The following is a 57,671-nucleotide window of genomic DNA, read 5'->3' on the forward strand; positions in this document are numbered from 1 at the left end:
GCTCTGGAGACCGAGCAATGACCGAGAACGCCATCATCGAACTCCGCAAGGTCGGCAAGTGGTACAACAGCTACCACGCGCTGCGCGACGTCAGCATCAGCATCGGCAAGGGCGAGAAGGTCGTCGTCTGCGGACCCTCCGGCTCGGGCAAGTCGACGATGATCCGCTGCATCAACCGGCTCGAGGCGCACCAGACCGGCCACATCATCGTCGACGGGATCGAGCTGACCGACGACGTGAAGGCGGTGGAGAAGATCCGCCGCAAGGTCGGCATGGTGTTCCAGAACTTCAACCTGTTCCCGCACCTGACCGTTCTGCAGAACCTGACGCTGGCCCCCATCTGGGTCCGCGGCATGGCGAAGTCCGAGATCGAGGAAATCGCCATGATGTACCTGAAGCGGGTGCGCATCCCCGATCAGGCGCACAAGTTCCCCGGCCAGCTGTCCGGCGGCCAGCAGCAGCGCGTCGCCATCGCCCGCGCGCTGTGCATGCGCCCAGAGATCATGCTGTTCGACGAGCCGACCTCGGCCCTCGACCCCGAAATGGTCAAGGAGGTGCTGGACGTGATGACGGAGCTGGCGGGCGAGGGCATGACCATGGTCTGCGTCACCCACGAAATGGGCTTCGCCCGGCAGGTCGCCGACTCTATTGTCTTCATGGCCGAAGGCTCGATCATCGAGAGCGGGTCGCCGGCCGAATTCTTCGAGAACCCGAAAAGCGAGCGCACCCGCCAGTTCCTGGGCCAGATCCTGGAACATTGAGGCGAACATTGAGGCGGCATCCCCGATAGGGGGGCGCGGAGAGGCGGATAAGAGGGCCATGCCGGCGACCATTGCCATCACCGACGACGACGCGGTGACGCGCGAGACGCTGAAGTCCTACCTGACGGATGAGGGCTTCGACGTCCTGCTGGCCCGAAGCGCGGAGGAGCTGAAGGATCTGCTGGCGGCGACGGCGGTGGACCTCGTGCTGCTCGACATCCGGCTGCCGCGCCAGGACGGGCTGACCCTGACCCGCGAACTGCGCGCGGTGTCGGAGATCGGCATCATCCTGGTCAGCAGCCGGGCGGAGAAGCTGGACCGCATCATCGGGCTGGAGATGGGGGCCGACGACTACATCGCAAAGCCCTTCGAGCCGCGCGAGATCCTGGCGCGGGTGCGCAACCTGCTGCGCCGGCTGAAGGCGCCGGGCGACCAGCGCGACGACCGCCGGCGCTGCTTTGCCGGCTGGACGCTGTGGCTGGACCGCATGCGCCTGACCGACCCGCAGGGCAACCCGGTGCGGCTGACCGGCGCGGAGTTCGAGTTGCTGTCGACCTTCGTCTGCAATCCAGGCCGGGTGATGAACCGCGACTATCTGCTGACGGCGACGACGCGGCGCAAGACCGACGCCACCGACCGCACCATCGACAGCCTCGTCCGTCGCCTGCGCCGCCTGATCGAACCCGACCCCGCCGACCCGACACTGATCGTCACCGTCCACGGCACCGGCTACCTCTTCGCCGGCGACGTGACGCAGGACGGGTGAGGAAATCTTCAGACCGGCCAGGATCCCCTCTCCCCCCCGGGGAGAGGGTTAGGGTGAGGGGGTCGCACCGCGAGGATTCCCAAGAACTGCACAGTTCCCATTCGCCACCGAATCCACTCTATGCCACCCCCTCACCCCGACCCTCTCCCCGGGGGGAGAGGGGGAGCGGGGCGGGAGAGGGAACGCGTATCACCGAACCCCGAGCAAACTCCCCCGTCGCTTCAGTCTTGCGGCGGCCACGCGCTCGGCAACCTGGGCCACCGGAAATCGCGAAAAATTTTTAGCGCGTTGCCGTGGCCCATTCTTTATGCACCAAAGCGGGCAACCGGCCTCTTCCGAAGTCAACCCGCCACACCCGGTTGCTTTTCGTCTTGCAGCATTCCCCCATAGGAAAGTCATAGACCGCCCGTCTGCTCACGAAAGCCGTCCGAAGTCTTCCCTCCGGCATTCCCGCTTGTCTCAAATGCAAACCAAAAGACACGAGCTGTTCACAATTAGACGCTAAACCGTTCAAAGGGCCCTGCGACGATGTGCGCGTAGCAATCCGTGGAACCGTTTTTGTGGCGGTGGGGGGTTTGGGCATGACGGCGATCTCGACGAAAGCAGGCGTGACGAAAACGGGCGGCACCCTGGACGACGGCGGCGCGCGCCACCGCTTCTGGACCTTGCGCCGCGCCATGGTGTCGGTGGTGGGCGTGCTGGTGGCGGCGCTGATCGCCAGCCAGGCCTGGGTGTCGCAACGCTACACCGGCTTCGCGCTCGAAACCTTCAACAGCAGCGCGGCGGCGACCCTGCGGGTGCTGGCCAACGACCGCATCCGCAAGAACTACACGGAGTGGCTCCAGAACCACGCCAACGAATGGAGCCGCGATTCCTTCCTGGTCGACAGCATCAACCAGAAGGACCCGGCCAAGACGATGCTGGCGCTGAAGAACATCAACGCGCGGCCCGTGGTGGTCGACCGCGAGGTGCGGCTGATCTCGGTCGCCGTCTATGACGCCGACATGGCCCGGATCGCCGCCACCGGCGGGGAGCAGGACAGCGTCGCCACCGTCGCCCCGCTGTTCGAGGCGCTGAAGTCGCGCGACATCGCCGACAAGCGCCGCCCGGCCAGCCTGCTGTGGCGCGACGGCCAGGGCCGGCCGCTGTTCAGCATGATCGTGCCCATCGGCGGTTTCCGCGTCCTGGGCTTCCTCGAGGTGGTGACCGATCCGCTGCCGGCCCTGTCCAGCCTGGGCGCCGTTCTCGACGCCGACATCCGCTTCACCGACGCCAAGGGCGGCGTGCTGTTCGAGGCCAAGGGCGGCGAGCCGTCGGCCCACGCGCAACTCTCCACCACCACCGTGTCGCTCGGCGGCGACGGCGGGCTGCCCTGGGCGGCGGCGGAGATCTCGCGCGACGTGTCGGAGTTCGTCGGCGCGACGGAGGCTCTGCGCAACGACGCGCTCAAGATGGTCGGCGCCTTCGCGCTGGCCGTCGCCATCGCCGCCGCCCTGCTGCTGCGCGTCGCCGTCTTCGCCAACCTGCGCAAGTTCGCCCGCGCCATGGAGCAGATCGCCGCCGGCGACCTGTCCATCGAGATCCCCCGCACCGGCCGCGACGAGCTGGCGGTGATGGCGACCGCGCTCCGCCACCTGCGCGGCAGCGTGGAGCAGGTTCTGCTGATGAAGCGGATGGTCGACAGCAGCCCGGTGCCCACGGCGCTCCTGCGCACGGACGGCCAAGTAGGGTTCGTCAATCCCGCCGCCCGGACCTTCTGCGAGGCGCACGGCATCGACCCCGCCGGCCCCGACCTGCTGGCCCAGGGGCCGGACTTCACCGCCGCCTGCACCGATCCCACCCGCCCGCCGATCCCGCGCCGCCCCCTGACGGTCGGCGAGACGACGGTGGAGGCCCATGTCGACACCGTCTTCGACGACCAGGGCAACGTGCTGGGCAAGACCCTGTCCTGGACCGATGTGACCGAGCAGATGCGCTCCGCCGCGCTGGCCCGCCAGCTGATGGAGGACGTGCATCAGGTGGCGTCCGGCGTCGCCACCCAGTCGGGCCAGCTGCGCGAACTGGCCGACGCGCTGCGCCGGGAATCGGCCGGCACCATCGACAGCACGGTCAGCGCCGGCAGCTTCGTCGCCGAGAGCAACCGCAACGCCACCACCTGCAACGACAGCGCAGAGGTGCTGATGGACACCATCGGCACCGTCTCCAGCCTCGCCACCGAGGCGGCGGGCGTGGTCGGCGCCACGCTGGACGAGCTGACCGCCGCCCGCGAGGTGGTCGGCCAGCTGGGCGAGAACACCGAGCAGATCCGCCGAATCGTCGACGTCATCACCGGCATCGCCCACCAGACCAAGCTCCTGGCGCTGAACGCCACCATCGAGGCGGCGGCGGCCGGCGTCGCGGGCCGCGGCTTCGCCGTGGTGGCGGCGGAGGTGAAGAAGCTGGCGGAGGAGACCGCCAACGCCACCGTGCAGATCGCCAGCTCGGTCGGCGCCATCAACGGCAGCATCCAGAACACCGTCGGCACTTTCGCCCGCATCTCCGGCTCGGTCGAGCGCATCAACGAGGTGCAGGACCTGATCGGCGAGGCGGTGGCCCGCCAGACCGAATCCTCCACCGACATCCGCGACCGCGTCGGCGTGATCGCCGGCAATACGGGAGAGGTGGCGGCGCTGATCGACGGCGTCGGCGCCCAGGCGGCGCGCACCGGCGACATCGCCGCCTCGCTGACCGAAACGGCGAACACGCTGGCCGAGGAAGCCGCTTCGCTGCATAGTCTGCTCGGCACGCTGCGCGCCGGGCAGGCGGCCTGACCCCGCCCACCACGGACAGGCGGGGAACGGGACGGGTCAGGGGATGGGTGTCGGGATGCGGCTGGTGTTGCTTCTGCTGCTGGCGCTGGTGTCGGCCTTACCGGTGCTGGCTCCATCGGCGCGGGCCGACGACGGCGACACGCTGGAACGCATCCACGGCCGCGGCTTCCTGATCTGCGGCCTGCGCAGCGGCGTCAGCGGCATCTCCTTCTCCGACCCGCAGGGGCATCTCGACGGTTTCCTGGTCGATGTCTGCCGGGTCTTCGCCGCGGCGACCCTGGGCAACGCCCAGGCGATCCGCGTCGTCCGCCTGCCGGAAAAGCCGCAGGAGTTCCAGGCGGTCGAGAAGCACGACGTCGACGTGGCGCTGACCACCACGACCTGGACCTTCAGCCGCGACCTGTCGCACGACATCGAATTCCTGATGCCGCTTCTGCATGACGGCCAGGGCTTCGCCGTTCACAGCGACGGCACGCCGCCACCGCCGCTCGACCGGCTGGGGCCGCGCACGGTCTGCGTCAAGACCGCCACCACCACGGTCCGCAATCTGGAGGACTATATCCGCAAGTCCGACCTGCCCTGGACGATCCGCACCTTCCAGACGCTGGACGAGGCGTTGCAGGCCTTCCTCGCCCATGAATGCGACCTGCTGACCACCGACCGCACGGTTCTGGTGACCTCGCTGGCCGGCTACCGCCAGGCCGGGATGGGCATCACCATCTACCCCGACGTGATCTCGCGCGAGCCGCTGACCCCCTACATCGCGCGCGGCGACCGCAACTGGTACGACATCACCCGCTGGGTCCTCCACGCCATCGTCCTGGCCGACGCCAAGGGCGTCACCGCCGCCGATGTGCAGGCCGGCCGCATCCCCGACGATCCCGAACTGCACCGCATGCTGGGCCACGCCGGCACCGTCGCACGCACGCTGGGCCTGCCCGACGACTGGGCGCTGCAGGTGCTGGCGCAGGTCGGAAACTACGGCGAGATCTTCGACCGCAACCTCGGCACTCCCTACGGCATGGACCCCGGCATGAACAAGCCCTGGACCGAGGGCGGGCTGCTGTACGCCCCGCCGTTCCGGTGAAATCCCTTTAAGCCGCCAAGATCCCCTCTCCCCCCCGGGGAGAGGGTTAGGGTGAGGGGGACGCGCAGCCAGGATTCTCAAGCATCGCGCACTCCCCGCTCCCAACCAAAACCACGCAGTGCATCCCCCTCACCCCGACCCTCTCCCCGGGGGGGAGAGGGGGGATCCCCCAGCGCCCCTACGCCGCCAGCGCCACGCCCAGATGCCGCTCCAGCAGCGCCGGATCGGCCTTCGCCTGCGCCGCCGGTCCGGCATGCACCACCCGGCCGCGGTCGAGGAAGACCACGCGGTCGGCGAACTCCAGCGCCCGGTCGACCTGCTGCTCCACCAGCAGGATGGTCATGTCCAGCTTCGACAGGGCCTTCATCAGCGTGTCGCAGATCACCGGCGCCAGCCCCTCCAGCGGTTCGTCCAGCAGCAGCACCGTCGGCTTGCCGAGCAGGGCGCGGGCGACCGACAGCATCTGCTGCTCGCCGCCCGACAGCTCGCCGCCGCCGTTGCGCCGCCGCTCGCCCAGCCGGGGAAACAGCGCATACGCCTCCTCCAGCGCCGAGCGCGGACGCCCCTTCAGCCCGGTGACGAGGTTCTCCTCCACCGTCAGCGATTTGAAGATGTCGCGCGTCTGCGGCACATAGCCGAGCCCCGCCGCCGCCCGCGCCGAACTGCTCATCCCGCCGAGTTCCACCCCGTCCAGCCGGATGCTGCCGCCATGGCGGGTGGTCTGGCCGACCAGCGTCGCCAGCGTCGTCGTCTTCCCCACCCCGTTGCGGCCGAGCAGCGCCAGCCGCCCGCCCGCCGGCACGGCCAGCGACACGCCGTCGAGGATCAGCGTCTTGCCGTAGCCGGCGCGCAGATCCGTCACCTCCAGCGCTCCGACAGCATCAGTGGGCATTGGCGCGGCTCCCCAGATAGACCTCGCGCACGCGCGGGTCGGCGACGATCTCCTTGGCGGTGCCGCTGCACAGCAGCCGCCCCTGCGCCAGCACGACGATGGTTCTCGCGAAGCGGAAGACGAGATCCATGTCGTGCTCGATCATCAGCACCGCCAGATCCTTGGGCAGCCGGTCGATGGCGTCGAGGATGCGCTGGCTTTCCGAATGCGGTACGCCGGCCGCCGGCTCGTCCAGGATCAGCACCTTCGGCTTCATGGCCAGCGCCAGCGCGATCTCCAGCAGCCGCTGCTGCCCATAGGCCAGCGAGCCCACCGCCGTATGAGCGACCTGCGTCAGCCCCATGGTGTCGAGCAGCCCCGCCACCTCGTCGGCCAGCCCGGCCGCCTTGGCGACATTGGCGAACAGCCGGAAGGTGCGGCGGTCGCGCTGCAGCACCGCCAGCTCCAGATGCTCGCGCACCGTCATCGACTTGAACAGCCGCGCCACCTGGAAGCTGCGGATCAGCCCCAGCCGCACCCGCTCCGCCGCCGACAGCCGGGTGATGTCGCGGCCGTCCAGCCGGATGGTGCCGGCGCTGGGCTGGATCACCCCGGTGACGAGGTTGACGAAGGTGGTTTTCCCCGCCCCGTTCGGCCCGATCAGGGCGCAGCGGTCGCCGGCATTCAGCGTCATCGAGATGTCCGACGACACCTGCAGGCCGCCGAAATTCTTGCTCAGCCCCTCGACCTCAAGAAGCTTGGTCATGTCCTATCCCCCTTCCCCCGCAGCAGCCCGCCCAGCCGTTCCAAACCTGACGCGATGCCGCCGGGCAGGAACAGGACGATGCCGATCAGGAACAGGCCGATGAAGCCCATCCAGTGGAAGGGGTCGCTGGCGGCCAGGATGTGGTGGATGCCCATGAAGGCCGCCGTGCCGATCACCGCGCCATAGAGCCGCCCGGTGCCGCCCAGCACCAGCATCACCAGCGCCTCCGCCGACCAGGGGAAGCCGGCGCTGTCCAGCCCGACGATGCCGCTGGTCACCGCGGTCAGCGCCCCCGCCACCCCGGCGAACACCCCGGCCACGGCATAGAGCACCACCAGATAGGATTTCGGCGACCCGCCGATGGCGGAGATCCGCAGCGGATCCTCTTTCACGCCGCGGGAGGCCAACCCGAAGGGCGAGCGCACGATCCGCCGCGCCACCAGCAGCCCGACCACCAGCACCGCCAGCGCGAACAGGTAGGAGGTGCGGCCATACATGTCGAAGCGGAACATCCCCAGCACCGGCGCCGGGTCGATGCCTGACAGCCCGTCACTGCCGCCGGTCCAGTCGCGCGCCTTGTTGGCGACCTCCTGCACGATCTGCCCGACCGCGATGGTCAGCATCAGCAGGGTCAGCCCGCGCGCGTGCAGGATCAAGGCGCCGGTGGCCAGCGCGATCAGCCCGCCGGCCAGCCCGCCGGCCGCCAGCATGACGAAGGGGTCGTTGTTCCAGTTGACCGCTACGATTCCGGCGGCATAGGCGCCGGAGCCGAACATCGCCGCCTGCCCCAGCGTGGCGATCCCGCCATAGCCGAGCACGAGGTCGAGCGACAGCACGAACAGGGCCGAGGCGGCGATGCGGGTCAGCAGCGCCAGATCGTCCGGCAGCAGCCAGAAGGCGGCCAGCCCGACCGCCGCGACCAGCGGAATGCCGATCCAGCCGAGATCGCGGCGGGCCGCCAGGGGGGTGCGTCGGGTCATCTGGCCGGCCTTGCTGTCGCCGTTCTCGTCTCGCTCGGCGACGCTCGTCATGCCGTCCTCCCTTTGAAGAAGCCGTGCGGCCAGCGGAACAGGATCAGGATCAGCGCGGCGTAGAAGAAGAACTCGCCGAAACTCGGGATCAGGTATTTGCCGGCGGTGTCGACGATGCCCAGCGCCAGCGCCGCCGCGGCAGACCCAAAGATGCTGCCGGCCCCGCCGACCGCCACCACCGCCAGGAACAGCACGATGTAGCGGATGGCGTAATAGGGCTCCAGCGGCAGCAGCTCCGCCCCCAGCACGCCGCCCAGCGCCGCCAACCCGGTGCCGAGCGCGAAGGTCGCCAGATAGAGCCGCTCCGTCCGGATGCCCAGCGCCGCCGCCATGGCGGGATCATCGACCGCCGCGCGCAGCCGGATGCCGAAATCGGTGCGCTCCAGCAGCCACCACAACCCCAGCAGGGTCGCCGCCCCGGCGGCGATCACGAAGGCGCGGTGGGTCGGGATCGCCTTCGGCCCCAGCTCCACCGTGCCGGTCAGCAGCTCCGGCAGCGGAATGCGCTTCAGCGTCGGGCCGAACAGGTAATTGATGCCCGCGACGATCACGAAGGTCAGGCCGATGGTCAGCAGAACCTGCGCCAGCTCGTTGGCCGAGCCGTAGATGCGGCGGTACAGCAGCCGCTCCAGCGGCAGCGTTGCCAGCACCGTCAGCGCCACCGCCACCACCAGCGCCGCCGCATAGGGCAGCCCGGCCTCCTGCGCCGCATAAGAGGCGATATAGCCGCCGACCATGGCGAAGGCGCCATGCGCCAGATTGACGACCCGCATCAGCCCCAGCGTCACCGACAGCCCCACGGAGATGATGAAGAGGATCATGCCGTAGGCGACCCCGTCGACGGCGATCCCGAACATGGTTTCCATGATGTGCGTCCGTCTGCCCTTCTCCCTCTCCCCCCCGGGGAGAGGGTCGGGGTGAGGGGGATGCGTGGCGTGAAGTTGGTAGAGGAGCCGGACTGTCCGACGCTTGTTAATCCACCCTCTGCATCCCCCTCACCCTAACCCTCTCCCCGGGGGGGAGAGGGGATTCTTCCAGGGTTAGGAGAGGGACGATCCCCCCTCACTTCGCCAACTTGTACCCATAGTCCGGCTGCTTCGGGAACGCCTGCTTCTCGACATTCTCCAATTTACCGTCGACCTTCTCCACGGTGCGCAGATAGATCGTCTGGGTGACGTGGCGGCTGTCCGGGTCGATGGTCAGCGGCCCGCGCGGGCTTTCCCAGCTCATGCCCTTCACCGACTCCACCGCCTTGGCGCCGTCGATCTTGCCGCCGCCGTTCTTGATCATCTGATAGATGACGTGCGTGCCGTCATAGGCGCCGACCGAGGTGAAGGTGACGGTGTCGTAGGACCCGAACATCTCCTTGTGCTTGGCGACGAAGGCCTTGTTCATCGCCGAATCATGGGCGCGGCTGTAGTTGAAGCTGGTGGTGATGCCCATCGCCGCGTCGCCCAGCGCCGGCAGGTCCGGTTCCTGGGTCAGGTCGCCGGGGCCGAAGAACTTAATGCCCGCCGCCCGCAGCCCGGTGTCATTGAAGGCCTTGGCGAAGGCCAGCGTCGCCGGACCGGCCGGCAGGAAGGCATAGACGGCCTCGGCGCCCGAATCCTTGATCCGCTGCATGAAGGGCGCGAAGTCGTTGGACTTCAGCGGCATGCGGATGGTGTCCACCACCGTGCCGCCATTCTTCTCGAAGGTGGTCTTGAAGGCGGCCTCGCCGTCGATGCCGGGGCCATAGTCGCTGACCGCCGACACCGCCTTCTTGATGCCCTGCTTGGCCATGTATTCGGCCAGCGGCACCGTATTCTGCCACAGGGTGAAGGAGGTGCGGACATAACGCGGCGACTTCTCCGTGATGGCGGAGGTGGCGGCGTTGAAGATCACGCAGGGGATGTTCGCCTCGTCGATCAGCGGGGCGACGGCCAGCGCGTCCGGCGTGAAGAAATAGCCGGCGAGGAAGGACACCTTGTCCTTGACGATCAGCTCCTGCGACAGCGCCTTGCTTTGTGACGGGTTCGGCTGGTCGAGGTCCTTGTAGATGAACTCCACCGTGTCGTTGCCGACGGTCTTGCCATGTTCGGCCTGATAGACCTCGATCGCTTCCTTGAAGCTCTTGCCGACCACGCCGAACGGCCCGGAGAAGGGCGCCACGACGCCGACCTTGATGGTGGCGGCGCCGGCCGGACCGGCCGCCAGCGCCAGACCGAACGCCGCACCCAGCAGCGCGTTGCGCAGAGTCCTCGTCATTGTCCCTCCCACATGTGACCATATGCCGGCGCCGGAACTCCCAATCGCTGGGTCCCGGTCATTGACTGTTGTGCCAACCGTACTGAGGGATGGACGAACCGTCAAGTGCGATATTTGATGTTATGTTCTATAATCGCACAATATCGGTCTTCTATCTAATGCACTGATATAAAAATATTTTTGGTCAACATGCAGTGCACAGCGCCGCACAAAGTTCATGTTGCGGCGCAATAGGGGCGATAAACGCCCTTCATTTGCCGTTTTCGACCTTGACACCAAGCCGCCGCCATCGCCACTCTGTGCGTAAAGATGATTACTCGTGCGATTTTCGCACACTCGGGAGGTCATATGGCGAAGATCACGCCCCTGCGCGACGCGGTGGCGAGCCTCGTGCGAGACGGCGACACCGTCGCCCTGGAAGGATTCACGCACCTGATTCCCCATGCCGCCGGGCACGAGATCATCCGGCAGGGTCGGCGCGACCTGACGCTGGTGCGCATGACGCCGGACCTGATCTACGACCAGCTGATCGGCGTGGGCTGTGCCGTGAAGCTGATCTTCTCCTGGGGAGGCAACCCCGGCGTCGGTTCCCTCCACCGCTTCCGCGATGCCGTCGAACAGGGCTGGCCGCACCAACTCGCCATCGAGGAGCACAGCCACGCCGGCATGGCCAACGCCTATGTCGCCGGCGCCTCCAACCTGCCCTTCGCCCTGCTGCGCGGCTACACCGGCTCCTACCTGCCGAAGGTCAACCCGAACATCCGCTTCGTCGAGTGCCCCTTCACCGGCGAGAAGCTGGCCGCCATCCCCTCCGTCCGCCCCGACGTGACGGTCATCCACGCCCAGAAGGCCGACCGCCGCGGCAATGTCCTGCTCTGGGGCATCCTCGGCGTCCAGAAGGAGGCGGTGCTCGCCGCCAAGCGCTCCATCGTCACGGTGGAGGAGATCGTCGACGACCTGGAGGCACCACCGAACGCCTGCGTGCTGCCGAGCTGGGCGCTCTCCGCCGTCTGCCCCGTCCCCGGCGGCGCCTATCCATCCTACGCGCAGGGCTATTCGGAGCGCGACAACCGCTTCTACAAGGCGTGGGACCCCATCGCCCGCTCGCGCGACAGTTTCCAGGCCTGGATGCAGCGCCATGTGCTGGACACCGACGATTTCGCCGGCTTCCGCCGCGTGCTGGCCGAAAGCATGAAGGAGGCCGCGTGATGAGTGCCGAAACCACCACTGCCGAAACTCTCGAGTTCACCGCGACCGAGATCATGACGGTGGCGGCCAGCCGCCTGCTGAAGGACGGCACCGTCTGCTTCGTCGGCATCGGCCTGCCCTCCACTGCCGCCAACCTCGCCCGGCTGACCCATGCGCCCGAGGTGGTGCTGATCTATGAATCCGGCCCGATCGGCGCCAAGCCGACGGTGCTGCCGCTGTCGATCGGCGACGGCGACCTCGCCCTGACCGCCGACACCGTGGTCGGCACGCCGGAGATCTTCCGCTACTGGCTGCAGGGCGGGCGGATCGACGTCGGCTTCCTCGGCGCGGCGCAGGTCGACCGCTTCGCCAACATCAACACCACCGTCATCGGTCCCTACGACGCGCCCAAGGTGCGGCTGCCCGGTGCCGGCGGCGCGCCGGAGATCGCCTCCCAGGCCAAGGAGGTCTTCATCGTCCTGAAGCACAGCCCCAAGGCCTTCGTCGCCAAGCTGCCCTTCGTCACCTCCGCCGGTTATCTCGACGGCGGTGATGCGCGGGCGAAAGCCGGCATTCGCGGCGCCGGGCCGACGGCCGTCATCACCGACCTCGGCATCCTCACCCCCGACCCGGTGAGCAAGGAGCTGACCCTGACCGGCATCCATCCCGGCGTGACGGTGGAGCAGGTGAAGGCGGCCACCGGCTGGGACCTGAAAATCTCGCCCGACCTGAAGACCACCGAAATCCCGGACGCCGAAACCCTGACGGCGCTCCGCGACCTCCAGGCCCGCACCGCAGCCGCCCATGGGCAGGTTGGCGGAGAAGGATAAGACCATGCGTGACGCTTACATCTGCGACGCCATCCGCACCCCCATCGGCCGCTATGCAGGATCGCTGTCTTCGGTGCGCACCGACGATCTCGGCGCCGTGCCGATCCGCGCGCTGATGCAGCGCAACCCCTCGGTCGACTGGGCCGCGGTGGACGACGTCATCTATGGCTGCGCCAACCAGGCCGGCGAGGACAACCGCAACGTCGCCCGCATGTCGGCGCTGCTGGCCGGACTGCCCGACGCGGTGCCGGGCACGACGATGAACCGGCTCTGCGGCTCCGGCCTCGACGCGCTCGCCACCGCCGCCCGCGCCATCAAGGCGGGCGAGGCCGAGCTGATGATCGCCGGCGGGGTGGAGAGCATGAGCCGCGCCCCCTTCGTCATGGGCAAGGCCGACGCTCCCTTCTCGCGGCAGGCCGAGATCTTCGACACCACCATCGGCTGGCGCTTCGTCAACCCGGCGATGAAGGCGGCCTATGGCACCGACTCGATGCCGGAGACGGCGGAAAACGTCGCCGACGACTGGAAGATCGCCCGCGCCGACCAGGACGCCTTCGCGCTGCGCAGCCAGGAGCGCGCCGCCCGCGCCATCGCCGACGGCAGCATGGCCCGCGAGATCGTCCCCGTCACCATCCGCACCCGCAAGGGCGAGACGGTGGTGACGACCGACGAGCATCCCCGCGCCACGACCATCGAGGCGCTGTCGGCGCTGAAGCCAATCGTCCGCCCCGGCGGCACGGTGACCGCCGGCAACGCCTCGGGCGTCAATGACGGCGCCGCCGCCCTGCTGATCGCGTCGGAGTCGGCGGTGAAACGTTTCGGCCTGACCCCGCGCGCCCGCATCCTCGGCGGCGCCACCGCCGGCGTCCCGCCGCGCGTCATGGGCATCGGCCCGGTCCCCGCCACCCGCAAGCTGCTGGAACGTCTCGGCCGCAGCATCGCCGACATCGACCTGATCGAGTTGAACGAGGCCTTCGCCGCCCAGGCGCTCGCCGTCCTGCGCGAGCTTGGCCTGCCGGATGACGCCGCGCATGTGAACCCGAACGGCGGCGGCATCGCGCTCGGCCATCCGCTCGGCATGAGCGGCGCCCGTCTGGCGACCACCGCGCTCCACCAGCTCGAACAGTCCGGCGGCCGGACGGCGCTCTGCACCATGTGCATCGGCGTCGGCCAGGGCATCGCGGTGATGATCGAGCGGGTAAGTTAAACCCCCACCTATCCTCCCCCACTGGGTGGGGGAGGGACTGCCGCCGCCCTCCCGCATCAGCACCAATCCCCTCCCCCGCCCAGCGGGGGAGGGTTAGGGTGGGGGCACCGTCAGCCGAAACCTGACCAGAACAACCACCACAGGCGGACCCCCCATGCCCTTCCTCGAAGCCGCCGGCATCACCCAGCACTACGACCTGACCGGCCCGGCCGACGCGCCGGTGCTGCTGTTCGCCAACTCCATCGGTACCAGCTTCCACATCTGGGACGCCGTGGTGCCCCTGCTGTCGCATCGCTACCGCGTGCTGCGCTACGACATGCGCGGCCACGGCCTGACCCAGGTGACGCCGGTCACCGAGGATGCCGGCTACAGCATGGACCTGCTGGCCGACGACGCCGCCGGCCTGCTCGACGCTCTCGGCATCGAACGCGCCCATGTCTGCGGCCTGTCGATCGGCGGCATGATGGCGCAGCGCCTCGCCGTCAAGGCGCCCGGCCGAATCCACGGCCTGATCCTGTGCGACACCGCCGGCGTCATCGGCCCGCAATCGGTCTGGACCGACCGCATCGCCGCCATCCGCGCCCGCGGCATGACCGCGATTTCCGACGGGGTGATGGCCCGCTGGTTCACCCAAGCGTTCCGCGACAGCCGTCCCGACCAGATCCGCGGCTACACCGCCATGGTCGCCCGCACCACCGAGGACGGCTATGTCGGCTGTTCGATGGCGATCCGCGATGCCGACCTGCGTGCCGCCAACGCTGCCATCACCGCCCCCACCCTGGTGATCTGCGGCGAGCATGATGTCGCCACCCCGCCCGATTCCGCCCGCGAACTGGCTGCCGGCATTCCCGGCGCCCGCTTCGAGCTGCTGCCCGGCGCCGCCCACATCCCCGGCGTCGAAAAGCCGGCGGAACTGGCCGCCCTGATCGACGGCTTCCTGAGGGACCTGTGATGAAGGACCCAGAGATGAAAGATAAGGATCTCTACGACCGCGGCATGGCGGTTCGCCGTTCGGTCCTGGGCGACGCCCATGTCGACCGCTCGCTGGAGCGCGCCACCGAGTTCGACGCCGATTTCCAGGAGTTCATCACCAAGACCGCCTGGGGCCAGATCTGGACCCGGCCGGGCCTGGACATCCGGACGCGCAGCATGCTGACCATCGCCATGCTGGCGGCGTTGGGCAAGGACGGCGAGTTGAAGCTGCACATCCGCGCCACCCGCAACACCGGCGTCACCCGCGACGAGGTGAAGGAAATCCTGATGCAGGCCGCCGTCTATGCCGGCGTCCCCACCGGAAACCACGCCATGGCGCTGGCCCGCGCCGTCTATGCCGAGATGGACGAGGAAGACGCCCAACGAGGGTGAAAAGTAAGGGGTGAGCCGACCATGACCGCCATCCACCATGCCGACCCGCTGCTCGACCCGCTCTTCACCAGCGACGCGGCGGCCGATGCCTTCTCCCCGACCGCAAGGCTGCAAGCCATGCTGGAGTTCGAGGCGGCGCTGGCGCGGGCGGAGGCGGCGGTCGGCGTCATCCCCGCCCGTGCCGTTCCGGCCATCGAGGCAGCCTGCCGGGCCGACCTCTACGACCTGGCCGCGCTGGGGGCGGAGGCGGCGCTGGCCGGCAACACCGCGATCCCGGTGGTCAAGCACCTGACCCGCACCGTGAAGGCCACCGACGAGGAGGCCTCCCGCTACGTCCATTGGGGTGCCACCAGCCAGGACGCCATGGACAGCGGCCTGATGCTGCAATTGCGCCGCTTCCTCGACGGCCTCGACGCCGATCTGGCAGCGCTGGCCGACGGCTTGGCCGACCTCGCCGACCGTCACCGCGCCACGCCGATGGTCGCCCGCACCTGGCTGCAGCACGCCCTGCCGACCACCTTCGGCCTGAAGGCCGCCGGCTGGCTCGACGCGCTGGGCCGCGACCGTCAGCGCATCGCCGCCGCCCGCGCCCGCCTCGCCCTGCAATTCGGCGGCGCCGCAGGAACGCTGGCTGCCCTCGGCGACGCCGGCCCTGCGGTGGCGGAGGCTCTGGCGAAGGAGTTGGACCTCCCCCTTCCCGCCCTGCCTTGGCACGCCAGCCGCGACCGCATCACCGAACTCGCCTCGTCCCTCGGCATCCTCGCCGGCACGCTGGGCACGCTGGGCCGCGACATCTCCTTGATGATGCAGATGGAGGTCGCCGAAGCCTTCGAGCCGTCCGCCCCCGGCCGCGGCGGCTCCTCCACCATGCCGCACAAGCGCAACCCGGTGTCCTGCGCCGTCCTGCTCTCCACCGCCATCCGCGCCCCGGCGCTGGTCGGCGGACTGCTGGCCGCGCAGGTGCAGGAGCATGAACGCGGCCTCGGCGGCTGGCATGCCGAGTGGCAGGCGCTGCCCGACCTCTGCCGCCTCGTCGCCGGCGCCGCCCGCCATGCCCGCGAGACCATCGCCGGCCTGACCATCGATGCCGAGCGCATGCGCGCCAACCTCGACCTGACCCGCGGCCTGATCCTGGCCGAAGCCGTCACCATGGCTCTCGGCGACCGCATGGGCCGCATGGCCGCCCATTCCCGCGTCGCCGACGCCAGCCGCCGCGCATCCTCCTCCGCCCGCCCATTGCGCGACGTGCTGGCCGAGGATGCCGAAGTGGTGCAGGCGCTGGGCGCCGACACCCTCGACCGCCTGTTCGACCCGCTGAACTACACCGGCTCCGCCTCCCACTTCATCGACCGCGTGCTCGACCACCACCGACAAACACAAGATCGGCAAAGCTGACCGCTCCCAAGGAGGGACCCCCAAGATGGACACAGCCGTTCACGAGGCGCCGGGAGATTCCGATCCCCGTGATTTCAGCCCCCGCGATTGGGCGCAACACCCGCCCTACCTGTCGCCGCTCTACAAATCGACGGTGCTGCGCTCGCCGTCCAAGCCGCTGATCCCGATGAAGCAGTGCCTGTCGGTGCGCAGCGGCCCGGTGTTCGGCCATGACAGCGTCGATCCGCTCGACAACGACCTGACGAAGAACGGCCGCGTCAATGGCGAGCCGATCGGCGAGCGCATGATCGTCACCGGCCGCGTGCTGGACGAAAGCGGCCGGCCGGTGCCGCACACGCTGCTGGAGATCTGGCAGGCCAATGCCTGCGGCCGCTACGTCCACCGCTGGGACCAGCATGACGCGCCGCTCGACCCCAACTTCTTCGGCGCCGGCCGCTGCATCACCGACGCCGAGGGCCGCTACCGCTTCACCACGATCAAGCCCGGCCCCTATCCCTGGGGCAACCACCACAATGCGTGGCGCCCGGCGCACATCCATTTCTCGCTGTTCGGGCCGTCCTTCCTGACCCGTCTGGTCACCCAGATGTATTTCCCGAGCGATCCGCTGCTGCCGCTCGACCCCATCTACAACGGGGTGCCGGAGGGCGCGCGCGAGCTGCTGGTCTCCCGCTTCTCCATCGACGTGACCGAGCCGGTGTGGGCGCTCGGCTATGAATTCGACATCGTCCTGCGCGGCCGCCAAGCCACGCCGATGGAGGGCTGACCCCCATGAGCCAGATGCTGAAACAGACCCCGTCCCAGACCGTCGGCCCCTATTTCGCCTATGCCTGGACCCCGGAACTCTACGGCCGCCACCCGCTGGCGACCAACCGGCTGGCCACCCGCGACATGCCCGGCGAGCACATCCGCATCGAAGGCGTGGTGTATGACGGCGAGGGCGCACCGATCCGCGACTGCGTGGTGGAGATCTGGCAGGCCGGCGCCGACGGCAAACACGCCCCCGGTGCGGCAGGTTTCGGCCGCTGCGGCACCAACGACGCAGGCTATTACTTCTTCGACACGGTGAAGCCGGGCGTCTGCGAGGCCGGCCACGCCCCGCACATCGCGGTGACGGTGTTCGCCCGCGGCATGCTGAGCCACCTCTTCACCCGCCTGCACTTCTCCGACGAGACCGCTGCGAACGCGGCGGACCCGGTGCTGACGACCGTCCCCGCCGACCGCCGCGACACCCTGATCGCCCAGCGCGCCGAAGTGCCGGGCGGCGTGGTCTACCGCTTCGACATCCGCCTGCAGGGCGAGGGGGAGACGGTGTTTTTCGACTGTTGAGGGGGCGAGGTTAGACCCCCACCTAACCTCCCCCGCTGGGCGGGGGAGGGACTGCCGCCACTCTCCCGCATCAGCACTTGTCCCCTCCCCCGCCCAGCGGGGGATGTTAGGTGGGGGTCTAGCTCCACAAGTAACCGACGCCCAACTCACCCCTCCCGGATCGTCGCCACGAAGCGCTGCACTTCGGTCCGCAGCTGCGCCGACTGGTGAGACAGCGTGTCGGCCGCCGCCCGCGCCTGGGAGGCCATGCTGCCGGTCTCGCTGGCGGCGCGGGTGACGCCCTCGATGTTGGTGGACACCTCGCGGGTGCCGGCGGCGGCCTGTTGGACGTTGCGGCTGATCTCGCGGGTCGCCGCCCCCTGCTCCTCCGCCGCGGCGGCGACGGCGGTGACCGTCTCGCTGATGCCGACGATGGTGCGGCCGATGGCCTGGATGGCGCCGACGGCGCTGCCGCTAACCGACTGGATCTCGGCGATCTGGGCGGCGATCTCCTCCGTCGCCTTGGCGGTCTGGCTGGCGAGGTTCTTCACCTCCTGCGCCACGACGGCGAAGCCCTTGCCGGCCTCCCCCGCCCGCGCCGCCTCGATGGTGGCGTTCAGCGCCAGCAGGTTGGTCTGGCCGGCGATGGACTGGATCAGGTTCACCACGTCGCCGATCTTCTGCGCCGCTTCGGCCAGACCGGCCACCGTGCCGTTGGTCTTCTCGACCTCGCCCACCGCGTCGTTCGCCATGCGCGACGAGGCGGCGATGCGCTGGTTGATCTCCTCGATGGAGTGGGCCAGCTCCTCCGCCGCGGCGGCCACCGTCTGCACGTTGCTGCTGGCGACGTCGGCGGCGCTGGCGACGGCGGAGGCCTGCGCGTTGGTCTGCTCGGCGATGGCCGACAGCCCTTCCGAATCGGTGCGGATCAGCTCCGCCTGCTCGGTCACGCTGGCGACCACGCCGCCGACCGTGCCCTCGAACCGGTCGGCCATGCGGGCCAGATCCTGCCTGCGCCGTTCGGCGGCCTGTGCCTCGTCCCGGCGGCGCTGCTCCTCCATCTCGGCGACGCGGCCGGCATTCTCCTTGAACAGTTGCAGCGCCTTGTTGATCGACCCGATCTCGTCGGCGCGGTCGCGGTCGCGCACCTCCACGTCCTGCCGGCCGGCGGTCAGCGCCTCCACCGTAGCGATGATCCGGCGCAGCGGCGTGCCGACGATGGTCCGGGTCGACAGCCACAGCGCCAGCAGCAGGCCGACGGTCAGCAGCACGGCGCCGACGGCGATGAAGCTGCGCAGTTCCTCCTTCGGCGCCTCGATCTGGTTCATCGGCAGATTGATCAGCACCGACCAGGGCGTGCCGGTGTCGCCGATCTCGACCGGCCGGAACAGCTGCTTGACCTCGGTCTTCAGGCTGGCCGACACCGAGAAATGGGCGAAGGTCTTGCCGTCGCGGATGGCGGGCAACGCCTCCTTCAGCCGTTCGTTGGTCTGCAGGATCGACTTGCCCATATGGTCGGCGTTGCTGTAGCCGGCCCACAGGCCGCCGTTGGAGATCAGGAAGACAGACCCCGTCCCGAAAGGCTTCGCCGTCTTCAGCTCGTTCCAGATCTCGTCGGTGGCGATGTCGACGCCGGCGACGCCGACGAACTTGCCGCCTTCCATGATCGGAACCACCAGCGACACCATCAGGATGGTCTTGCCGGCCACCACATAGCTGTAGGGTTCGACGATCACTTCCTTGCCGGTGCGCTTGGCCTGCTGGTAATAGAGGCCGTCGGGGCCGGGGTCGTCATAGGCGGTCAGCGCCTCCAACTGGACCTTGCCGCTGCCGCGGTTCCAATAGGAAATGAAGCGGCCGCTGGCGTCGCTGCCGGCGTTGTTGACGAAGTCGGAGTCCTTGCCGTCCAGCGCATTCGGCTCCATGCCGACCCACACGCCGATCAGGGCGGGATTGCTCTCCAGCAGGCTCTTCAGCCAGTCGTTCAGCTTGGCGCGGTCGGCGACGCCGCTGCGTTTCAGGCTCAGCAGGGTGGTCCGCATCAGGCGGCTGATGTTCATGGCGTCGTTCAGGCGCCGCTCGACGGTTTCGGCATGGTATTTGCCAAGTTCGTCCCCGACCTTGAAGGACAAGGCGTCGGTATCGGCCCCGCTCTTGGCGGAGATCACGACCGTGCCGATCCCCAGCCCGACCAGCAGAACCACGCCGATCGCCAAAACCAGTTTGGTCACCAAAGGCAACTTCTTGAACATCGATGATCCCCACGACATACCCGGACAAGGGTCCGACACCCCTGACCGACTGTCGCGCAGTTCTGTTAAATTGAAGTAAATTAATTGCTAATATATCTGTCATCCCAACAGATGAAGAGGAAAACTTTCAAAAATGGCAAGCGCTCATACCTTAGTCTGAAAGTTCATGCTTTGGGACCATCACCCGAATCCTTCGGGCACATACAACCTTCACTCCGCGACATAAAGAAAAAGGGGCGGACCGGTCGTCCCGGTCCGCCCCCTTCACAACGTCGGCATGCGTCGCCCGCGATTACTTCCGGGCGGCGGCGATGGCGGACTGCAGGTCCTTCAGCACCTCGGCACCGCCGTCGGCGGCGTACTTGTCGAAGGCCGGCTTGACCATCTCGCGCATGCGGTCCAGCTCGGCCGGGCTCAGCTCGTTGATCTGCATGCCCTTTTCCTTCAGGTAGGCCACGCTCTGGGCCGAGGCCTCGCGGCTGTCCTTGCGTTCGAAATCGCGCGAGGCGACGGCGGCCTCGTTCAGGATCTTCTTCTCGTCCGCCGACAGGCCGTCGTACCAGCGCTTGCTGGCCAGCATGATCCACGGGCTGTAGACGTGGCGGGAAATGGTCAGGTACTTCTGGACTTCATAGAACTTGGACGACTGGATGGTGGTGACCGGGTTCTCCTGGCCGTCGACCGTGCCGGTCTCCAGCGCGGTGAACAGCTCGGAGAAGGCCAGCGGCACCGCGTTGGCGCCGAAGCGGTTGAACATGTCGATATAGACCGGGTTCTGCATCACGCGCAGCTTGATGCCGCCCATGTCCTCGACCTTGGTGATCGGGCGCTTGCTGTTGGTCAGGTTGCGGAAGCCGTTCTCCCAATAGACCAGCCCGACCAGCCCCTTGTCGTTCAGCGACTTCAGCAGCTTCTCGCCGAACGGGCCGTCCAGCACGGCGTCGGCTTCCTTCTCGTTGTTGAACAGGAAGGGCAGGTCATAGACGCCGAAATCCTTGACGATGCCGACCAGCGTGGCGGTGGAGCCGACCATCATCTCCTGCGCGCCGCCGATCAGGGCGTTCTGCATCTGGATGTCGCTGCCCAGGCTGGCGTCGCCGAAGCCCTTCAGCTTGAGCTTGCCGCCGCTGCGCTTGGACAGTTCGTCGGCGAAATACTTCACCGCCCGGCCCTGGTTGCTGCTCTCCGACAGGCCGTAGCCGAAGCGGATGATGCGGGTCTTCACGTCCTGGGCGGAGGCCGTGATCGGGGCGAGCAGGGCGGCGGCGATGCCGGTGGCGAGCAGCAGTTTGCGGAACATGGGTGTCGAACTCCCTTGAGATCTGGTGTTTCGTTCTGATTGGTCTTGGTAGGCGTCAATGGAACAGGTGCAGCGGCATGGTGACGATCTCCGGCACGGCGATCAGCAGGCCGAGCAGGACGATGTAGGTGAGCAGGAAGGGCCAGATGCCCTTGGTGGCGCTTTCCAGCGAGATGCGGGCGACGCCGCACACCACGTTCAGCACCGTGCAGACCGGCGGATGGATCAGGCCCAGCGTGCCGATCAGGACGAACATCACGCCGAAATAGGTCGGGTCGATGCCGGCCTTGATCGCCAGCGGGGTCAGCACCGGCCCCAGAACCAGGATGGTCGGCGTCAGATCCATCACCGTGCCGACGGCCAACAGCAGGAAGGCGATGGCCAGCATCAGCAGCTTGGGATGGCTCATCAGCGGGGCCAGCAGCTCCGTCATCTGCTGCGGCAGGTCGGCCAGCGTCACCATGTAGGACGACACCAGCGCGGCGGCGCACAGGAACATGACCGTGCTGGTGGTGCGCGCCGCCTGGACCAGCAGCGGGACCAGTTGCGGCAGCGTGACCTGACGGTAGACGAACAGCGCGACGAACAGCGAATAGACGGCGGCGACCACCGCGGCCTCTGTGGGCGTGAAGATGCCGCCGCGCAGGCCGCCGATGATGATGACCGGCAGGGCCAGCGCCCAGACGCCGTCGCCCAGCGCCTTCAGCCGCTCCCGCCCGCTCGCCTTCGGCTGCAGCTTCACCGTCATGTCGCGGACGACGAAGATCCAGGCGCAGACCAGACCGATGCCCATCAGCAGGCCGGGGACGATGCCGCCCATGAACAGCGCGCTGATCGAGGTGTTGGTGGTCACGCCGAAGATGATGAAGGGCATGCTGGGCGGGATGATCGGGGCGATGATGCCGCCCGACGCGATCAGACCGGCGGAGCGCGGCACCGGATAGCCGTGGTCGCGCATCATCGGGATCAGCAGGGTCGCCAGCGCGGCGGTGTCGGCGATGGCCGAGCCCGACAGGCTGGCCAGCATCACCGAGGCGCCGATGGTGACGTATCCCAGACCGCCCTTGATGTGGCCGACCAGGCTGACCGCCAGGTTGATGATGCGCTGGGAGATGCCGCCGGCGTTCATCAGCTCGCCGGCCAGGATGAAGAAGGGCACCGCCATCAGCGGATAGTTGTCGGCGCCGCTCAGCATGTTCTGGGCGACCAGCTGGGCGTCGAAGAAGTCGAGGTGGACCATCAGCGCGACGCCGGTCAGCATCAGCGCGAAGGCGATGGGCATGCCGAGCAGCATGAAGCCGAACAGCGAGCCCAGGAAAATGGTGAGCGTCATGGCGGCGTCTCCGTCCGCAGGAAATCTATCGGTCTGGGCTCAGTGCTTGGCGACGGCGGGCCTGCCGCGACCGGCCGGATGGCCGTCGCCATGTCCACCGGCGGGTGCCGGCGGCGCAACGGCAGGCCCGTGCGATTCCGGATGGTCCAGCATGGTGTCGGGGTCGCCGGGGATGCGGGCGCCCGGCTGGTTGGTGACGATCCGCCACAAATTCGCCAGCACGGTCAGCGCCATGGCGATGGCCGGGAAGAAGCCCGCCGCCGCATAGAAGGCCATGGGGAAGCGCAGGACGGTGGAGAAGGTCTCCATGCCGATCAGCAGCTGGATCCAGCTTCCCTGCACGAACAGCCACAGGGCGTAGAGCATCATCAGGTGCGCGATCACCGCGCAGGCCCGGCGTACCTTGAACGGCAGGCGGCTCTGCAGGATCTCCAGCCCCAGATGCCGCTGGTGGCGCAGCGCCACGGTGGCGCCCAGGAACACCAGCCAGACGAACATCAGCCGCGCGATCTCCTCCGCCGCGACGATGCCGCTGTTGAAGACATAGCGCAGGACGACGTTGCCGAAGACGAGACCGACCATGACCGCCAGCATCAGCGCCATGATCCATTCGGTGACCCGCTCCAGCAGATCAGCAACGCGCTTCATGCGTTCCTCCCAAAACTAGCGCCGCCGGTCAGGCGGGCATGCGCATCGGCGACGATGGCCTCGGCCGGCAGCGTCACCTCGTAGGACAGCACCGGCTCGTCGGCCGCCGGCATCTCCAGGTCGGCGAACTGGCTGTCGACCAGCGCCATCGGCATGAAATGGGCGGTCCGCGCCCCCATGCGCGAGGCGATCAGCGCCTTGTCGCCGTGCAGGTGCAGGAACACCACCCGTTTGCAGTCGCCGCGCAGCCGGTCGCGATAGCGCCGCTTCAGCGCCGAACAGGCGACGACCAGCCCCCTGCCCTCGCGGTCGGCATCGGCGATGAAGCCGGCCAGCGTGCCCAGCCAGCCGTCGCGGTCGGTGTCGGTCAGCGGGATGCCGGCCGACATCTTCTCGATGTTGGCAGGCGGGTGGTGGGCGTCGCCCTCGATGAATTCATGGCCCAGGGCCAGGGCCAGCGTCTGGCCGACGCTGGACTTGCCGCAGCCGGCCACGCCCATCACCACGACGATCAGCGGTTCGGCGCCGGCCGCATTCCCGGACGGAGGTTCGGTCAGAGGGGCGGTCATGCCGGAGGACGGCGCGATGGGGGGACCGTTCATGAGGCTCATGTTCCCGAATACCGGTGCGGGACGGCGTCCGCGACCAGGGTCGCGGCGGGCCACGCACTGACAAGGTTATGTTAGCGCTATCATTCGCGGGTCACTGAGAGGTCTACGACCATGGAGGCCGGACTGCACGGATGACGCCGAGACGAGTTGCTGATACTGTTAGCGCTAACCTTGACGCGCGTAAAGAGTTTTGTTTGAGTTGCGGACAAACTGATCGGGGATGGCCGCGGGTTGCAGGCTCAAGCTCTGCATGGCATGCGGCTGTTGCTGAGCATGATACACATCGGTGACCGGCGAGCCCGCGCGACCTTCCGTCGCGCCGGCCGGAATCGGATCGCCGGAATTGAAAGGACGAAGCCCTGTGACGACCCGTGGCGGTGATCGGCCAGCATCCTCGGCGGTCAAGACGCGCAAGCCGCGCTCCTCGCGCACCGGCCGCGCCACCATGGCGGACGTGGCGGAGCGGGTGGGCATCAGCGCCATCACCGTCTCGCGCGCCTTCAAGCGGCCGGAGCTGGTGGCGCCGGAGCTTCGCCAGCGCATCCTCGACACCGCCCAGTCGATGGGCTACGTGCCGAATCAGGCCGCGAGCGCGCTCGCCTCGGCGCGGTCGATGACGGTGGCGGTGCTGATCCCGTCGATGACCAACATGGTCTTCGTCGAGACGCTGGCCGGCATCCACGACATGCTGCTGCCGCGCGGCTACCGCGCCCTGATCGGCGTCACCCACTATTCCCCGGTGGAGGAGGAGCGGCTGATCCGCACCTACCTGCAGTTCCAGCCCGACGGCATCCTGCTGACCGGCACCGACCATACGGAGGTCACCCGCACCTATCTGTCGGCCCTCTCCAGCCCGACCGTCCACATGATGGAGCTGCTGGACGACCCCGACAGCCTCAGCGTCGGCTGTTCGCAGGAGGAGGGCGGCCGGCTGATGACCACCCACCTGCTGGAGCGCGGTTACCGCCGCATCGGCTTCGTCGCCGTGCAGCTCGATCCCCGCACGCTGGCGCGGCTCGACGGCTACCGCCACGCGCTGGAGGAGGCGGGGCTGTATGACGAAAAGCGCGTCTGGCGCCTGCCCGACCCGTCCTCCATCCACCTCGGCGCGGCGATGATCGACCGGCTGATGGCGGAGAACAGCGACTGCGACGCCGTCTTCTTCTGCAACGACGACTTGGCCCAAGGAGCGTTGTTCCAGTGCCAGCGCCGCGGCATCCGCGTGCCCGACCAGCTCGCCGTCGCCGGCTTCAACGACCTGCCGGCGTCGGCCTGGACCACCCCGACGCTGACCACCGTCGCCACGCCACGCTACGCCATCGGCCGCCACGCCGCCGCCATGCTGCTCGACCTGATGGACGGCAAGGAGCCGCCGCAACGCCGCCTCGACCTCGGCCTGACCTTCATCGCGCGGGAGAGCACGTGAGGGGGAGTGGTTGCCCCCCAAACCACACCCCCTCCGCCCCGCCAATGATCCGGATCAACCGCGGCGCGTAAGGCCCAACATGGCAGCCTCGCAGGCTCGGCGTCGCTAAGCGGCGGGGCCGGGCGTAGACTGTGCGTATGCTGACGCTTCGACATCTGGCGATCGACACCGTCCGGGAAAACGTCGCCTTCCTCAACCGCCGCTGCACCCGGTACCATGTCGAGGATTTCCTCGGGCTGGGCCGGGTGGAGGTGCGGAACGACGGCCGCTCCCTGCTGGCGGTGCTGAACATCGTCGACGACCCCGCCATCGTCGCCCCCGACGAAATCGGCCTGTCCGACCCCGCCTTCCGCCAGCTCGGCCTTGCGGAGGGCTCCGCCGTCCATCTCGTCCCCCCGACCCCGCCGGAGAGTTTCGAGCTGGTGCGCGCCAAGGTCGGCGGCGCCGCCCTGACCGACGACCAGCTGGCCGCGATCATCCGCGACGTCACCGACCAGCGTTACTCCAAGATCGAGATCGCCGCCTTCCTGATCGCCTGCGCCAGCTTCATGACGACGGCGGAGGTTCTGGGCCTGACCCGCGCCATGGTCGCCGCCGGCACCCGGCTGCATTGGGACGGCCCCAACGGTATCGCGGGCGCCATCGCCGACAAGCACTGCATCGGCGGCATCCCCGGCAACCGCACCTCGATGATCGTCGTGCCGATCGTCGCCGCCCACGGCCTGCCGATCCCCAAGACGTCATCGCGCGCCATCACCTCGCCCGCCGGTACCGCCGACACCATGGAGGTGCTGGCCAACGTCGACGTGCCGATGGAGCGCATGCAGGCCCTGGTGCGCGAGGCCAAGGGCTGCCTGGTCTGGGGCGGCCATGTCCGGCTGTCGCCGGCCGACGACATCCTGATCTCGGTCGAACGTCCGCTCGCCATCGACACCCGCGAACAGCTGGTCGCCTCCATCCTGTCGAAGAAGGTGGCGGCCGGCTCCACCCATCTGCTGATCGACATCCCCGTCGGCCCCAGCGCCAAGATCCGCAGCGCCGGCGATGCGGTGCGCCTGCGCAAGCTGTTCGAGCATGTCGGCGACCGGCTCGGCCTGACGCTGGAGGTGGCGATCACCGACGGCTCGCAGCCGGTCGGGCGCGGCATCGGCCCGGTGCTGGAGGCGCGCGACGTGATGGCCGTTCTGCGCAACGACCCGGCATGCCCCGCCGACCTGAAGGAACGCGCCCTGCTGCTGGCCGGCCGCATCCTGGAATTCGACCCTGCCGTCCGCGGCGGCAGCGGCAACCGCCGGGCGCGCGACCTGCTGGAATCCGGCGCCGCCTTGGCCTCGATGGAACGGATCATCGCCATGCAGGGTCCGCCGCCCGCCGTGGCGACGCTGGGATCCCTGGTCGCCGAGGTCGCCTCCCCCGTCGACGGGGTGGTATCGTCGCTCGACTGCTACCGCCTCGCCCGCATCGCCCGGCTGGCCGGCGCGCCGACCGACAAGGGCGCCGGCATCGACCTGCTGCGCAAGGTCGGCGACCCGGTGCGCCGGGGCGAGCCGCTGTACCGCATCCACGCCAGCACAAACGCCGACTTCACCTTCGCCCAGGCCTATGCCGCCGACGACAATGGGGTGCGGGCGGTGGGGTGACGACCAGCCAAGGAGCCAACCAATGTCCCTGTCGCTGACCTTCCATGGTGCCGCCGGCACGGTGACCGGCTCCTGCTTCCGCCTGTCCACGCCGAACGGCGACGTGCTGATCGATTGCGGCATGTTCCAGGGCACCAAGACGATCCGGGAGCTGAACTACCGCCCCTTCCCCTTCGATCCGTCCTCGATCGCCGCGGTCCTGCTGACCCACGCCCACATCGACCATTCCGGCCTGCTGCCGAAGCTGACCCGCCTCGGCTTCCGCGGCCGTGTCTACGCCACCGGCGGCACGGTGGACCTGCTGGAATACATGCTGCCCGACAGCGGCTACATCCAGGAGGGCGAGGTGGAGCGGCTGAACCGCCGCAACCGCCAGCGCGGCCGGGCCGCCGTCCAGCCGATCTACACCCAGGACGACGCCATCCGCAGCCTGCGCCGGCTCCGCCGCGTCGAATACGACCGCTGGATCGAGATCCTGCCCGGCCTGCGCGCCCGCTTCTGGCAGGCCGGCCACATCCTTGGTTCCTCCTCCGTCGAGATCGAAGCCATAAGCGGCTTTGACACTGGCGCTGGCGAACCCACCCGCATCCTGTTCTCCGGCGACATCGGCCCCGGCGGCAAGAGCTTCCACGCCGATGCCGAGGGACCGGAGCGGCCGGACTGGATGGTGCTGGAGACCACCTATGGCGACCGCGACCGCACCGACCTGGACGAGGCCGGGCGGCAGGCGGTGCTGCGCGCCGAAGTGTCGACGGCTCTGGCGGCCGGCGGCGTCCTGCTGATCCCGGTCTTCGCGGTGGAGCGCACGCAGGAACTGCTCTACGACCTCGACTGCCTGTTCGACGGCGGCCAGCTGCCGGCGGTGGATGTCTTCCTCGATTCGCCGCTCGCCGACGCGGTGACCGGCGTTTTCCGCCGCCATCTCGACGATCTGGAGACCGACGGCGACCCCTTCACCCGCGCCAATTTCCACCATGTCCGCAGCGTGCCGGAAAGCCAGCGCCTCAACACCCTCTCCGGCGGCGCCATCATCATGGCGGCCAGCGGCATGTGCGACGCCGGCCGCATCCGCCACCACCTGAAGAACCGCCTGTGGCGTCCGCAGGACACCGTTCTTCTGGTCGGCTATCAGGCCCCCGGCACGCTGGGCCGCCTGCTGCAGGAGGGCACCCCCCGCGTCCGCATCCATGGCGAGGAAATCGCGGTGAAGGCGAAGGTCCGCTCGATCGACGTCTATTCCGGCCATGCCGACCGCACCACCCTGCTGGACTGGGTGGAGGCCCGCCACGGCGTCGGCCACGGCCTGTTCCTGGTCCATGGCGAGGAGCCCGCCCGCGCCTCCATCCGCCAAGCCCTGATCGACAAGGGCTGGTCGGCGGAGCGCATCGCCCAGCCGGCGCTGGACGACCGCGTCGACCTCGCCGCCCCGCGCCCGCTGGTGCCGGCCGACCGCCACCCGCGCCTCGCCCCGGCCGACCTCGCCGCCGGCCTCGACTGGCACAACCATTATGCCGAAGCGCTGCTGGCGCTCCGCCGCACGCTGGACGCCGCCCCCGACGACGCAACGCGCGAACGCATCCTGGCCGGCGTGATGGGCGCGCTGGACAAGGACGGCAAAGCCGGCAAGGGAGCGCAGCCATGACCGTCAAGCGCATCCTCATCGCCGTGGTCGTGCTGGCGCTGCTCGGCGCCGGTGCCGCCTATGGCTGGCGGGCGATGCAGGGCAACCGGCTGCCCGCCGGCTTCGCCTCCGGCAATGGCCGGATCGAGGCGAACGAGATCGACATCGCCACCAAATACGCCGCCCGCGTCCTGACCATCCCGGTGCAGGAGGGCGATCTGGTGGAGGCCGGCGCCGTCATCGCCACGCTCGACACCCGCGACCTGGAAGCGCAGCTCCGCTCCGCCGAGGCCCAGCTGCGCCAGGCCCGCCGCGCCCGCGACGAAGCCGCCGCCCTGGTCGCCCAGCGCGCCAGCGAGGCCGATTTCGCCGCCAAGGAGATGGAGCGGGCGCTGGTCCTGTTCGGCAAGGGCCATGTCTCCGAACAGCGTGTCGATCAGGCCCGCAACAGCCGCCGCACCGCCGACGCCGCGCTCGACGCCGCCAAGAGCCACCTCGCCAGCGCCGACGAGGCGATCACCGCCGAGGCCGGCGATGTCGACCGCCTGACCACCCTGGTCGCCGACGGCGTGCTGAAGGCGCCGCGCAAATCCCGCGTCCTCTATCGTCTGGCCGAACCCGGCGAGGTGCTGGCCGCCGGCGGCAAGGCGGCGACGCTGCTCGACCTGTCGAATGTCTACATGACCTTCTTCCTGCCGACCGACACGGCGGGCAACCTGGCGCTCGGCGCCGAGGCCCGCATCCTGCTGGACGCCGTTCCCGACATCGCGATCCCCGCCATGGTCACCTTCGTCGCCCCGCGCGCCCAGTTCACGCCCAAGCAGGTGGAGACCAAGTCCGAACGCGACCGCATGATGTTCCGCGTCAAGGCCCGCGTCCCGGAAGCGCTGGTGACCCGCTACATCGAGCGGGTGAAAACCGGCCTGACCGGCATGGCCTATGTGAGGCTGGACGACACGGCGGTCTGGCCCGACTGGCTGGAATCGAAACTGACTCGGGAGGATTCTTCCTCTCCCCAATCCATATCCCCCTCTCCCCCCCGGGGAGAGGGTCGGGGTGGGGGGGGCGCACAGCGTGACTTCGCTGAGAATTCAGCGCGCTCCGCCGACCAATCCACCCCACGCCCCCCCCTCACCCTAACCCTCTCCCCGGGGGGGAGAGGGGACACCCCATCATGACCCCCGCTCCCGCCGTCTCGCTGTCCGGCGTGCGGCACCGCTATGGCGGGACGGTGGCGCTGGAGGACACCTCCCTCGACATCGCCGCCGGAGCCAGCGTGGCGGTAATCGGCCCGGACGGCGTCGGCAAATCGACCCTGCTCGGCCTGATCTCCACCGCCAAGAAAATCCAGCAGGGCAACGTCCACGTCCTCGGCACCGACGTTTCCGACCGCCGTGGCCGCGCCGCCCTCCAGCCGCGCATCGCCTATATGCCGCAGGGTCTGGGCCGCAACCTCTACGCCGACCTCAGCGTCGCCGAAAACCTCCAGTTCTTCGGCCGCCTCTTCGGCCTGAACGCCACCGAGCGCCAGCGCCGCATCGCCGACCTGCTGGAGTCCACCGGCCTCGCCCCCTTTCCCGACCGCCCGGCCGGCAAGCTGTCCGGCGGCATGAAGCAGAAGCTCGGCCTGTGCTGCGCCCTGCTGCACGACCCCGACCTGCTGATCCTCGACGAGCCGACGACCGGCGTCGATCCGCTCTCCCGCCGGCAGTTCTGGGACCTGATCGCCCGCATCCGCGCCGGCCGCCCCGGCATGACCGTGCTGGTCGCCACCTCCTACATGGACGAGGCGGAGCGGTTCGACCAAGTCGTCATGATGAACGCCGGCCGCCTGCTCGCCCACGACACCCCCGCCGCGATCAAGGCTCAGACCGGGGCCGCCGATCTGGAGGAGGCCTTCGTCGCCCTGCTGCCGGACGAGGCCAAACGCGGCCACGAGCGCCTGACCGTCCCGCCCCGCCCGCCCGAGCCCGTCGGTGCCGAACCGGCCATCGAGGCGATCGGCCTGACCCGACGCTTCGGCGATTTCACCGCGGTGTCGGACATCAGCTTCCGCATCGGCCGTGGCGAGATCTTCGGCTTTCTCGGCTCCAACGGCTGCGGCAAGACCACCACCATGAAGATGCTGACCGGCCTGCTGCCCGCCACGGCGGGAGAGGCGCGGCTGTTCGGCAGACCGGTGGACGCCACCGATCTGGAGAGCCGCCGCCGCGTCGGCTACATGGCGCAGGCCTTCTCGCTCTATGGCGAACTGACGGTGCGCCAGAACCTCGACCTGCACGCCCGCCTGTTCGACCTCACGGACGCCGACGCCCGACTGCCGGCGCTGGTGGAGCGCTTCGGCCTGTCCCCCTACATCGACGCGGTGGCCGACCGCCTGCCGCTCGGCGTGCGGCAGCGGCTGTCGCTGGCCGTCGCCATCCTGCACGGGCCGGAGCTGCTGATCCTCGACGAACCGACCTCCGGCGTCGATCCGGTGGCGCGCGACCAGTTCTGGCGCGACCTGATCGCCTTGTCGCGCGACCAGGGGGTGACGATCTTCGTCTCCACCCATTTCATGAACGAGGCGGCGCGTTGCGACCGGGTGGCCTTCATGAACGCCGGCCGCGTCATCGCCGCCGGCCCGCCCGACGAGCTGCGCCGTCAACAGCAAGCCGACAGCCTGGACGACGCCTTCATCGGCTTCATGGAACAGGCGGAGGGAGCCGAAACCCGCCAAGATCTCCCTCTCCCCCCCGGGGAGAGGGTCGGGGTGAGGGGGACGCACGGCGTGACCTCCCCAAGAATCCTCGCTTCGGCCCCCCCTCACCCTAACCCTCTCCCCGGGGGGGAGAGGGGACTTAACTCCTCCCCCCTCTCCCGCCGCCGCCTGCTCGCCTACGCATGGCGCGAAACCCTCGAACTCCGCCGCGACCCCGTCCGCCTGACTGTCGCCCTGCTCGGCACCGTCCTGCTCATGCTGGTCTTCGGCTTCGGCATCACCATGGATGTCGAGAACCTGACCTTCGCCGTCCTCGACCACGACCGCTCCCCCGAGAGCCGCGCCTATATCGAACAGTTCGACGGCTCGCGCAGCTTCCGCGCCACCCCGCCCGCCATCGACGCCCGCGACCTTGCGCTCCGCCTGCAACGCGGCGAGGCGTCGCTGACCATCGAAATCCCGGAGGGTTTCGGCCGCGATCTCCGCCGTGGCCGCATCCCGGAGGTGGCGGTGCGCATCGACGGCGCCATGCCCTTCCGGGCGGAGACGATCCAGGGCTATGTCGCCGGCCTGCACCAGCGCTTCATCGAGGACACCGCCGTCGCGTCCGGCGTCACCCTGCCCGCCCCCGCCGCCACTCTGGAGATGCGGTACCGGTACAACCAGGCCTTCCGCAGCCTGGATGCCATGGTGCCCAGCACCATCGGCCTGATGCTGGTCTTCATCCCCGCCATCCTGGCCGCCCTCGGCGTGGTGCGCGAAAAGGAACTGGGCTCCATCACCAACCTCTACGTCACCCCGGTGACCCGGTTGGAGTTCCTGCTGGGCAAGCAGCTACCCTATATCGGGCTGGCCGCCTTCAACCTGCTGCTGATGGTCGCCATGGCCGTGACCCTGTTCGGGGTGCCGGTGAAGGGCAGCCTGATCGGACTTCTGCTCGGCGGGCTGGTCTATGTGGTGGCGACCACGGCCTTGGGGCTGCTGATCTCCGTCTTCACCGCGACGCAGACGGCGGCGGTGTTCGGCACCGCCATCGTCACCATGCTGCCGGCCACCCAATTCTCCGGCATGCTGCAGCCGGTCTCCACGCTGGAAGGCGGGGCGTGGCTGTTCGGCACGCTGTTCCCCACCACCCATTTCCTGAAGATCTCCGTCGGCGCCTTCACCAAGGGCCTCGCCCTGCCGGAGCTTCTCCCCTTCATCCTGGCGACCGCCGCCTTCGTGCCTGTCTTCCTGGCGCTGGGCGTCGCCTTCCTGCCGAAACAGGAGCGCTGAGCCATGATGCGCTTCCTCCGCAACAGCCTGACATTGGCGCGCAAGGAGTGGATCAGCCTTCTGCGCGACGTCTTCATGCTGGGCTTCGTCGTCTATTCCTTCACCTTCTCCGTCTACAGCGAGGCGACCGGCATCTCGCATGACCTGCGCAACGCCGCCATCGCCATCGTGGACGAGGACCGCTCCACCCTGTCGCAGCGTCTGGTCTCCAGCTTTCACCAGCCGGAGTTCCAGACCCCGGTGATGATCGGCCATGCCGAGGTCGATCCGGCGATGGATTCCGCCCGCTACACCTTCGTGCTCGACATTCCGCCCGATTTTCAGGCCGACGTGCTGGCCGGCCGCAGCCCGACGATCCAGCTGCTGATCGACGCCACCGCCATGATGCAGGCCGGCATCGGCGCCGGCACCATCCAGGGCATCGTCGATGACGAGGTCGGCCGCTTCGTCCGCCGCGAGGCCGAGGGCACCGCCGCCCCGGTCAGCCTTCAGATCCGCGTCGCCTACAACGAGGCGCTCGATACGAAGTGGTTCACCGGCACCATGGCGGTGGTCAGCAACGTCACCATGCTGGCGGTTCTGCTGGCCGGCGCCGCCCTGATCCGCGAGCGCGAGCACGGCACGCTCGAACATCTGCTGGTGATGCCGGTCCGCCCGGCCGAGATCATGACCGCCAAGGTGCTGGCGAATGGTGCGGTGATCCTGGGCCTGACGCTGGTGGCGCTCTATGTGGTGCTGCGCGGCCTGCTGTCGGTGCCGCTGGCCGGCTCGGTCCCGCTGTTTTTGGCCGGGACGGCGCTCTATCTGTTCTTCGCGACGGCGCTCGGCATCTTTCTCGGCACCGTGGCGCGATCGATGCCGCAGCTGGGCTTGCTGTTCATCCTGATCGTGCTGCCGATGGACATGCTGTCCGGCGGCTTCACCCCGCTGGAAAGCGAACCGGAATGGCTGCAAACGGCGATGCAGCTGTCACCCTCGACCCATTTCGTCGCCTTCGCCCAGGCGATCCTGTTCCGCGGAGCGGGCTTCGACGTGGTGTGGCCCAGGTTCGCGGCGACGGCCGGCATCGGCGCGCTGTTCTTCGCGTGGAGTCTAGCGCGGTTCAGAAGGCATCTGGCGAGTTTCAGGTAAGGGGTCGTTAGACCCCCACCTAACCTCCCCCGCTGGGCGGGGGAGGGACTGCCGCCCCTCTCCCGCATCAGCACTTGTCCCCTCCCCCGCCCAGCGGGGAGGGTTAGGGAGGGGGCATTCGCCAGCCAAAGCCCGAACACCCCCACCCCAAACCTCAGTGCGCCGACCCGCCGCCCTCGAACGACGGCGCGCTCAGCCCCGACGCCACCAGCTGCTCGATCAGTGCGCCCTTCAGCCGCTCCAGCCCTTCCTGGCTGTAGGACTCGGCGCGGGCCACCAGCACGTCCTGGGTGTTGGACGCGCGCAGCAGCCACCAGCCGTCGTCGGTCGTCACGCGGACGCCGTCGATGTCGTTGACCTTGGCGCCCGACGCCTTGACGCGGCCCTTGACCTCCTCGACCACGGCGAACTTGCGTTCCTCGTCGATCTGGAAGCGGGTCTCCGGCGTGTTGACCATGTCCGGCAGGCCGTCGCGCAGGTCCGCCAGCGTGGTGTTCAGCTTGCTGACCAGCCCGACCAGCCGCACGCCGCAATAGAGCGCGTCGTCGAAGCCGTACCACTTGTCGGCGAAGAAGATGTGGCCCGACATCTCGCCGGCCAGCGGCGAGCCCGTCTCCGCCATCTTGGCCTTCAAGAGCGAGTGGCCGGTCTTCCACATCAGCGGATTGCCGCCATGCTTGGCGATCTCGTCGAACAGGGCCTGGCTGGCCTTGACGTCGGCGATGATGGTGGCACCCGGATGGCTCTTCAGCACGTCGGCGGCATAGAGCGCGACCAGCTGGTCGCCCCACACCACACGGCCCTTGTGGTCGATGGCGCCGATGCGGTCGCCGTCGCCGTCGAAGCCGATGCCGATGTCGCAGCCATGCTCCGCCACCGCCTTCTTCAGGTCGACCAGATTGGCCTCGACCGTCGGGTCCGGATGGTGGTTGGGGAAGTTGCCGTCGATCTTGTCGAACAGCAGGACATGCTTGCCCGGCAGCTTGGCGGTCAGGCGGCGCAGGATCTCGCCCGACGCGCCGTTGCCGGCGTCCCAGGCGATCTTCAGGTCGCGGGTGCCGTCATAGTCCTTCAGCAGGCGGGCGACATACTCGTCTTGGACGTCGATCTTCTCCGACGAGCCCTGGCCCTGCTCCCAGTCGGCCTTGGCCGCCATGGTGCCGAGGTCGAGGATCTGCTGGCCATAGACCGGACCCTTGCCTAGCATCATCTTGATGCCGTTGTAGTCCGGCGGGTTGTGCGAGCCGGTGATCATGATGCCGGCCGCCGCCTCGCGGTCGCGGGTGGCGAAATACAGCATCGGCGTGGGGCCGAGCCCGATGCGCAGGACGTGCAGGCCGGTGGAAACCAGCCCGTCGACCAGCGCCTCCTCCAGTTCCGGCGAGGACAGACGGCCGTCGTAGCCGACGCAGACCGTCTTGCCGCCCTTGCGCACCACCACGGTGCCGAAGGAGCGGCCGACCGCGCGGGCGTCGGCGGGAGTCAGCGTCTTGCCGACGATGCCGCGGATGTCGTACTCGCGCAGCACCGTGGGGTGGAAGGTATGGGCTTCGCTCATCGTCTCGTTAGTCCTCTGTTGGACGCCGTCTCAGGACCTTAACCGCGGTCCATTCCACCCGCCGGCGACGGCCGGCCGATGGAGCTGTAGGTGAAGCCGGCCTTCGCCATGTCCTCGGGGTTGTAGATGTTGCGCAGGTCGATCATCACCGGCCGCTTCAGCATCGACTTGACCCGACGCAGGTCGAGCGCGCGGAATTCGTTCCACTCCGTGAGAATAGCGACGCAATCGGCGCCCTCCAAGGTGCCGTATGCGTTCTTCGCCCATTCCACGCCGGGAAGCAGCTTTTCGGCCTCGTGCATCGCCGCCGGGTCGAAGGCGCGCACATGGGCGCCCGCCGCCTGCAGCGCCGGGATGATGTCCAGCGACGGGCTGTCGCGCATGTCGTCGGTGTTCGGCTTGAAGGCGACGCCCAGCACGGCGACGGTCTTGCCGTCCACCGACCCGCCGCAGGCGGCGATGATGCGCTCGGCCATCTGCTTCTTGCGCTTGTCGTTGATGTCGACGACCGTCTCGATGATGCGCAGCGGGCTGCCGACCTGCTGGGCGGTGCGGACCAGCGCCAGCGTGTCCTTCGGGAAGCAGGACCCGCCATAGCCCGGACCGGGGTGCAGGAACTTCTTGCCGATGCGGCCGTCCAGCCCGATGCCGCGCGCCACGTCATGGACGTTGGCGCCGACCTTCTCGCAGAGATCGGCGATCTCGTTGATGAAGGTGATCTTGGCGGCCAGGAAGGTGTTGGCGGCGTATTTGGTCAGCTCCGCCGTCTCCAGCGAGGTCACCACGATCGGCGTCTCGATCAGGTAGAGCGGCCGGTAGAGCCGGCGCATCACGTCGCCCGCACGATCCGACGTGGCGCCGATGACGACGCGGTCCGGCCGCATGAAGTCGCCGATGGCGGAGCCTTCGCGCAGGAATTCCGGGTTGGAGGCAATGTCGAACTCGGCGTCGGGGCGGACGCGGCGGATGATCGCCTCGACCTCGCGGCCGGTCCCGACCGGCACGGTCGACTTGGTCACCACCACCGTGTAGTGGTCGAGATGCTGGGCGATCTCCTCGGCGGCGCCGAAGACATAGGACAGGTCGGCATGGCCGTCGCCGCGGCGCGACGGGGTGCCCACCGCGATGAACACGGCGTCGACGCCCTGCATCGCCTCCTTCAAATCCATGGTGAAGGACAGGCGGCCGGCGGCGACGTTGCGGGCAACAAGGTCGTCCAGGCCGGGCTCGTAGATCGGAATCTCGCCGTTCTTCAGCCGCTCGATCTTGCCGGCGTCCTTGTCGACGCAAGTGACGTGCACGCCGAACTCCGAAAAGCAAGCGCCGGAGACCAGGCCGACATAGCCCGTGCCGATCATCGCAATGCGCATCGCGTCCCCCTCATGTCCTTGAAAATAAGGAAACCTGTATGTCTCTGGGATGCCCTGACAGGGCGTTCCTCATGGCCGGCCATTCGATGCGGCCGACTCTTATCATTGCTCAGCATTCGGGGACGCAGCCCAAACGCACGCGCCCGCCGCCGTCCGGATCAGGGGACGGGGGCGGGCACGGCATCAGGACTGCAGCCCGTCGCTCAGCAATATTTGCGCAGCATCTCGCGCACCTTGCCGGCCATGTCCGGCCGGTTCAGCGCGTGGGCCAGCGTCGCTTCGATGAAGCCGACCTTGTCGCCGCAGTCGTAGCGGGTGCCTTCGAAGCGCAGGCCGTGGAACGGCTGGGTGCCGATCAGGTTGGCCATGGCGTCGGTCAGCTGGATTTCGTTGCCGGCGCCGCGCTGCTGCTTTTCCAGATGATCGAAGATTTCCGGCTGCAGGATGTAGCGGCCGATGATCGACAGGGTCGACGGCGCGTCTTCCGGCTTCGGCTTTTCGACGAGACCACGGACGGTGGCCAGACGGCCGTCGTCCTTCTCGACGTCCAGGATGCCGTAGCTGCTGGTCTTTTCGCGCGGCACGTCGACGACGGCGACGATGTTGCCGCCGACTTCCTCGTACGCCTCGACCATCTGCTTCAGGCAGGGGGTCTTGCCCTGGACGAAGTCGTCGGGCAGCACGATGGCGAACGGGTCGTTGCCGATCAGGGCGCGGGCGCACCACACGGCGTGGCCGAGGCCGAGCGGAACCTGCTGGCGGGTGTAGAAGCAGCGGCCGGGAGCGATCTCGCTGTGGCGGACCTCTTCCAGCGCGTCCAGCTTGCCGCGCTCTTCAAGCGTGCGGTTCAGTTCGGTGTCAGCGTCGAAATGGTCTTCGATGGCGCGCTTGGAACGGCCGGTGACGAAAACGAAATCCTCGATGCCGGCGGCGCGCGCCTCTTCGACGGCATGCTGCAGCAGGGGGCGGTCGACCAGGGGCAGCATCTCTTTCGGGATGGCCTTGGTGGCCGGCAGGAAGCGCGTGCCGAGACCGGCGACCGGGAACACCACCTTGCGCACGGGTTTCCGCATTGGACGTCTCTTGTGGTTGAGGCGAAATCAAATCCATGGTTCCACGGGACCGCCCAACCGCAAGCGAAGCCTGCGGAAGCACGGGCCGTGGTCCCCGGCTTTCTGCCACGCCTTCCGCGACTGCGCAACAAACCTTCCGAGACCGGGCAAAAGGCTAGTCCCGGCGGCCGAAATCAAAAGAAAACCGGCCGAATGTCCTCGTACAAGCCGATCTTTATCCGCAAGGTCCGAAGCCGGCCCGGACCTTTCTCATAGGCAGTAACGCTTGGAAAAGCGCCGTAAACCACGGGCGCGACACCGTGCCGCTGGCTGTCCGCCGCCATGCTTTGGCTGGCGAACTTTCCGTATGACGCTCGATTGCGGATCTTGCGCGAATACTTGCGCAAGTGGTCCGCCGGAGGTCATGGTGCCGGCCATGACCTCCGACTCGCGTACCTCCATCTCGCCACCCTCGCTGACCGCGCCCTCGCTGACCGCACTCTCGCTGACTGCGGACCAGTTGCATGCCCGCGTCCTGCATCGGGACACGGAATGCTTCGTCATCGACAAGCCGGCCGGTCTGGCCGTCCATAAGGCGGGCCGCATCACCGACCATCTGGAGCTGTACCTGCCCCATCTCGCCGAGGCGGACGGTGACGGCCTGATCGGCGATGGCCGGATCGGCGAGCCGCCGAAGCTCGCCCACCGGCTGGATCGCGACACCGCCGGCTGCCTGATCCTGGGCCGCACCCCCTGGGCGCTGAAGCGTTTCGGCCAGATGTTCGCCGCCGGCCATGTCGAGAAGACCTATTGGGCGGTGGCCGAGGGGATCCCGGACGCGGACTCCGGCGTCATCGACCTGCCCCTGCTGAAGAAGATCGAGCCTAAATCCTCGTTGGGAGCCTCCCGCTCCTCCTGGACCATCCTGCCCGATCCGGCCGGCCAGCCGGCGGTCACCGAATACCGGGTCCTCGGCACCAGCGCAGACGGCCGCTCCTGGCTCGAGCTTCGCCCGCGCACCGGTCGCACCCACCAGATCCGCGTCCATTGCGCCGCCATCGGCTGCCCGCTGGTGGGCGAGCCCTTCTACGGACCCGAGCGCCGGCCGCCCGGCAACCTTCACCTGCTGGCCCGCTCCGTCGCCTTCCGCATGGCCTTCGAACACGCCCCCGTCAGCGCCGTCGCCCCGGCACCGAAGCATATGCGGGACGCCCTGTCGGCCTGCGGCTGGCAAGGGGAGTAAGGACGGTTTCCGCGCAAAGGGGGGACTGACCTCCCGCCTGCCGCATCCCATTGTTAAGGGGGAAGGCCCAACAACCGACGGAGCGCACAGGATGGGACAGGCGGTCACCGACAACCGCGCGATGAACCGGTTCGAACTGGCGGTCGGCAACCAGACGGTTTTCGCCGACTACCGCCGCAACGGACAGACCCTGGTGATTTCCTATGTCGAGGCCCCGCCCTCGCTGCGCGGCACCGGCGCCGCCGGCCGCCTGATGGCAGGCGTGGTCGAGACCGCCCGCACCGAGGGGCTGAAGATCGTCCCGCTCTGCAGCTACGCCGCGCTGTGGATCAGACGCAACCGGCACGACGATTTGCTGGCGTGAGGGAGTACATCTGCCGATGGCTCTGCCGGCGAAACACATCGTACGCTCACCTCCACGGTAGGCGGCAGTGCAACCGCGTTAGGCAGAGGCGTCCGGAGAAGGCAGGCGCATGACACTGGTGAGGCAGCTCTTGCCGGAAGATGCGGAGGAGTTTCGTTCGCTCCGTCTTGAAGCCCTTCAGCGGCATCCCGAGGCGTTTGGATCGAGTCATGCCGAGGAATGCGCCCGCCCTCTCTCCAGCTTTGCGGATTGGATCACGGGCGGATACATCGTCGGCGGGTTCGTCGACGGAAAGCTTAATGCGACGGCCGGACTGTTGACCTCCGACAAGGCCAAGTCACGACACAAAGGGATACTTTGGGGTGTCTATGTCCGCGAGAACAGGCGGGGCAGCGGCTTGGCCCACACAGTCATGACCACCCTGCTCGCCCATGCCGAGGACCATGTCGAACAGATTCATCTCTCCGTCACCGCGACCAACAAGCGTGCCATTGGCTTTTACGAACGCCTGGGCTTCAAGGCATTCGGAACGGAGCCGCGGGCGCTGAAAGTGGACGGGGTTTATATCGACGAACTTCTGATGGCAAAAATCCTTCGTTGCTAGGCCCAATCACGTCCTCACCCCAAGTCGAGACTCGTGACCTCGAACAGCCGGGCACAGTCGAGTTCAGGCTGGCTTGCGGGAATGCAGGTCGGTAAAGGGTTGCGATGACGACCTCCCGTGATCCCCGTTACGCCGGCTACCGCTTCCTACCGAGGTGGGCGCTGTTCGCGTAATCAGCAGACCGCGGCTGTCCGCAGTGCCTTCACTCTGCCCGGTCGTCAACAAATTGACGGTGCCCACAGGCAGATCGAGATCGTCCCGGCTCATCCCGCAAATCCAGTAGCCGTCCGTCCCCTGGCCTTCGCTGCGTTCGAACCCTATGACCAGACTTCCCTCCCCCTCACATGTCTTCCAGTCCGAAGAAGGACCTGTATCGGGATTTCGCCTCTTCCGGGGAGATCGTGCCGGATGCCCAGCGTGATCCTATCTCGTCGAGGAACAGCGCAAGTTTCTGGTCGAAACCGCTTTCCTTCTTCTCGTCGAAAACCTGAAAGAACCTGGCGGCGCCCAATGAGATTCTCCCGCGGTCCATGACCAGGCGGGTCACAGGCAGGTTCCATTCCCGCCGCTTCGCCTCTTCAACCGCACATACCCAGCTGAGCTGATCGAAGAACCACACCATCTGTCTGCGTTCGTACCAGTAGAGCATGTATCGCTTGACGAGGTCGACGAGTGCCGCCGTCCGTTGCGTCGGGTAAAGACCGACCAGTCCGCCTCCTACGCCATTGTACATGGCGTCAAGACGCTCCGGGCTGTAGAGCAGGGCAAGCGGCGCCTCTTCAGAGAACTGATCCGTGAAAAGAACGGGGTCATCGACGAAAACGCCATCGACGTCAGCAATCAGGAGTGGAATTTTATACCGCTGGATCACACGGTCGGCAACCATGAAGCGTGAACAGGTGAAATACGTAATCTTGTCCTCTCGCGGGAGTTCCTGGAAGTCCGGTTGGCGGCTGTAGCCGATGTGGGTCTTGCGCATCAGCGCCCGCAGTCCGGATACCAGGGCGTCGCACGCCTCGTCGGCATCGACGACGTGGAAGTGGACGATGCGTTTATCGTGGGAGAAGAGATCGACCGAAAGCGCCATAAGCAACCCGAAGCGCTTGAAATACCCCGCATCGCAGGCGCTGAGCACAACACACCGGTAATCCGCAGCGTCCGGCAGTTCCTGATCCGGGAAGTCGATACTCGCATCGAAGCGGCGCACCAACTCTTCCGGAACCGACGCAATACGTTGGCTGAATTCGTCGCCGAAGGACGCGTGAACCAGGAAGCGAACCTCCTTGGCAGCAAACTTCATACAGTTCAAACTGTTCTTCATGTCTCCAATGCGCATGAAGTAGCCGCCGAAAAGGAAAATGAACCAGCACATATGCAGGCGGGCATATTGCTGCGACCGCCCGATCGTGGCGTTGAAGAAGGCGAAGGCGGCCTCCCGGTCGTCCCGCGCCATGTGATGGTCGCAGGCATGCTGGAGCATGTAGTAAGGCCATTTCCAAAACAGGCCCTGCCCCTCGCAAGCCTTGATGAAGGAAACGAGCGCGTCGGCGAAGGCGTCGGCTTGGCGGGCTTTCGCAAGGGCCATCAGCCCCCGTTGCCAGGACGGCAGATGCGCAGGATGCTGTTTGGCGACCTCAAGAAAATGACTTGCCGCCTTTTCGGGATCATTGATGTCTTCGAACAAAGCCGCCAGGTTGAAAATCGCCTCCGCGCATCCCGGGTGCTGGTCGATATGCTGAAAGAACGCTGAAATCGCCTCGTCGTATTTTTTGTTGTCGAAGTGGTTGTTTCCGGCAGCCAGATGACCGTCGGGGCATTGGCAGCGAATATTCGGCTCTGCGGAAGACATCGGCTGACCCCTGACTGCGCGATGGTGACGGGCACCGTCTTTTCTGACCCACGAAAATTGCACAGAGAACAGGATTCGGCAAAGCCGATGAACCTCCACCCGCGCTCCACCATCTAAACAGCGCAATTCCTAACAACTTTCCATCAGGACGCAGTTTCGGGAAACCCACTGCACCGCCCGATTTTCACCCACCCTTTTCCCATCCCCCCGCATCCGTGATAGGAATGTCATCCTGCCGCCACCAGGAAGGGACCGCCATGCCCCGCCGGATGCCGCCCACCCGATCTGCGTTCGACACCAACGGCTTCACGCCCGATGGAACAGTGGAACAGCACCCGGAATCCTGTTTCACGGTGTTTCAAACGTCCCATCCGCCGCGGCCCGCCGGCCACCCCGCTGCCGGATGAAACAATGGAACAGCACCCGCAACCCTGTTTCACGCTGTTCCAAACCTCCAGCCCGGCGCCCCGCCGCCAAGGACCGCGCGCCGTTGCTTTCGCGGCGGGAGTGCGGTTAAGTCCCCGCCGGTTTCCGCTGATCCGCGTCGAGTTCATGCCCGTCGAGTCCCTGGACGCCACCGCGTCGCGCCCCGCCCCCCCGTCTCCCGCCCCGCCCCCAGCCGGCAGCGGGGTCGACGCCGCGTTGCGGGGACTGGCCGGGGCCGCCGCCCTGGTGCTGGGGCCGCTGGCCGCGCTCGCCCCGCGCGGGCTGCCGGTCTGGGCCATCCTGGTCCTCGTGCTGTCGCTGACCGGGCTGGCCCGTCGTGGAAGCTTCGGGCGCATCCTGCGGCTGACCCCGCCGGTCGCCGCGGTGGCGGCCTTCCTGCTGCTGGCCCTGGTCTCCAGCCTGTGGAGCCCGTCGGACCGCGCGCTGGAGACGGTGCTGGAGATCGGCTACATCGCGCTCGGCGCGCTGGCCGGCGGCGCCTGGATCGCCGGGCTGCCGGCGGCCGAGGCGCGGCGGCTGGGCGGGCTGTTCCTGGCCGGCGGGCTGGCCGGCGGGCTGCTGTTCGCGGTGGAGGCGGCGCTCGACTTCCCGCTGAACCGCTGGTGGAACAGCGTGCCCGACGACCAGCTGCCCAACCTGCTGAACGGCAATGTGCCGAAACGGACCGCGGCGCTGCTCTGCCTGCTGGTCTGGCCGGCCGCCCTGGCGGTGGACCGCTTTGGACGGCGGACGCTGGCCCTGCTGGTGCCAGTGGGCTATGCGCTGGCCTGCCTGCCGCTGACCAGCCGTTCGGCCATGCTGGGCATCGCCGCCGGGCTGGTCACGCTGGCTGCCGCCCGCGCGTCGGCGCGCTGGACCCGCCGGCTGTTCGCCGCCGCGGTGACCGCCGCCTTCCTGCTGGTGCTGCCTGCCGCCCTGCTGTTCTCCGGCCCGCTCGACCTCGACCATTCCGGCCTGCTCTTCCGCTCGGCCCAACACCGGGTGGAGATCTGGGGCCATGCGGCGGACCGCGCGCTGCGCACACCGGTGTTCGGCCAGGGCATCGACGCCTCGCGCTCCCTGCCGCCGGACGGGGCGGTGTCGGACTTCTCGCCGATCGGCGACAGCCTGCTGCCGCTGCATCCCCACAACGCCTTCCTGCAGGTCTGGCTGGAGACCGGAGCGGTCGGGGCCGCGTTGGCCCTGGCCGTCATGCTGATGCTGCTGGCCGCCACCGCCCGGCTGGAGCGCCACGACCAGCCCTTCGCGCTCGCCCTGTTCGCCACGGCGATGGCGATGGGCAGCACCGCCTACGGCATCTGGCAGCCCTGGTGGATGGCAGGCTTCCTTTCCGCCGCGCTGATGCTGCGGCTGGCAACCCGTATCGGGGCCCGTATCGGGGACAAGACACGATGAGCAAGCGCCCGCTCCGCATCCTGGTCATCAAGCTGGGCGCCTTCGGCGACTTCTTCCTGGCCCAGACGACCTTCGCCGCCATCCGCCGCCACCATGCCTGCGACCGGATAACGCTGCTGACCCTGCCCTCCCTCGCCCCGCTTGCCCGCATGAGCGGCCTGTTCGACGAGGTGCTGGAGGACCCGCGCGAGCGGTCGCTGTCGGCCTATCTGACGATCCGCCGCACCCTGCGCGCCCATCGCTTCGACCGCGTCTACGACCTCCAGGCGCAGACGCGCACCGACCTGTACCACCGGCTGCTGTTCCCCGGTCCCTGGCCGGAATGGTCGGGCACCGCCCGTGGCGCTTCCCATCCCGACCGCTACGAGGGCCGGCGCAAGGTGCCGGTGCGCGAGCGCTATGTTCGCCAGCTCGCCCCCTTCGGCATCGTGCCGGACGAGACGCCCGACCTGTCCTGGCTCGACGCCGACATTTCCAAGTTCGGTCTGCCGGAGCGGTTCGCGTTGCTGGTCCCCGGCTCCTCCCCCGGACGGCCGGACAAGCGTTGGCCGGTCCGCCGCTATGCCGAGGTGGCGGCGGCACTGGCCGGGCGCGGCATCATTCCGGTGGTGATCGGTACAGGCATCGAGAGCGACCTCGCCCGCTCCATCGCAGAGTATTGCCCGCAGGCTGTCGATCTCACCGACCGCACCAGCGTGCCGGAACTGGGCGGGCTGGCGCGCCGGGCCTGGGGGGCGGTCGGCAACGACACCGGCCCGACCCACCTGATCGCCGCGGTCGGCTGCCCCACCGTGGTGGTGTTCTCCGACGCCTCCGACCCGATCCACAGCACCGGCCCGCGCGTGCTGATCCACCACCGCCCCGACTTCGCCGACATCGACAGCGCCGGCGTGGTCGAGGCGCTGGACCGCGCGCGGGAGATGGGAGGCTCCTAACGGCAGAAGGGAAACGGTGCCACCTTGGGCATGTAGATCGGGATCCACTCGCAATGGGTGACCGGGTTCGGCAGCTTCCGGGTCTCGATGATCGGCCAGGCATGGGCGGCAAGCACCACCAGCGTCACGCCGCCCAGGATCCAGCGCCGCGGCTTGTTTCGGTCCAGCAGCCCCGGCATCCGCGCCAGCACCCAGGCGGCGGACAGGATCGCCAGCGGGTCGGTGTAGGCGGCATAGGCGCGCTGGAAACCGCGCAGCGAGAACAGCGCCTCCAGCCCCCAGGCGACCAGCAGCAGGAACAGCGCCTGCACCGCGGCCAGCTTTTCCCCCCGCCGCCACAGCACCACCGCCCCGGCCAGGGCGAACCACTCCACGATGATGGTCTGCGGGATGTTGTCGGGGTGGAGGATGATGGTGCGGATCGCCAGCGTGCGGCCGATGCCGGCCAGCAGCAGGCCAAGCGTCCCCTGCCCCACCACGTTGCCCTGCCCCTGCAACTCCGCCCCGTGCCGCCAGGAGGAGAAGACGAACATGTGCTCGACGAAGTTGGCCACGGCGATGGCGTTCTGCTCGTTCCAGCGGATGTCGAGCGCCAGCAGCCCGACCGCCAGCCCCAGCAGAACCGCCGCCGCCCCGGCCACCGCGCGGGCCGCCGGCACCCGGTGGACCACCGCATGGACCAGGATGCCAACCAGAACCCAGCCGGCGACGATGCTCTGGTATCCGCCGCCCGACAGCCCGCCGCCGACGGGGGTGTAGGGATAGACCGCCCGCCCCCAGCCGGCCAGCCCGGCCTGGATCAGCCCGAAGGCCGGCACCGCCGCTGCGGCCGCCAGCAACCCGACCACAGCCGCCACGCCCCAGGCCGCTCCCGGAGCGGTCTCCGGCTCCGCCCTGCGCCCGAACAGGATCGCCGCCACCGGCAGCCCCATCGCCAGGAACACCGCCTGCACCTTGGTCACCATGGCCAGCCCGACCAGCAGCCCGCCGAGCGCCAACTGCAGCAGCGACGCGCCGCCGCAGCCACGCCCGTCCGCCGGCCGCACAGCCCGCAGGACCAGCAGCAGCCCCAGCACGACGAAGCCGGCCGACAGCAGGTCGGTGCGCATCTGCCGCCCCTGCGCCGTCAGCCCGACGCCGAAGGCCAGCAACACCCCGGCCAGCAGCGCCACCCGCCGGTCGCCCAGCAGCCCGCGCAGCAGCGTGGCATAGCTGACGGCGAAGGCGGCGGTCAGCAGGATCGACAGCGCCCGCCCGGCCTGGATCAGCGACTGCCATACCGCCTCCGTCGCCACCACGTCGCTGCCCGGCGGCAGGGCCGACAGGCTGGCGACCGGCAGCAGCCCGACCGCATGCAACAGCCGGTACCAGACGTCGATCACCAGGAAATAGCCGTAGCCGGGATGGTCGAAATACTCCTGCGGCAACCCGTCGCCGAACAGCAGTCCGTGATAGGCCAGCACCAGATCCTGATCCGAATGCACCCAGTAGGGCAGCCGGAACCCGACCAGCAACACCGACAGCACCATCGCTGCGGCCAGCCCCAGGCACAGCAGCCACCAGGGCGCCGCCACGACACGGTCGAGCAGGGAGGGACGGGCGACGGAGGGTGCAGGCGTCATGATGGGCTGCGCTCACGGTTCAGGTCGGCGGGCGCCTTGTGGCACGGAAATGAGCGATTGGGAACCAGTCCGATCCTGCGGTGTTGCCCTCATGAAACGGTGGAGTCGGGAGTCTCCGCCTCTTTCGTGGTGCCTCGCACGAGTGGCTTTGCAACGTTGACGGGTCGCTGCCACAAAATACGGTATGGCAGACCCGCCGGGCAGACAAATGCCGGACAGACACATGCCGGACAAACACATGGGGGACTCGATGGCCGATACCGACGACATCCTGGAGCGTATCCGACGCCGCGCCCACGAGTTGTGGGAGAGCGAGGGCCGTCCGCACGGCCGCGATTCCGACCATTGGACCCAGGCGGAAGCGGAAATCCGCGGCGCCGGCGCGCTGGAGCCGACCGAAAAGGCCGCCGGATCGCGCAAGAAGACCGCCACCTCCAAGGCCGCCGGCAAGAGCACCCGCGCCGCCGCCGAATCCCTGTCCGAAGTCGCGAGCACCCCGGCGGAGGGCGCCAAATCCGCCCCCGCCAAGCCCGCGAAGACTAAGCCGGCCACGGCCAAGCCGAAGGCCGAGGCTGCCCCCAAGCCGGCAGCCGGAAAGACCACCGCCAAGGCGACCCCCGCCAAGACCCCGCGCGGTCCGAAGAAGGACGGCGGCAAGAGCGCCTCGGCCGGCTGAACCCGGCCTCACCGTCGGAACCCTTCGGCTCCGGAGCCGGTTGTCAGGGCCATACCTGTAAACTTCTCCGGAGGACTTCCCATGGCCGGCTCGCCGTCGATGGACGACTGCATCCGCAACTGCACCGACTGCCACACGATCTGCCTGGAAACCGTCGCGCACTGCCTGACCAAAGGCGGCGCGCATGCGGAGGCCGGGCATATCCGCCTGCTGCTGGACTGCGTCGACATCTGCCGCACCAGCGCGGATTTCATGATTCGCGGCTCCCGCTTCCACCATCTCACCTGCGGCGCCTGTGCCGAGATCTGTGCGGCCTGTGCCGACGATTGCGACCGCATGGCCGACGATTCCATGATGAAGCGTTGCGCCGAGATGTGCCGCCGCTGCGCCGAAAGCTGCCGCTCAATGTCGCGCATGGCCGCCTGATCGGGGCGTCCGCCTACTCCATCACCGCCGCTTCCTCCGGCGCCGGAGCCCCGGCCTTCGGCCGCCGGAGCAGCAGCAGCATCGGGATCACCAGCAGCGCGACGTACATCATCAGCTTGAAGTCGTCGATGTAGGCGATCATCGCCGCTTGCTGCGTGACCTGGGCATTCAGCATCGCCAGCGCCTCCGGCGACGCGGTGACCTGCTCCGTCATCGCCTGGGAGAAGGGCGTCAGATGTGCGGCCAGGCTGGCATGGTTGACCTGGGTGTTCTGCGACAGCAGCGTCATCACCACCGAGATGCCGACGCTGCTCCCAAGGTTGCGGACCAAGCTGAACAGGCTGGCGGCATCGGTGCGCAGCCGCGGCTCCAGCGTGGCGAAGGCGATGGTGCTGAGCGGCACGAACACCAGCCCCAACCCCAGCCCCTGCACCACGCCGCTGATGATGATCGGCTCGCGGTCCATCACGATGGTAAAGCCGGTCATGTACCACAGCGACCAGCTGGTCAGCAGCACGCCCGCCAGGATCAGCAGCCGCGCGTCCACCTTGCGCACCAGCCGTCCCACCATCAACATCGAGATCATCGTGCCGACCCCGCGCGGCGCCAGCACCAGCCCAGTGGTGACCGTCGGGTAGCCCAGCAGGTTCTGCAGCATCGGCGGCAGCAGCGCCATCGTCGCCAGCAGGATCACGCCGATCACGAAGATCAGGATCAGGCCGGTGACGAAGTTGCGGTCGCGCAGCAGCGCCGGGTCGATGAAGGGCTCGGTCTTCGTGTTGCCGTGGGCGGTGGCGATGTGGACGGTGAAGATCCAGAAGGCGCAGGCGGCCAGCGCCGTCTCGATCCAGATCTCGGTCGCGCCGAACCAGTCCAACTGCTCGCCGCGGTCCAGCAGCATCTGGAAGGCGCCGACCGCCAGCCCCAGCATGGCGAAGCCGAAGAAATCGAAGCCGCGCTGCCGGCCTTTGGTCTCGTGCAGAAAGACCAGCATGCCGAAGAAGGCCAGCAGCCCGACCGGCAGGTTGATGTAGAAGACCCAGCGCCAGCTGAAGCTGTCGGTCAGCCAGCCGCCCAGCGTCGGCCCGGCGATGGGACCGACCATGATGCCGGCGCCCCACAGCGCCATCGCCTGCCCGTGCCGCTCCTTCGGGTTGATGTCCAGCAGCACCGATTGGGACAGCGGCACCAGCGCCGCGCCGAAGATGCCCTGCACCAGCCGGAAGGCGACCATCTGCGTCAGGCTGCCGGCCAGCCCGCACAGCACCGAGGCCGCGGTAAAGCCCGCCACCGCGATCAGGAACAGCCGCTTGCGCCCGAACCGGTCGGCCATCCAGCCGGTGGCCGGCGTGGCGATGGCCGCGGCCACGATGTAGGAGGTCAGCACCCAGGTGATGGTGTCCTGCGCCGCCCCCAGGCTGCCCTGCATGCTGGGCAGGGCGACGTTGGCGATGGTGGTGTCCAGCACCTGCATGATGGTGGCGAGCATGATCGACACGGTGATCATGCCGCGATGCTTCACCTCATGCGGGGCGGCAGGGGATTGGCTGGCGGCCATGGGGTGCCTGCGGATGATTGTCGGTTGGAGGAGGCGAAGGCCCTACCGGATCGCCGCGACCGCGCTGCCGATCACGCCCGGCAGCGGCCGGCTGTAATGGGTGTCGACCTCCACATCGGCGCTCAGGCCGGTGCGCAGCGGCACGCCGGCGGCATCCGTCCCGTCGATGCGCAGACGGACCGGCACGCGCTGCACCACCTTCACCCAGTTGCCGGTGGCGTTCTGGGCGGGCAGGACCGAGAACTCAGATCCGGTGCCGGCGCCGATGCTCTCGACATGGGCGCTCAAGGTGCGGCCGGAATAGGCGTCCAGCACCACGGTCGCGGTCTGGCCGACGGCCATGTGGGTCAGGTCGGTTTCCTTGAAATTGGCCTCGACCCAACTCGACCCGCTCATCACCAGACTGACCGCCGAGAGCCCGACGGAGGCGTATTGCCCGACGAGCAGACGGTCGGTCTGGCTGACCACGCCATCGGCCGGCGCCGTCACCACCGTGTGGTCCAGGTCGCGCTGTGCGGACGCCTTCTTCGCCAGCGCCTCCAGCACCATCGGATGGCGGTCGGTGGGGATGTCGGGATCGCCGCCCAGCGCGGCGCGGGCGCTGACCACCGCCTGCTTTTCGGTGTTCAGGTCCTGCTGCGCCGCCATCAGGTCATGGTGCACGGAATCATAGGTCGCGCGCGCGGCAACGCCGGTCTTCAGCAGATCCTGCTGGCGCTGGAACTCGCGCTGCTCGAAGGCGACCTTCTCCTCCGCCGCGGCCTGCTTGGCCTGCGCCTCACCCAGGTCGGCGCGCAACTGCTCCACCTTCAGCCGCGCCGACGCCAGCGCCGCGTCCGCCTGCTGGAGGGCCAGCCGATAAGGCTCGTCATCGATGCGGAACAACAGGTCGCCGCGATGGACCGGCTGGCTCTCACGCACCGCCACCTCGACGATGCGGCCGGAAATGTCCGGGCTGATCGTCACCTTGTCCTGCTGGACATAGGCGTTGTCGGTCGAGACATAGCGCCCGCCGACGACATACTCATAGCCGCCGCCCACTGCCACCAGCAGCGGCAGAGCGGCCATCAGAACCCAGCGGCGCCAGCGCGTCCGGCGGACGGGTTTGGCGGCTGGTTGAGCGGCAGGACGGGTTTCGGTATCGCGGTCGGTCACGGCGGTCATTGCGGTCGGGTCCCGAAGGAAAAAAGGAATGCGTCAGGCTTTGGCGGCGATCTTCTCGGCACTCATCTTCTCGGGCGGCTCGGCCGCCCGGCGGTCGGACAGGTTGGCGCGCATGTGGGCCAGCATCTCGACCAGCTTGGCCTCGGCGTCGGATGGAAGACCGGCCAGCGCCTCCGCATAGATGCCGGTGGCGAGCGCCCGGCCCTGCTCCAGCACCGCATGTGCTTTCGGCGTCAGATGCGGCAGGCGGGCGCGCCGGTCAGTCGGATCGGCGCGACGTTCGATCCAGCCGCCCTCCTCCATGCGGTCGATCTGCCGGCAGAGCGTGATCGGCTCGATCTCCATCAGATCGGCCAGCGCCGCCTGCTTGATCCCTTCGTTCCGCGCCAGCGTGGCGATCACCGACCATTGCGCGCGGGTCAGCCCGAGATGGCGGGCGCGCTGGTCGAAACGGACGCGCATCATGCGCGCCGTATCGGTCAGGACGGCACCCAGGCTCATCGAATGGGAGTTTGCAGAGCGGGTATCGGCGGCGGAGGACATCGGCACATCATAAGCTTGCTTATCGATTTTGGTGAATTAATAAGCCTGCTTATCATCGGCAATCCTCGCGGCGCGCATGGCAGGGCCACGCCGATGTCGCGCCTCCGGCGTCCGAGACAGGATCGCGCCTCTGGCGCACGCGACAGGAGATTGCTAAGGTGCCCACCCGTTTCGTTCCATTCCTTTCGCCAACTCGCCCGAATCGACCAGCTGAGGACCGATCCATGCCGCACTACCGCTCCCGCACCTCCACCCACGGCCGCAACATGGCGGGCGCGCGCGGCCTGTGGCGGGCGACCGGCATGAAGGACGGCGATTTCGGCAAGCCGATCATCGCCATCGCCAATTCCTTCACCCAGTTCGTACCCGGACACGTCCACCTGAAGGATCTGGGTCAGCTGGTCGCCCGCGAGATCGAGAAGGCCGGCGGCGTGGCGAAGGAGTTCAACACCATCGCGGTGGATGACGGCATCGCCATGGGCCATGGCGGCATGCTGTACAGCCTGCCCTCGCGCGAGTTGATCGCCGACGCGGTGGAGTACATGGCGAACGCGCACTGCGCCGACGCGCTGGTCTGCATCTCCAACTGCGACAAGATCACGCCCGGCATGCTGATGGCCGCGATGCGCCTGAACATCCCGGCGGTCTTCGTCTCCGGCGGCCCGATGGAGGCCGGCAAGGTCAAGTGGCGCGGCAAGGTCAAGTCGGTCGACCTGATCGATGCCATGGTCGCCGCCGCCGACCCGACCGTCTCCGATGAAGAGGCGGCAGAGATGGAGCGCGGCTCCTGCCCGACCTGCGGCTCCTGCTCCGGCATGTTCACCGCCAATTCGATGAACTGCCTGACGGAAGCGCTGGGCCTGTCACTGCCCGGCAACGGCACCATCCTGGCGACCCACGCTGACCGCAAGGAGCTGTTCCTCGCCGCCGGCCGCATGGTGGTCGACCTCTGCCGCCGCTGGTATCAGGAGGAGGACGCGACCGCCCTGCCGCGCGGCATCGCCACCCGGCAAGCGTTCGAGAATGCGATGACGCTCGACATCGCCATGGGCGGTTCGACCAACACCGTCCTGCACATCCTGGCCGCGGCGCAGGAGGGCGGCATCGACTTCACCATGGCGGACATCGACCGGCTGTCGCGCCACGTTCCCAACGTCTGCAAGGTCGCCCCGGCGGTGGCCGACGTCCATATCGAGGACGTGCATCGCGCCGGCGGCATCTTCGGCATCCTGGGCGAACTTGACCGTGCCGGCCTGCTGAACCGCGAAGCCCCCACCGTCCATGCCCCGACGCTGGGTGACGCGCTGGACCGCTGGGACGTGATGCGCACCCAGGACCAGTCCGTCCACACCCTGTACCGCGCCGCCCCCGGCGGCATCCCGACCGTCGTGCCCTTCAGTCAGGAGCGCCGCTGGCCGGAGCTGGACCTCGACCGCGAGAAGGGCGTGATCCGCAAGGCCGAGAACGCCTTCAGCCAGGACGGCGGCCTCGCCGTGCTGTACGGCAACATCGCGGAGAACGGCTGCATCGTGAAGACGGCAGGCGTTGACGCCTCCAACCTCGTCTTCGCCGGGCCGGCCCGCGTGTTCGAGAGCCAGGACGACGCCGTCGCCGGCATCCTGGGCGATGTGGTCAAGGCGGGCGAGGTGGTGATCATCCGCTACGAAGGTCCGCGCGGCGGACCCGGCATGCAGGAAATGCTCTACCCGACCAGCTACCTGAAGTCGAAGGGGTTGGGCAAGGCCTGCGCACTGGTCACCGATGGTCGTTTCTCCGGCGGCACGTCGGGGCTGTCGATCGGCCATGTCTCGCCGGAAGCGGCGCAGGGTGGCGCCATCGGACTGGTGCAGGACGGCGACCGCATCGAGATCGACATCCCCAACCGCATCATCCGCCTCGCCGTCGATGACCAGGAAATGCAGCGCCGCCGCGATGCGATGAACGCCAAGGGTGTGGATGCCTGGAAGCCGGCCAGCCGCGACCGCGTGGTTTCCCCGGCGCTCCGCGCCTATGCCGCCCTGACGACCAGCGCCGACCGCGGCGCCGTGCGCGACGTGTCCCAGGTGGAGAATATCGCCGTCCGCCGCTGAGCCGGTTTGACCCGACCAGCGTCAACAGCGACCGAGTCAGGCACAGCGGATATTCATCACAAGTAACAATCAAGGCGCCGCGCAAGTCGCGGCGCTTTCTTTTTGCCCCGAATTACATACACCGATATGTTGGCTTCCGCCTGCGCGAAAATCTTAGGGCGATACATCGCTCGGATGTTCGCAAAATTCGAATTGCATGCTCTAATATGCCAACGCGAATTCCGCAAAGGGGGCGGACATGGCGGACACCATGTTGAGCACAGCGACGGACGAAGGCCGTCCTTGGCAGGAGGCATCACGCCTGCCGGGCGACAAGCCGCGCGAGCGCAAGGTGGTAACGGCGATGTTCGTCGACATCGTCCGCTCCTCCGCCATCGTGGCCGGCCGTGATCCGGAAGATGCGGACGACCTGCTCCTCTCCATTCTGGATCGCGTGACGGAGGCGGTGCCGCGTTTTGAAGGCACGGTGACGCAGATGCTGGGCGATGGTTTCCTGGCGACCTTCGGCGCCCCCGGCGCCAAGGAGGACCACGCCCTGCGCGCCTGTCTGGCTGCCCAGGACATCCTCAGCGCCACCCGTGACGAACATGGAAAGCCGCTTTTCCAGATCCGCATCGGCATCAGTTCCGGCGACGCCGTGACCCATGTGGTGACCAACGGCCTGTGGTCCGACTACCGCGCCATCGGTGAATGCGTGCATATGGCCGCCAAGCTGCAGCAGCGCGCCGCCTCCGACACCGCGCAGCTCAGCCGCGACACGCTGGACCTGATCCCGGTCGGCGTGACGGCGCGCCCGATGGGAAGCCTGCGTTTGTCCGACGAGGTGGAGCCGATGCCGGCCTTCCTGCTCGACGGAGCCCGCGCCGTCCGCCGCACCGCCACCGACCTGCTGTCCGCCACCGACGCCCCCTATGTCGGCCGCGAGCAGGAGGTGGCGACGCTGTTCGCCATCACCGATTCGGTGGAGGCCGGGGCGCCGGCCCAACTCCTGCTGCAGGGAGAGGCGGGAATCGGCAAGTCGCGGCTGGTGGGAGAGTTTCTGCGCGATCCGCGCAGCAGGCGCTGGACCTTGCTGCAATGGCCGCAGATGCCGATCCGTCGGCTGGCCGATCCCGACGACCTCGAGGCGGTGGCGCTGAGCCTGGCGGAGCAGGTGGCCGGCCGCGCCAGCGAGGAGGGCGTCGGCTGGGTGTGCGAGGCCGCGGGCCGCCGGTCCGGTTCGCTGGCCGGCGACGCCGTGCGGGCTCTGTTCGGCCTGCCGGGGCTCGACCCGCTGTGGAGCGGCCTCGATGCGGCGCAGCGCCTGTCGCTGGGCATCGAGGGGCTGGTGGGGGCGACGCTTGAACTGGCGGCGACGGTCCCATCGGATGATGACGCCCAGACCGATGGCGAGGGGATCGTGGGACGGCCGTTGCTGGTCCTGGTCGAGGATGCCCATTGGGCGCGGCCGGTGATGGTGCGGCTGCTGGATCGGCTGGCGGAAGCACTGCCGGGGTCCGGGTCACGCCTGCTGCTGCTCGCAACCCGGCGACCGCCGCCGCTGGGACCGGAATCGCGCGAACAGGGCTGGAACGGCCGGGCGGGCGGGCGGCGCATGGAATTGGGCATGCTGTCGCCGGAACAGGTGCAGAGTTTCCTGGCCCATTGGCTGGGGCCGGACTGGTCGCTGGTGGAGTTGAAGGCCCAGGTCGCCACCCGCTGCCAGGGCGTTCCGCTTTATCTGGAAGAGGTTCTGCGCACGCTGGAGACGTCCAACGCCATTGAAGGCACGCCGGGCTCCTACCGGCTGATCGACCCGTTGGTGGTCGACAAGCTGCCGCGTACGCTGCACGCGCTGCTGGCAGAGCGCATGGACCTGATGACGCTGGAACGGCGCCGACTGCTGATGAACGCCGCCGTGATCGGCAATACCTTCGACGTCGGGCTTCTGCAGGCTCTGACCGGCCTGTCGATGTCGATCCTGTCCGACTATCTGGCCTATCTGGAGCGTGCCGGCTTCGTGCTGCGCACCCGCCTGCTGCCAAACCTGGAATATTCCTTCAAGCATGCGCTGATCCAGGAGGTTGCCTACGCCACCCTGACGAAGTCCGACCGCCGAGCGCTGCATGCCCGCGTACTGGAGGCGCTGCGCCACCGCCGCGACGCCGATCTGCCCAACCGCCTGGACCTGCTGGCCCACCACGCTTTCAAGGCGGAAAACTGGCCGGCCGCGCACCTGTTCGGCCGGCGTGCGGGCGAAAGGGCCGAAGGTCGTTCCAAGCTGGAAGATTCCAGCCGGCATTATACCAACGCTCTCGCCGCCGTGCGGCGTCTGCCGGATCATCCGCGAAACACTGCGCGCCAGATCGATTTGCTGATCGCACTTCCGAGATCTCTGCTGCCGCGAGGGTCGATGGGAGTGGACGACCATCTGCAACGGGCCATCGCCATGTCGCGAGATTCGGGTGATCTCATCCGCTATGCCCGGGCATGCTCAATGTTGGCATCGTTCCTGTGGACGTTCGGCGATCTCGACGAAGGTCTTGCGCTGTGCCGCGACGGCCTGTCTGCGCTCGACGCCCGGGATGACCGCCGCACCCGCGTCCAGTTGCTGTTCCGGCTGGGCGGCCTACAAACAGACAAGGGGCTCTTCCTAGAGGCGTTGGAAACATTCGAGCATGGCTCCCACTTGCTCACGAAGTCACGTCCATACGACCGCTATGGTCTCGCAACTGTCGCACGGGTGCATATGGGCAGCCTCGCGGCCCGCGGACTCGCCGAATTGGGGCGGGTCGATGAAGCCGTGGAAACCGGGCGCCGCTCAGTCGAAATCGCCGAGGAAAGCAGCCACCTCTTCTCAAGGATGTTCGCCCTGACGCATCTGGGGTGGACCCATATCATCTGCGGGCAGTTGAGAGACAGCATTCCCGCACTTGAGGCCGCATTGTCGGTTGGTCACGCAATACATGCTCCTCTGCTGCTGCCGCTGGTAATGGGCGGCATCGGATACGCATCGGTCCTGACAGGGAACCACAAATCAGGCTTCGCCATGTTTGAGCGCAGCTTTGCGCTGTTTCAGCAGCAAGGGGCACTGCGGGGCAAACCGCATCCATTGGGATGGCTCGCCCAAGTCCAGATTTGGTACGCCGATGCCTTGGAGGTGGCCGGAAATCGTTCGGAAGCCATCACTTTGGCGCGTACTGCTTTGGAAACTGCGATACTCACCGCGCAAATTTCAAGCCAAGCACGCGCCACGCAGCTGCTCGCACGACTAAATGGCAAAGAGAACATTCCCATGCCGGCAGTGGTGCGGTAACCAAGTTTTTAATTATTCTGGCTCAATTCTGCGGAAATATTCCAGAACAAACGTGCGAATGGTGGTGCTAAGCGCCGCGCTTTTTGGTCTGTTCTCTTCCAACTCTGCACATAACTGCTGCGTTGGCTTTCCTTCAAGCTTGGCGATAACGTCGAGACCTTCCCAAACTGCTTTCTCAAGGCGCAGCCGGGTCCTAACGCCGTTCATAGGCACGATACGGGCGGACAACTGCGGCCATACCATCAGAGCCTCAAGGTCGATAGAACCGCGACCGGACGCGATCCCACCCTGCTTTTTGTTGGTGGTCTGCAGCATAGCTTTGGTTCTCCAGTCAATTCTCTGCCGCTCGCGATGGAGTGGCGCTCGAAACACCTCATTCCATACGCCGCTGCTCAGACGTTCCGATTACGCTGAAGCTGTAAAACACGAAGTGAAAAACTTCACAGACCGCACTCGTTCGAATCCGAAGAATTTGCGGCATCACCAACGTCGAACGGAGTCAATCCAGATGTCGCTCTCCATCTCTCAGTCGTCGATGATCCGCGGTGCTGACGGCCGTCTGTATGCCGTGTCTGCTCAGGGGGTTTCCGAAATCGCCGAGGTCCAGGCATCGACTGCCCGCAACCTCGTCCGTTCCGGCGATCGCAGCACCTTCGACGCCGCGGATCACGAGGCTGGTCGGTTCAGCATCACCCCGGGCGCCTGATCGGGTTCCCGGTTCCGGTTCTTCGGACCGTGGCCACCAGCGCCGCTTCAGGTGCTGACCGGCCACGGACCCGGGAACGGGACGCGCCTTCTCGATTGTCCTCCGCCCCGGATACGCCGCGATGCCCTTCGATCTGCTCGATGTCAAAGCCTCCGTTTCGGATGCGGTGAAGGCCCACACGGTCGGCACCCACCGGGTCATGGCGCCCGAACAGACCCTGGCACGGGTCGCCCCGTTCCTGCCGATCATGGGGATCACCCGGGTCGCCAACGTCACCGGGCTGGATGCCGTCGGCATTCCGGTTGTGATGGTGACGCGGCCGAACTCGCGCTCCATATCGGTGTCGCAGGGCAAGGGGGTGACGCTCGCCGCAGCCAAGGCGTCGGGGGTCATGGAGTCGATCGAGAGCTATCACGCCGAACGCATCACCCTGCCGCTGAAGTTCGCCAGCTTCGAGGAGCTGCGCTGGACCCACCCGGTGGTGGACGTCGATCGCCTGCCCCGGCTGTCGACCGGAAGCTTCAACCCCAACAGCCCCATCCTGTGGATCGAGGGACAGGACCTGCTGAACGGCGGCCCGAAATGGGTTCCGTTCGAGATGGTCCATCTGAATTTCACCGTGCCGATGGCCCCCGGCCACGGCGCCTTCCTGGCCGGCTCCAACGGGCTGGCGTCGGGCAACCACAAGGTGGAGGCGATCAGCCACGCCGTCACCGAACTGGTGGAGCGCGACGCGACCACCCTGTGGCGCCTGCAGGACCCGGCTTCCCAGGCGACGACCCGCATCGACCTGGACAGCATCGACGATCCGGTCTGCCGTTCGCTGATCGACCGATTCGAAGCGGCGGGCGTCGCCGTCGGCGTGTGGGAGACCACCAGCGACGTCGGCCTACCCGCCTTCCTCTGCCGCATCGTCGAGCGTGAGGAGATGCCCCAGCATTCCATCCGCCCGGCCACCGGCATGGGCTGCCATGCGGCGCGCGAGATCGCCCTGTCCCGCGCCCTGACCGAGGCGGCGCAGAGCCGCCTGACCTTCATCGCCGGCGCCCGCGACGACATGCCCCGTGCCGAATACGAACGCCACCTCGACCCTGCCCATCACGCCCGCTGGAAGGCCATGATCGTGGAGGGTGGCGGCCGGCGCCCCTTCCACCATTGTCCGACCAGCACCGCCCCCACCATCGAGGCCGACCTTGCCCACCAGCTC

48 protein-coding genes (1 of these 48 running past the window's edge) are annotated in these 57,671 nt (G+C 67.9%); 29 read left to right on the forward strand and 19 right to left on the reverse strand.

The window, feature by feature from the left end; all coding sequences use genetic code 11:
* The first annotated feature begins 17 nt into the window (after positions 1–17).
* The 4 genes from ACCD06_RS31715 (at position 18) to ACCD06_RS31730 (ending at position 5,424) form a co-directional block, all read left to right on the forward strand.
* The gene (locus ACCD06_RS31715) at positions 18–761 is read left to right on the forward strand and encodes an amino acid ABC transporter ATP-binding protein (protein ID WP_109076463.1); all 744 of its coding nucleotides are present in this window, start codon (positions 18–20) and stop codon (positions 759–761) included.
* A gap of 58 nt (positions 762–819) precedes the next feature.
* Complete coding sequence (locus tag ACCD06_RS31720; protein WP_413346228.1) at positions 820–1,527, forward strand: response regulator; 708 nt, start codon at positions 820–822, stop codon at positions 1,525–1,527.
* A 581-nt stretch (positions 1,528–2,108) separates the two neighbouring features.
* Positions 2,109–4,337: a methyl-accepting chemotaxis protein gene (locus ACCD06_RS31725; protein ID WP_413346230.1), complete on the forward strand. Its 2,229-nt coding sequence runs from the start codon at positions 2,109–2,111 to the stop codon at positions 4,335–4,337.
* Positions 4,338–4,392: 55 nt separating this feature from the next.
* Positions 4,393–5,424 carry an amino acid ABC transporter substrate-binding protein gene (locus tag ACCD06_RS31730; protein ID WP_413346232.1) on the forward strand — a complete coding sequence of 344 codons (1,032 nt, stop codon included), beginning with the start codon at positions 4,393–4,395 and terminating at the stop codon, positions 5,422–5,424.
* A gap of 178 nt (positions 5,425–5,602) precedes the next feature.
* Here the strand turns inward: ACCD06_RS31730 and ACCD06_RS31735 are convergent, their stop codons facing one another.
* The 5 genes from ACCD06_RS31735 to ACCD06_RS31755 form a co-directional block, all read right to left on the reverse strand.
* Positions 5,603–6,316 (reverse strand): ABC transporter ATP-binding protein, encoded by a 714-nt coding sequence (locus ACCD06_RS31735; RefSeq protein ID WP_413346234.1) that lies wholly within the window; start codon positions 6,314–6,316, stop codon positions 5,603–5,605.
* The gene (locus ACCD06_RS31740) at positions 6,306–7,061 is read right to left on the reverse strand and encodes an ABC transporter ATP-binding protein (protein ID WP_413346237.1); all 756 of its coding nucleotides are present in this window, start codon (positions 7,059–7,061) and stop codon (positions 6,306–6,308) included. Before ACCD06_RS31740 ends, ACCD06_RS31735 begins: the two co-directional genes overlap by 11 nt.
* The gene (locus ACCD06_RS31745; RefSeq protein ID WP_413346239.1) at positions 7,058–8,092 is read right to left on the reverse strand and encodes a branched-chain amino acid ABC transporter permease; all 1,035 of its coding nucleotides are present in this window, start codon (positions 8,090–8,092) and stop codon (positions 7,058–7,060) included. The genes ACCD06_RS31740 and ACCD06_RS31745 overlap by 4 nt, the downstream gene beginning before the upstream one ends.
* Positions 8,089–8,958, reverse strand: a complete 870-nt coding sequence (locus tag ACCD06_RS31750; protein WP_413346241.1) for a branched-chain amino acid ABC transporter permease — start codon at positions 8,956–8,958, stop codon at positions 8,089–8,091. The genes ACCD06_RS31745 and ACCD06_RS31750 overlap by 4 nt, the downstream gene beginning before the upstream one ends.
* Positions 8,959–9,154: 196 nt before the next feature.
* A complete protein-coding gene (locus ACCD06_RS31755; RefSeq protein ID WP_109076455.1) occupies positions 9,155–10,339 on the reverse strand; it encodes an ABC transporter substrate-binding protein in 1,185 nt (394 codons plus the stop codon).
* Positions 10,340–10,687: 348 nt separating this feature from the next.
* Here ACCD06_RS31755 and ACCD06_RS31760 point away from each other — a divergent pair, with 348 nt between their 5' ends.
* The 8 genes from ACCD06_RS31760 (at position 10,688) to pcaG (ending at position 17,650) form a co-directional block, all read left to right on the forward strand.
* Entirely contained in the window at positions 10,688–11,548 is an 861-nt protein-coding gene (locus ACCD06_RS31760; protein WP_413346244.1) for a CoA transferase subunit A, read from the forward strand.
* A complete protein-coding gene (locus tag ACCD06_RS31765; RefSeq protein WP_413346246.1) occupies positions 11,548–12,357 on the forward strand; it encodes a CoA-transferase subunit beta in 810 nt (269 codons plus the stop codon). Before ACCD06_RS31760 ends, ACCD06_RS31765 begins: the two co-directional genes overlap by 1 nt.
* Positions 12,358–12,361: 4 nt before the next feature.
* On the forward strand, positions 12,362–13,564 hold the full coding sequence (pcaF, locus tag ACCD06_RS31770; protein ID WP_413346248.1) for a 3-oxoadipyl-CoA thiolase: 1,203 nt from the start codon (positions 12,362–12,364) through the stop codon (positions 13,562–13,564).
* A 154-nt stretch (positions 13,565–13,718) separates the two neighbouring features.
* Entirely contained in the window at positions 13,719–14,516 is a 798-nt protein-coding gene (gene pcaD, locus ACCD06_RS31775; protein WP_413346250.1) for a 3-oxoadipate enol-lactonase, read from the forward strand.
* Positions 14,517–14,530: 14 nt separating this feature from the next.
* On the forward strand, positions 14,531–14,929 hold the full coding sequence (gene pcaC, locus ACCD06_RS31780) for a 4-carboxymuconolactone decarboxylase (protein ID WP_413346252.1): 399 nt from the start codon (positions 14,531–14,533) through the stop codon (positions 14,927–14,929).
* A gap of 21 nt (positions 14,930–14,950) precedes the next feature.
* A complete protein-coding gene (locus ACCD06_RS31785) occupies positions 14,951–16,324 on the forward strand; it encodes a 3-carboxy-cis,cis-muconate cycloisomerase (protein ID WP_413346255.1) in 1,374 nt (457 codons plus the stop codon).
* A gap of 25 nt (positions 16,325–16,349) precedes the next feature.
* Positions 16,350–17,087, forward strand: a complete 738-nt coding sequence (gene pcaH, locus ACCD06_RS31790; protein ID WP_413346257.1) for a protocatechuate 3,4-dioxygenase subunit beta — start codon at positions 16,350–16,352, stop codon at positions 17,085–17,087.
* A 5-nt stretch (positions 17,088–17,092) separates the two neighbouring features.
* A complete protein-coding gene (pcaG, locus tag ACCD06_RS31795; RefSeq protein WP_413346259.1) occupies positions 17,093–17,650 on the forward strand; it encodes a protocatechuate 3,4-dioxygenase subunit alpha in 558 nt (185 codons plus the stop codon).
* A gap of 146 nt (positions 17,651–17,796) precedes the next feature.
* On the opposite strand, the gene ACCD06_RS31800 is transcribed toward pcaG, so the two are convergent.
* From ACCD06_RS31800 to ACCD06_RS31820, 5 genes are all read right to left on the reverse strand, one after another.
* The gene (locus tag ACCD06_RS31800; protein ID WP_413346261.1) at positions 17,797–19,860 is read right to left on the reverse strand and encodes a methyl-accepting chemotaxis protein; all 2,064 of its coding nucleotides are present in this window, start codon (positions 19,858–19,860) and stop codon (positions 17,797–17,799) included.
* A 313-nt stretch (positions 19,861–20,173) separates the two neighbouring features.
* Positions 20,174–21,181, reverse strand: coding sequence for a TRAP transporter substrate-binding protein (locus ACCD06_RS31805; RefSeq protein ID WP_109076446.1), 1,008 nt, complete (start codon positions 21,179–21,181; stop codon positions 20,174–20,176).
* Between the two features lie 55 nt (positions 21,182–21,236).
* Entirely contained in the window at positions 21,237–22,514 is a 1,278-nt protein-coding gene (locus ACCD06_RS31810; protein ID WP_109076445.1) for a TRAP transporter large permease, read from the reverse strand.
* Between the two features lie 39 nt (positions 22,515–22,553).
* Positions 22,554–23,162 (reverse strand): TRAP transporter small permease, encoded by a 609-nt coding sequence (locus tag ACCD06_RS31815; protein WP_413346263.1) that lies wholly within the window; start codon positions 23,160–23,162, stop codon positions 22,554–22,556.
* Positions 23,159–23,764, reverse strand: coding sequence for a gluconokinase (locus ACCD06_RS31820; RefSeq protein WP_413346265.1), 606 nt, complete (start codon positions 23,762–23,764; stop codon positions 23,159–23,161). Before ACCD06_RS31820 ends, ACCD06_RS31815 begins: the two co-directional genes overlap by 4 nt.
* A gap of 370 nt (positions 23,765–24,134) precedes the next feature.
* On the opposite strand from ACCD06_RS31820, the gene ACCD06_RS31825 reads away from it, so the two are divergent.
* The 6 genes from ACCD06_RS31825 (at position 24,135) to ACCD06_RS31850 (ending at position 33,567) form a co-directional block, all read left to right on the forward strand.
* Positions 24,135–25,199, forward strand: a complete 1,065-nt coding sequence (locus tag ACCD06_RS31825) for a LacI family DNA-binding transcriptional regulator (RefSeq protein WP_247871321.1) — start codon at positions 24,135–24,137, stop codon at positions 25,197–25,199.
* A gap of 137 nt (positions 25,200–25,336) precedes the next feature.
* Positions 25,337–26,839: a thymidine phosphorylase family protein gene (locus ACCD06_RS31830; RefSeq protein WP_413346267.1), complete on the forward strand. Its 1,503-nt coding sequence runs from the start codon at positions 25,337–25,339 to the stop codon at positions 26,837–26,839.
* A 22-nt stretch (positions 26,840–26,861) separates the two neighbouring features.
* A complete protein-coding gene (locus ACCD06_RS31835; RefSeq protein ID WP_413346269.1) occupies positions 26,862–28,481 on the forward strand; it encodes an MBL fold metallo-hydrolase in 1,620 nt (539 codons plus the stop codon).
* Positions 28,478–29,638 carry an HlyD family secretion protein gene (locus ACCD06_RS31840; protein WP_413346271.1) on the forward strand — a complete coding sequence of 387 codons (1,161 nt, stop codon included), beginning with the start codon at positions 28,478–28,480 and terminating at the stop codon, positions 29,636–29,638. The genes ACCD06_RS31835 and ACCD06_RS31840 overlap by 4 nt, the downstream gene beginning before the upstream one ends.
* Entirely contained in the window at positions 29,635–32,436 is a 2,802-nt protein-coding gene (gene rbbA / locus ACCD06_RS31845; RefSeq protein ID WP_413346273.1) for a ribosome-associated ATPase/putative transporter RbbA, read from the forward strand. The genes ACCD06_RS31840 and rbbA overlap by 4 nt, the downstream gene beginning before the upstream one ends.
* Positions 32,437–32,439: 3 nt before the next feature.
* Complete coding sequence (locus ACCD06_RS31850; protein WP_109157818.1) at positions 32,440–33,567, forward strand: ABC transporter permease; 1,128 nt, start codon at positions 32,440–32,442, stop codon at positions 33,565–33,567.
* Between the two features lie 154 nt (positions 33,568–33,721).
* On the opposite strand, the gene pgmG is transcribed toward ACCD06_RS31850, so the two are convergent.
* The 3 genes from pgmG to galU form a co-directional block, all read right to left on the reverse strand.
* A complete protein-coding gene (gene pgmG, locus ACCD06_RS31855; protein ID WP_413346275.1) occupies positions 33,722–35,125 on the reverse strand; it encodes a phosphoglucomutase/phosphomannomutase PgmG in 1,404 nt (467 codons plus the stop codon).
* A gap of 38 nt (positions 35,126–35,163) precedes the next feature.
* Entirely contained in the window at positions 35,164–36,495 is a 1,332-nt protein-coding gene (locus ACCD06_RS31860) for a UDP-glucose dehydrogenase family protein (RefSeq protein ID WP_413346277.1), read from the reverse strand.
* 203 nt (positions 36,496–36,698) lie between these two features.
* Positions 36,699–37,568, reverse strand: a complete 870-nt coding sequence (gene galU, locus ACCD06_RS31865; RefSeq protein WP_109073275.1) for a UTP--glucose-1-phosphate uridylyltransferase GalU — start codon at positions 37,566–37,568, stop codon at positions 36,699–36,701.
* 484 nt (positions 37,569–38,052) lie between these two features.
* Here galU and ACCD06_RS31870 point away from each other — a divergent pair, with 484 nt between their 5' ends.
* From ACCD06_RS31870 to ACCD06_RS31880, 3 genes are all read left to right on the forward strand, one after another.
* Positions 38,053–38,790 carry an RluA family pseudouridine synthase gene (locus tag ACCD06_RS31870; protein WP_413346991.1) on the forward strand — a complete coding sequence of 246 codons (738 nt, stop codon included), beginning with the start codon at positions 38,053–38,055 and terminating at the stop codon, positions 38,788–38,790.
* Positions 38,791–38,881: 91 nt separating this feature from the next.
* Positions 38,882–39,154: a GNAT family N-acetyltransferase gene (locus tag ACCD06_RS31875; RefSeq protein ID WP_109073276.1), complete on the forward strand. Its 273-nt coding sequence runs from the start codon at positions 38,882–38,884 to the stop codon at positions 39,152–39,154.
* Between the two features lie 109 nt (positions 39,155–39,263).
* On the forward strand, positions 39,264–39,758 hold the full coding sequence (locus ACCD06_RS31880; RefSeq protein ID WP_109073277.1) for a GNAT family N-acetyltransferase: 495 nt from the start codon (positions 39,264–39,266) through the stop codon (positions 39,756–39,758).
* A gap of 340 nt (positions 39,759–40,098) precedes the next feature.
* Here the strand turns inward: ACCD06_RS31880 and ACCD06_RS31885 are convergent, their stop codons facing one another.
* Positions 40,099–41,607 carry a tetratricopeptide repeat protein gene (locus ACCD06_RS31885; protein WP_413346280.1) on the reverse strand — a complete coding sequence of 503 codons (1,509 nt, stop codon included), beginning with the start codon at positions 41,605–41,607 and terminating at the stop codon, positions 40,099–40,101.
* A gap of 552 nt (positions 41,608–42,159) precedes the next feature.
* On the opposite strand from ACCD06_RS31885, the gene ACCD06_RS31890 reads away from it, so the two are divergent.
* Entirely contained in the window at positions 42,160–43,449 is a 1,290-nt protein-coding gene (locus ACCD06_RS31890) for an O-antigen ligase family protein (protein WP_413346283.1), read from the forward strand.
* Entirely contained in the window at positions 43,446–44,384 is a 939-nt protein-coding gene (locus ACCD06_RS31895) for a glycosyltransferase family 9 protein (RefSeq protein WP_413346285.1), read from the forward strand. The genes ACCD06_RS31890 and ACCD06_RS31895 overlap by 4 nt, the downstream gene beginning before the upstream one ends.
* Here the strand turns inward: ACCD06_RS31895 and ACCD06_RS31900 are convergent.
* Positions 44,381–46,006: a hypothetical protein gene (locus tag ACCD06_RS31900; RefSeq protein WP_413346287.1), complete on the reverse strand. Its 1,626-nt coding sequence runs from the start codon at positions 46,004–46,006 to the stop codon at positions 44,381–44,383. The genes ACCD06_RS31895 and ACCD06_RS31900 overlap by 4 nt on opposite strands.
* A 223-nt stretch (positions 46,007–46,229) precedes the next feature.
* On the opposite strand from ACCD06_RS31900, the gene ACCD06_RS31905 reads away from it, so the two are divergent.
* The gene (locus ACCD06_RS31905; RefSeq protein ID WP_247882323.1) at positions 46,230–46,682 is read left to right on the forward strand and encodes a DUF2934 domain-containing protein; all 453 of its coding nucleotides are present in this window, start codon (positions 46,230–46,232) and stop codon (positions 46,680–46,682) included.
* An 81-nt stretch (positions 46,683–46,763) separates the two neighbouring features.
* A complete protein-coding gene (locus tag ACCD06_RS31910; protein WP_109073282.1) occupies positions 46,764–47,108 on the forward strand; it encodes a four-helix bundle copper-binding protein in 345 nt (114 codons plus the stop codon).
* A 13-nt stretch (positions 47,109–47,121) separates the two neighbouring features.
* On the opposite strand, the gene ACCD06_RS31915 is transcribed toward ACCD06_RS31910, so the two are convergent.
* From ACCD06_RS31915 to ACCD06_RS31925, 3 genes are read right to left on the reverse strand one after another with little or no spacing between them, the layout of a single operon-like run.
* Positions 47,122–48,666 (reverse strand): DHA2 family efflux MFS transporter permease subunit, encoded by a 1,545-nt coding sequence (locus ACCD06_RS31915; RefSeq protein WP_413346290.1) that lies wholly within the window; start codon positions 48,664–48,666, stop codon positions 47,122–47,124.
* A 42-nt stretch (positions 48,667–48,708) separates the two neighbouring features.
* Entirely contained in the window at positions 48,709–49,830 is a 1,122-nt protein-coding gene (locus tag ACCD06_RS31920) for an HlyD family secretion protein (protein ID WP_413346292.1), read from the reverse strand.
* Positions 49,831–49,863: 33 nt separating this feature from the next.
* The gene (locus tag ACCD06_RS31925; protein ID WP_247871473.1) at positions 49,864–50,373 is read right to left on the reverse strand and encodes a MarR family winged helix-turn-helix transcriptional regulator; all 510 of its coding nucleotides are present in this window, start codon (positions 50,371–50,373) and stop codon (positions 49,864–49,866) included.
* Between the two features lie 224 nt (positions 50,374–50,597).
* Here ACCD06_RS31925 and ilvD point away from each other — a divergent pair, with 224 nt between their 5' ends.
* Both ilvD and ACCD06_RS31935 read left to right on the forward strand, forming a co-directional pair.
* Entirely contained in the window at positions 50,598–52,463 is a 1,866-nt protein-coding gene (gene ilvD / locus ACCD06_RS31930; protein WP_109073286.1) for a dihydroxy-acid dehydratase, read from the forward strand.
* Positions 52,464–52,701: 238 nt separating this feature from the next.
* Positions 52,702–55,758: an ATP-binding protein gene (locus ACCD06_RS31935; RefSeq protein ID WP_413346295.1), complete on the forward strand. Its 3,057-nt coding sequence runs from the start codon at positions 52,702–52,704 to the stop codon at positions 55,756–55,758.
* Between the two features lie 12 nt (positions 55,759–55,770).
* Here ACCD06_RS31935 and ACCD06_RS31940 read toward each other — a convergent pair whose 3' ends face one another.
* Entirely contained in the window at positions 55,771–56,073 is a 303-nt protein-coding gene (locus tag ACCD06_RS31940) for a ribbon-helix-helix domain-containing protein (RefSeq protein WP_413346297.1), read from the reverse strand.
* 193 nt (positions 56,074–56,266) lie between these two features.
* Here ACCD06_RS31940 and ACCD06_RS31945 point away from each other — a divergent pair, with 193 nt between their 5' ends.
* Positions 56,267–56,464 carry a hypothetical protein gene (locus ACCD06_RS31945; RefSeq protein ID WP_413346299.1) on the forward strand — a complete coding sequence of 66 codons (198 nt, stop codon included), beginning with the start codon at positions 56,267–56,269 and terminating at the stop codon, positions 56,462–56,464.
* A 121-nt stretch (positions 56,465–56,585) separates the two neighbouring features.
* Positions 56,586–57,671, forward strand: the 5' portion of a protein-coding gene (locus ACCD06_RS31950) for a YcaO-like family protein (protein WP_413346301.1). Its footprint extends 186 nt past the window's final position; 1,086 of the gene's 1,272 nt are visible here — the first part of the coding sequence; it begins with the start codon at positions 56,586–56,588; its stop codon lies beyond the right edge, outside the window.

This window comes from Azospirillum sp. CT11-132 (genome assembly GCF_047302835.1).
Classification (GTDB): Bacteria; Pseudomonadota; Alphaproteobacteria; order Azospirillales; family Azospirillaceae; genus Azospirillum.

Excerpts from the sequence above, each read along its gene's own strand:
- ACCD06_RS31715 (WP_109076463.1), top strand. The coding sequence starts at position 18 with ATGACCGAGAACGCCATCATCGAACTCCGCAAGGTCGGCAAGTGGTAC.
- ACCD06_RS31720 (WP_413346228.1), top strand. The coding sequence starts at position 820 with ATGCCGGCGACCATTGCCATCACCGACGACGACGCGGTGACGCGCGAG.
- ACCD06_RS31725 (WP_413346230.1), top strand. The coding sequence starts at position 2,109 with ATGACGGCGATCTCGACGAAAGCAGGCGTGACGAAAACGGGCGGCACC.
- ACCD06_RS31730 (WP_413346232.1), top strand. The coding sequence starts at position 4,393 with ATGCGGCTGGTGTTGCTTCTGCTGCTGGCGCTGGTGTCGGCCTTACCG.
- ACCD06_RS31735 (WP_413346234.1), bottom strand. The coding sequence starts at position 6,316 with ATGCCCACTGATGCTGTCGGAGCGCTGGAGGTGACGGATCTGCGCGCC.
- ACCD06_RS31740 (WP_413346237.1), bottom strand. The coding sequence starts at position 7,061 with ATGACCAAGCTTCTTGAGGTCGAGGGGCTGAGCAAGAATTTCGGCGGC.
- ACCD06_RS31745 (WP_413346239.1), bottom strand. The coding sequence starts at position 8,092 with ATGACGAGCGTCGCCGAGCGAGACGAGAACGGCGACAGCAAGGCCGGC.
- ACCD06_RS31750 (WP_413346241.1), bottom strand. The coding sequence starts at position 8,958 with ATGGAAACCATGTTCGGGATCGCCGTCGACGGGGTCGCCTACGGCATG.
- ACCD06_RS31755 (WP_109076455.1), bottom strand. The coding sequence starts at position 10,339 with ATGACGAGGACTCTGCGCAACGCGCTGCTGGGTGCGGCGTTCGGTCTG.
- ACCD06_RS31760 (WP_413346244.1), top strand. The coding sequence starts at position 10,688 with ATGGCGAAGATCACGCCCCTGCGCGACGCGGTGGCGAGCCTCGTGCGA.
- ACCD06_RS31765 (WP_413346246.1), top strand. The coding sequence starts at position 11,548 with ATGAGTGCCGAAACCACCACTGCCGAAACTCTCGAGTTCACCGCGACC.
- pcaF (WP_413346248.1), top strand. The coding sequence starts at position 12,362 with ATGCGTGACGCTTACATCTGCGACGCCATCCGCACCCCCATCGGCCGC.
- pcaD (WP_413346250.1), top strand. The coding sequence starts at position 13,719 with ATGCCCTTCCTCGAAGCCGCCGGCATCACCCAGCACTACGACCTGACC.
- pcaC (WP_413346252.1), top strand. The coding sequence starts at position 14,531 with ATGAAAGATAAGGATCTCTACGACCGCGGCATGGCGGTTCGCCGTTCG.
- ACCD06_RS31785 (WP_413346255.1), top strand. The coding sequence starts at position 14,951 with ATGACCGCCATCCACCATGCCGACCCGCTGCTCGACCCGCTCTTCACC.
- pcaH (WP_413346257.1), top strand. The coding sequence starts at position 16,350 with ATGGACACAGCCGTTCACGAGGCGCCGGGAGATTCCGATCCCCGTGAT.
- pcaG (WP_413346259.1), top strand. The coding sequence starts at position 17,093 with ATGAGCCAGATGCTGAAACAGACCCCGTCCCAGACCGTCGGCCCCTAT.
- ACCD06_RS31805 (WP_109076446.1), bottom strand. The coding sequence starts at position 21,181 with ATGTTCCGCAAACTGCTGCTCGCCACCGGCATCGCCGCCGCCCTGCTC.
- ACCD06_RS31810 (WP_109076445.1), bottom strand. The coding sequence starts at position 22,514 with ATGACGCTCACCATTTTCCTGGGCTCGCTGTTCGGCTTCATGCTGCTC.
- ACCD06_RS31815 (WP_413346263.1), bottom strand. The coding sequence starts at position 23,162 with ATGAAGCGCGTTGCTGATCTGCTGGAGCGGGTCACCGAATGGATCATG.
- ACCD06_RS31820 (WP_413346265.1), bottom strand. The coding sequence starts at position 23,764 with ATGAACGGTCCCCCCATCGCGCCGTCCTCCGGCATGACCGCCCCTCTG.
- ACCD06_RS31830 (WP_413346267.1), top strand. The coding sequence starts at position 25,337 with ATGCTGACGCTTCGACATCTGGCGATCGACACCGTCCGGGAAAACGTC.
- ACCD06_RS31835 (WP_413346269.1), top strand. The coding sequence starts at position 26,862 with ATGTCCCTGTCGCTGACCTTCCATGGTGCCGCCGGCACGGTGACCGGC.
- ACCD06_RS31840 (WP_413346271.1), top strand. The coding sequence starts at position 28,478 with ATGACCGTCAAGCGCATCCTCATCGCCGTGGTCGTGCTGGCGCTGCTC.
- rbbA (WP_413346273.1), top strand. The coding sequence starts at position 29,635 with ATGACCCCCGCTCCCGCCGTCTCGCTGTCCGGCGTGCGGCACCGCTAT.
- ACCD06_RS31850 (WP_109157818.1), top strand. The coding sequence starts at position 32,440 with ATGATGCGCTTCCTCCGCAACAGCCTGACATTGGCGCGCAAGGAGTGG.
- pgmG (WP_413346275.1), bottom strand. The coding sequence starts at position 35,125 with ATGAGCGAAGCCCATACCTTCCACCCCACGGTGCTGCGCGAGTACGAC.
- ACCD06_RS31860 (WP_413346277.1), bottom strand. The coding sequence starts at position 36,495 with ATGCGCATTGCGATGATCGGCACGGGCTATGTCGGCCTGGTCTCCGGC.
- galU (WP_109073275.1), bottom strand. The coding sequence starts at position 37,568 with ATGCGGAAACCCGTGCGCAAGGTGGTGTTCCCGGTCGCCGGTCTCGGC.
- ACCD06_RS31875 (WP_109073276.1), top strand. The coding sequence starts at position 38,882 with ATGGGACAGGCGGTCACCGACAACCGCGCGATGAACCGGTTCGAACTG.
- ACCD06_RS31880 (WP_109073277.1), top strand. The coding sequence starts at position 39,264 with ATGACACTGGTGAGGCAGCTCTTGCCGGAAGATGCGGAGGAGTTTCGT.
- ACCD06_RS31885 (WP_413346280.1), bottom strand. The coding sequence starts at position 41,607 with ATGTCTTCCGCAGAGCCGAATATTCGCTGCCAATGCCCCGACGGTCAT.
- ACCD06_RS31890 (WP_413346283.1), top strand. The coding sequence starts at position 42,160 with ATGCCCGTCGAGTCCCTGGACGCCACCGCGTCGCGCCCCGCCCCCCCG.
- ACCD06_RS31895 (WP_413346285.1), top strand. The coding sequence starts at position 43,446 with ATGAGCAAGCGCCCGCTCCGCATCCTGGTCATCAAGCTGGGCGCCTTC.
- ACCD06_RS31900 (WP_413346287.1), bottom strand. The coding sequence starts at position 46,006 with ATGACGCCTGCACCCTCCGTCGCCCGTCCCTCCCTGCTCGACCGTGTC.
- ACCD06_RS31905 (WP_247882323.1), top strand. The coding sequence starts at position 46,230 with ATGCCGGACAAACACATGGGGGACTCGATGGCCGATACCGACGACATC.
- ACCD06_RS31910 (WP_109073282.1), top strand. The coding sequence starts at position 46,764 with ATGGCCGGCTCGCCGTCGATGGACGACTGCATCCGCAACTGCACCGAC.
- ACCD06_RS31915 (WP_413346290.1), bottom strand. The coding sequence starts at position 48,666 with ATGGCCGCCAGCCAATCCCCTGCCGCCCCGCATGAGGTGAAGCATCGC.
- ACCD06_RS31920 (WP_413346292.1), bottom strand. The coding sequence starts at position 49,830 with ATGACCGCCGTGACCGACCGCGATACCGAAACCCGTCCTGCCGCTCAA.
- ACCD06_RS31925 (WP_247871473.1), bottom strand. The coding sequence starts at position 50,373 with ATGTCCTCCGCCGCCGATACCCGCTCTGCAAACTCCCATTCGATGAGC.
- ilvD (WP_109073286.1), top strand. The coding sequence starts at position 50,598 with ATGCCGCACTACCGCTCCCGCACCTCCACCCACGGCCGCAACATGGCG.
- ACCD06_RS31935 (WP_413346295.1), top strand. The coding sequence starts at position 52,702 with ATGGCGGACACCATGTTGAGCACAGCGACGGACGAAGGCCGTCCTTGG.
- ACCD06_RS31940 (WP_413346297.1), bottom strand. The coding sequence starts at position 56,073 with ATGCTGCAGACCACCAACAAAAAGCAGGGTGGGATCGCGTCCGGTCGC.
- ACCD06_RS31945 (WP_413346299.1), top strand. The coding sequence starts at position 56,267 with ATGTCGCTCTCCATCTCTCAGTCGTCGATGATCCGCGGTGCTGACGGC.